Source organism: Nocardioides campestrisoli (assembly GCF_013624435.2).
In the GTDB taxonomy this organism is placed as follows: Bacteria; Actinomycetota; Actinomycetes; order Propionibacteriales; family Nocardioidaceae; genus Nocardioides; species Nocardioides campestrisoli.
This window is the reverse complement of sequence record NZ_CP061768.1, coordinates 2,117,820-2,175,490: the sequence shown is the minus strand read 5'-3', so window position 1 is coordinate 2,175,490 and position 57,671 is coordinate 2,117,820. Positions and strand designations below refer to the sequence as shown.

General features: G+C 69.6%; 44 protein-coding genes and 1 tRNA gene (2 of these 45 cut by a window edge). 28 read left to right on the top strand and 17 right to left on the bottom strand.

Annotation, left to right across the window (positions count from 1 at the left end; genetic code table 11):
- The 3 genes in view from H8838_RS10260 to H8838_RS20210 are tightly spaced (at most 38 nt apart) and all read left to right on the top strand, a layout consistent with a single transcriptional unit that may run on beyond the window.
- Window positions 1-1,106, top strand: the 3' portion of a protein-coding gene (locus H8838_RS10260; RefSeq protein ID WP_181311053.1) for an acyl-CoA dehydrogenase family protein. It extends 124 nt beyond the left edge of the window; the window shows 1,106 of its 1,230 coding nt (coding positions 125-1,230); its start codon lies beyond the left edge, outside the window; its stop codon occupies window positions 1,104-1,106.
- 38 nt (window positions 1,107-1,144) lie between these two features.
- The gene (locus H8838_RS10255) at window positions 1,145-2,581 is read left to right on the top strand and encodes a pyridoxal phosphate-dependent decarboxylase family protein (protein ID WP_224766054.1); all 1,437 of its coding nucleotides are present in this window, start codon (window positions 1,145-1,147) and stop codon (window positions 2,579-2,581) included.
- A gap of 36 nt (window positions 2,582-2,617) precedes the next feature.
- Entirely contained in the window at window positions 2,618-3,559 is a 942-nt protein-coding gene (locus H8838_RS20210; RefSeq protein ID WP_181311052.1) for an NADP-dependent oxidoreductase, read from the top strand.
- Here the strand turns inward: H8838_RS20210 and H8838_RS10245 are convergent.
- Complete coding sequence (locus H8838_RS10245) at window positions 3,543-4,640, bottom strand: galactokinase (RefSeq protein WP_181311051.1); 1,098 nt, start codon at window positions 4,638-4,640, stop codon at window positions 3,543-3,545. The two genes, H8838_RS20210 and H8838_RS10245, sit on opposite strands and share 17 nt — an antisense overlap.
- A 38-nt stretch (window positions 4,641-4,678) precedes the next feature.
- Here H8838_RS10245 and H8838_RS10240 point away from each other — a divergent pair, with 38 nt between their 5' ends.
- Genes H8838_RS10240 through H8838_RS10230 form a run of 3 tightly spaced genes read left to right on the top strand, consistent with a single transcriptional unit; the run spans window position 4,679 to window position 7,449 of the window.
- The gene (locus H8838_RS10240; protein WP_185996139.1) at window positions 4,679-6,115 is read left to right on the top strand and encodes a GuaB1 family IMP dehydrogenase-related protein; all 1,437 of its coding nucleotides are present in this window, start codon (window positions 4,679-4,681) and stop codon (window positions 6,113-6,115) included.
- The gene (locus H8838_RS10235; protein ID WP_224766053.1) at window positions 6,112-6,735 is read left to right on the top strand and encodes a nucleosidase; all 624 of its coding nucleotides are present in this window, start codon (window positions 6,112-6,114) and stop codon (window positions 6,733-6,735) included. The genes H8838_RS10240 and H8838_RS10235 overlap by 4 nt, the downstream gene beginning before the upstream one ends.
- Window positions 6,736-6,744: 9 nt before the next feature.
- Window positions 6,745-7,449 carry a sulfotransferase gene (locus H8838_RS10230; protein ID WP_181311049.1) on the top strand — a complete coding sequence of 235 codons (705 nt, stop codon included), beginning with the start codon at window positions 6,745-6,747 and terminating at the stop codon, window positions 7,447-7,449.
- A gap of 17 nt (window positions 7,450-7,466) precedes the next feature.
- On the opposite strand, the gene H8838_RS10225 is transcribed toward H8838_RS10230, so the two are convergent.
- Window positions 7,467-8,057: a class I SAM-dependent methyltransferase gene (locus tag H8838_RS10225; RefSeq protein ID WP_185996140.1), complete on the bottom strand. Its 591-nt coding sequence runs from the start codon at window positions 8,055-8,057 to the stop codon at window positions 7,467-7,469.
- A 45-nt stretch (window positions 8,058-8,102) separates the two neighbouring features.
- Window positions 8,103-8,684 carry a LysR family transcriptional regulator substrate-binding protein gene (locus tag H8838_RS10220; protein WP_185996141.1) on the bottom strand — a complete coding sequence of 194 codons (582 nt, stop codon included), beginning with the start codon at window positions 8,682-8,684 and terminating at the stop codon, window positions 8,103-8,105.
- A gap of 103 nt (window positions 8,685-8,787) precedes the next feature.
- On the opposite strand from H8838_RS10220, the gene H8838_RS10215 reads away from it, so the two are divergent.
- Genes H8838_RS10215 through H8838_RS10205 form a run of 3 tightly spaced genes read left to right on the top strand, consistent with a single transcriptional unit; the run spans window position 8,788 to window position 13,142 of the window.
- On the top strand, window positions 8,788-10,455 hold the full coding sequence (locus H8838_RS10215; RefSeq protein WP_224766052.1) for a GMC oxidoreductase: 1,668 nt from the start codon (window positions 8,788-8,790) through the stop codon (window positions 10,453-10,455).
- Window positions 10,452-10,937, top strand: coding sequence for a hypothetical protein (locus H8838_RS10210; protein WP_181311046.1), 486 nt, complete (start codon window positions 10,452-10,454; stop codon window positions 10,935-10,937). Before H8838_RS10215 ends, H8838_RS10210 begins: the two co-directional genes overlap by 4 nt.
- A 9-nt stretch (window positions 10,938-10,946) precedes the next feature.
- The gene (locus tag H8838_RS10205) at window positions 10,947-13,142 is read left to right on the top strand and encodes an Ig-like domain-containing protein (protein ID WP_185996142.1); all 2,196 of its coding nucleotides are present in this window, start codon (window positions 10,947-10,949) and stop codon (window positions 13,140-13,142) included.
- A 16-nt stretch (window positions 13,143-13,158) separates the two neighbouring features.
- Here H8838_RS10205 and H8838_RS10200 read toward each other — a convergent pair whose 3' ends face one another.
- The 6 genes from H8838_RS10200 to H8838_RS10175 all read right to left on the bottom strand — a co-directional run bounded on the left by H8838_RS10200 (window position 13,159) and on the right by H8838_RS10175 (window position 21,792).
- The gene (locus H8838_RS10200) at window positions 13,159-13,452 is read right to left on the bottom strand and encodes a YiaA/YiaB family inner membrane protein (protein ID WP_181311044.1); all 294 of its coding nucleotides are present in this window, start codon (window positions 13,450-13,452) and stop codon (window positions 13,159-13,161) included.
- Window positions 13,453-14,359: 907 nt separating this feature from the next.
- Window positions 14,360-15,061: a hypothetical protein gene (locus H8838_RS10195; RefSeq protein ID WP_185996143.1), complete on the bottom strand. Its 702-nt coding sequence runs from the start codon at window positions 15,059-15,061 to the stop codon at window positions 14,360-14,362.
- Window positions 15,062-16,403: 1,342 nt separating this feature from the next.
- Window positions 16,404-17,057: a hypothetical protein gene (locus H8838_RS10190; protein WP_185996144.1), complete on the bottom strand. Its 654-nt coding sequence runs from the start codon at window positions 17,055-17,057 to the stop codon at window positions 16,404-16,406.
- 1,174 nt (window positions 17,058-18,231) lie between these two features.
- Window positions 18,232-20,991, bottom strand: coding sequence for a phage/plasmid primase, P4 family (locus H8838_RS10185; RefSeq protein WP_185996145.1), 2,760 nt, complete (start codon window positions 20,989-20,991; stop codon window positions 18,232-18,234).
- Window positions 20,988-21,428, bottom strand: a complete 441-nt coding sequence (locus H8838_RS10180) for a hypothetical protein (protein ID WP_185996146.1) — start codon at window positions 21,426-21,428, stop codon at window positions 20,988-20,990. Before H8838_RS10180 ends, H8838_RS10185 begins: the two co-directional genes overlap by 4 nt.
- A 28-nt stretch (window positions 21,429-21,456) precedes the next feature.
- On the bottom strand, window positions 21,457-21,792 hold the full coding sequence (locus H8838_RS10175; RefSeq protein WP_185996147.1) for a hypothetical protein: 336 nt from the start codon (window positions 21,790-21,792) through the stop codon (window positions 21,457-21,459).
- Between the two features lie 629 nt (window positions 21,793-22,421).
- On the opposite strand from H8838_RS10175, the gene H8838_RS10170 reads away from it, so the two are divergent.
- The 6 genes from H8838_RS10170 (at window position 22,422) to H8838_RS10145 (ending at window position 32,423) form a co-directional block, all read left to right on the top strand.
- On the top strand, window positions 22,422-23,513 hold the full coding sequence (locus H8838_RS10170) for a hypothetical protein (protein ID WP_185996148.1): 1,092 nt from the start codon (window positions 22,422-22,424) through the stop codon (window positions 23,511-23,513).
- A 393-nt stretch (window positions 23,514-23,906) separates the two neighbouring features.
- A complete protein-coding gene (locus H8838_RS10165; RefSeq protein WP_185996149.1) occupies window positions 23,907-24,272 on the top strand; it encodes a hypothetical protein in 366 nt (121 codons plus the stop codon).
- On the top strand, window positions 24,269-24,613 hold the full coding sequence (locus H8838_RS10160; RefSeq protein WP_185996150.1) for a hypothetical protein: 345 nt from the start codon (window positions 24,269-24,271) through the stop codon (window positions 24,611-24,613). Before H8838_RS10165 ends, H8838_RS10160 begins: the two co-directional genes overlap by 4 nt.
- 2,773 nt (window positions 24,614-27,386) lie before the next feature.
- Entirely contained in the window at window positions 27,387-28,526 is a 1,140-nt protein-coding gene (locus H8838_RS10155) for a thermonuclease family protein (RefSeq protein WP_185996151.1), read from the top strand.
- 127 nt (window positions 28,527-28,653) lie between these two features.
- Window positions 28,654-31,503, top strand: a complete 2,850-nt coding sequence (locus tag H8838_RS10150; RefSeq protein WP_185996152.1) for a DNA methyltransferase — start codon at window positions 28,654-28,656, stop codon at window positions 31,501-31,503.
- An 86-nt stretch (window positions 31,504-31,589) separates the two neighbouring features.
- The gene (locus H8838_RS10145; RefSeq protein WP_185996153.1) at window positions 31,590-32,423 is read left to right on the top strand and encodes a GIY-YIG nuclease family protein; all 834 of its coding nucleotides are present in this window, start codon (window positions 31,590-31,592) and stop codon (window positions 32,421-32,423) included.
- An 8-nt stretch (window positions 32,424-32,431) separates the two neighbouring features.
- Here H8838_RS10145 and H8838_RS10140 read toward each other — a convergent pair whose 3' ends face one another.
- Window positions 32,432-33,187 (bottom strand): DUF429 domain-containing protein, encoded by a 756-nt coding sequence (locus H8838_RS10140; protein WP_185996154.1) that lies wholly within the window; start codon window positions 33,185-33,187, stop codon window positions 32,432-32,434.
- 68 nt (window positions 33,188-33,255) lie between these two features.
- On the bottom strand, window positions 33,256-33,609 hold the full coding sequence (locus H8838_RS10135; protein ID WP_185996155.1) for a hypothetical protein: 354 nt from the start codon (window positions 33,607-33,609) through the stop codon (window positions 33,256-33,258).
- A 190-nt stretch (window positions 33,610-33,799) separates the two neighbouring features.
- Between H8838_RS10135 and H8838_RS10130 the strand changes: the two genes are divergently transcribed.
- From H8838_RS10130 to H8838_RS10120, 3 genes are all read left to right on the top strand, one after another.
- Window positions 33,800-34,417 carry a recombinase family protein gene (locus H8838_RS10130; RefSeq protein ID WP_185996156.1) on the top strand — a complete coding sequence of 206 codons (618 nt, stop codon included), beginning with the start codon at window positions 33,800-33,802 and terminating at the stop codon, window positions 34,415-34,417.
- A 139-nt stretch (window positions 34,418-34,556) separates the two neighbouring features.
- Window positions 34,557-34,745 (top strand): hypothetical protein, encoded by a 189-nt coding sequence (locus H8838_RS10125; RefSeq protein WP_185996157.1) that lies wholly within the window; start codon window positions 34,557-34,559, stop codon window positions 34,743-34,745.
- Window positions 34,742-36,583 carry a recombinase family protein gene (locus tag H8838_RS10120; protein WP_185996158.1) on the top strand — a complete coding sequence of 614 codons (1,842 nt, stop codon included), beginning with the start codon at window positions 34,742-34,744 and terminating at the stop codon, window positions 36,581-36,583. The genes H8838_RS10125 and H8838_RS10120 overlap by 4 nt, the downstream gene beginning before the upstream one ends.
- Here the strand turns inward: H8838_RS10120 and H8838_RS10115 are convergent.
- Window positions 36,565-36,650 (bottom strand) — tRNA-Leu (locus H8838_RS10115). The genes H8838_RS10120 and H8838_RS10115 overlap by 19 nt on opposite strands.
- 94 nt (window positions 36,651-36,744) lie before the next feature.
- Between H8838_RS10115 and H8838_RS10110 the strand changes: the two genes are divergently transcribed.
- Both H8838_RS10110 and H8838_RS10105 read left to right on the top strand, forming a co-directional pair.
- Window positions 36,745-38,073 (top strand): M20/M25/M40 family metallo-hydrolase, encoded by a 1,329-nt coding sequence (locus tag H8838_RS10110; protein ID WP_185996159.1) that lies wholly within the window; start codon window positions 36,745-36,747, stop codon window positions 38,071-38,073.
- 136 nt (window positions 38,074-38,209) lie between these two features.
- Window positions 38,210-43,393: a DUF7507 domain-containing protein gene (locus H8838_RS10105; RefSeq protein WP_185996160.1), complete on the top strand. Its 5,184-nt coding sequence runs from the start codon at window positions 38,210-38,212 to the stop codon at window positions 43,391-43,393.
- On the opposite strand, the gene H8838_RS10100 is transcribed toward H8838_RS10105, so the two are convergent.
- Together H8838_RS10100 and H8838_RS10095 are read right to left on the bottom strand one after the other, a co-directional pair.
- Window positions 43,387-43,611, bottom strand: a complete 225-nt coding sequence (locus H8838_RS10100; protein WP_181311041.1) for a DUF5703 family protein — start codon at window positions 43,609-43,611, stop codon at window positions 43,387-43,389. The genes H8838_RS10105 and H8838_RS10100 overlap by 7 nt on opposite strands.
- On the bottom strand, window positions 43,611-44,558 hold the full coding sequence (locus H8838_RS10095) for an aldo/keto reductase (protein WP_181311040.1): 948 nt from the start codon (window positions 44,556-44,558) through the stop codon (window positions 43,611-43,613). The genes H8838_RS10100 and H8838_RS10095 overlap by 1 nt, the downstream gene beginning before the upstream one ends.
- A gap of 97 nt (window positions 44,559-44,655) precedes the next feature.
- On the opposite strand from H8838_RS10095, the gene H8838_RS10090 reads away from it, so the two are divergent.
- Window positions 44,656-45,480, top strand: coding sequence for an undecaprenyl-diphosphate phosphatase (locus H8838_RS10090; RefSeq protein WP_185996161.1), 825 nt, complete (start codon window positions 44,656-44,658; stop codon window positions 45,478-45,480).
- Between the two features lie 4 nt (window positions 45,481-45,484).
- On the opposite strand, the gene corA is transcribed toward H8838_RS10090, so the two are convergent.
- Entirely contained in the window at window positions 45,485-46,471 is a 987-nt protein-coding gene (gene corA / locus H8838_RS10085; protein WP_181311038.1) for a magnesium/cobalt transporter CorA, read from the bottom strand.
- A 32-nt stretch (window positions 46,472-46,503) separates the two neighbouring features.
- On the opposite strand from corA, the gene H8838_RS10080 reads away from it, so the two are divergent.
- The 4 genes from H8838_RS10080 to mshC are packed head-to-tail and all read left to right on the top strand — an operon-like array spanning window position 46,504 to window position 49,859.
- On the top strand, window positions 46,504-47,223 hold the full coding sequence (locus H8838_RS10080) for an MSMEG_4193 family putative phosphomutase (protein WP_181311037.1): 720 nt from the start codon (window positions 46,504-46,506) through the stop codon (window positions 47,221-47,223).
- Between the two features lie 10 nt (window positions 47,224-47,233).
- A complete protein-coding gene (locus H8838_RS10075) occupies window positions 47,234-47,821 on the top strand; it encodes a DUF3090 domain-containing protein (protein ID WP_181311036.1) in 588 nt (195 codons plus the stop codon).
- Window positions 47,818-48,609: an SCO1664 family protein gene (locus H8838_RS10070; protein WP_224766051.1), complete on the top strand. Its 792-nt coding sequence runs from the start codon at window positions 47,818-47,820 to the stop codon at window positions 48,607-48,609. The genes H8838_RS10075 and H8838_RS10070 overlap by 4 nt, the downstream gene beginning before the upstream one ends.
- A 14-nt stretch (window positions 48,610-48,623) precedes the next feature.
- Window positions 48,624-49,859: a cysteine--1-D-myo-inosityl 2-amino-2-deoxy-alpha-D-glucopyranoside ligase gene (gene mshC, locus H8838_RS10065; RefSeq protein WP_181311035.1), complete on the top strand. Its 1,236-nt coding sequence runs from the start codon at window positions 48,624-48,626 to the stop codon at window positions 49,857-49,859.
- Between the two features lie 67 nt (window positions 49,860-49,926).
- Here the strand turns inward: mshC and H8838_RS10060 are convergent, their stop codons facing one another.
- On the bottom strand, window positions 49,927-50,775 hold the full coding sequence (locus H8838_RS10060; protein ID WP_185996162.1) for a PAC2 family protein: 849 nt from the start codon (window positions 50,773-50,775) through the stop codon (window positions 49,927-49,929).
- A gap of 154 nt (window positions 50,776-50,929) precedes the next feature.
- Between H8838_RS10060 and metH the strand changes: the two genes are divergently transcribed.
- On the top strand, window positions 50,930-54,673 hold the full coding sequence (gene metH, locus H8838_RS10055; protein WP_185996163.1) for a methionine synthase: 3,744 nt from the start codon (window positions 50,930-50,932) through the stop codon (window positions 54,671-54,673).
- Between the two features lie 50 nt (window positions 54,674-54,723).
- Here the strand turns inward: metH and H8838_RS10050 are convergent, their stop codons facing one another.
- Window positions 54,724-55,227: a potassium channel family protein gene (locus H8838_RS10050; protein WP_219924121.1), complete on the bottom strand. Its 504-nt coding sequence runs from the start codon at window positions 55,225-55,227 to the stop codon at window positions 54,724-54,726.
- A 160-nt stretch (window positions 55,228-55,387) separates the two neighbouring features.
- On the opposite strand from H8838_RS10050, the gene H8838_RS10045 reads away from it, so the two are divergent.
- On the top strand, window positions 55,388-56,119 hold the full coding sequence (locus H8838_RS10045; protein ID WP_397182178.1) for an HAD family hydrolase: 732 nt from the start codon (window positions 55,388-55,390) through the stop codon (window positions 56,117-56,119).
- Window positions 56,120-56,177: 58 nt separating this feature from the next.
- Window positions 56,178-57,671, top strand: the 5' portion of a protein-coding gene (locus H8838_RS10040; RefSeq protein ID WP_224766050.1) for an ABC transporter substrate-binding protein. Its footprint extends 153 nt past the window's final position; only the first 1,494 of its 1,647 coding nucleotides appear in the window; it begins with the start codon at window positions 56,178-56,180; the stop codon falls past the right edge of the window.

Here is a 57,671-nt window from a genome sequence, read left to right as displayed (position 1 = left end):
AGCTCGACATGCTGGCCGCGATGATCGACGGACTCTCGGAGTCCGGGACCACCGAGGGCGCCGGCGCGACCGGCGTCAGCACGGAGACCCCGGCGCAGAAGAAGAAGGACGCCGACCCGTCCCGGGTGCGCAACGGCGCCAACCTGGCCTCCATCCTCTCGATCGCGGAGATGTGCTGGGGCGACACCGGCCTGCTGCTCTCCATGCCGCGCCAGGGTCTGGGCAACGCCGCCATCGCGTCCGTGGCCGACGCCGAGCAGCAGAAGCGGTTCGCCGGGCTGTGGGCGGCGATGGCGATCACGGAGCCGGGCATGGGCTCGGACTCCGCCGCGCTGTCGACCACCGCCACCCTCGACGGGGACCACTACGTGCTCAACGGCGAGAAGATCTTCGTCACCTCCGGGGAGCGCGCCGGCGCGGTCGTCGTGTGGGCCAGCTTGGACAAGAGCCTGGGTCGCGCCGCGATCAAGTCGTTCGTGGTGGAGAAGGGCACGCCGGGCATGCGGGTCGAGCGGCTCGAGCACAAGCTCGGGATCCGCGCCTCCGACACCGCCGTGATCACCTTCACCGACTGCCGGGTGCCGGCGGAGAACCTCCTGGGGTCGCCCGAGATCGACGTCAAGGCCGGCTTCGGCGGGGCCATGGCGACCTTCGACAACACCCGGCCCATGGTGGCGGCGATGGCGATCGGCTGCGCCCGGGCCTCGCTCGACCTGACCCGCGACCTGCTCGAGCAGGCCGGGATCACCATCGACTACGACCGCCCCGCCCAGGTGCAGAGTGCCGCGGCGGCCAAGTTCCTCCAGATGGAGGCAGACTGGGAGGGCGCCCGGCTGCTGGCCATGCAGGCGGCCTGGATGGCCGACAACCGCAAGCCCAACTCGCTGGAGGCCTCGATGGCCAAGGCGAAGGCGGGCCGGGTCGGGTCGGACATCACCCTCTCCTGCGTCGAGCTGGCGGGCACGCTGGGGTACAGCGAGGCCGAGCTGCTGGAGAAGTGGTCGCGAGACTCCAAGATCCTCGACATCTTCGAGGGCACCCAGCAGATCCAGCAGCTGATCGTGGCTCGCCGGGTCCTGGGGCTGACCAGCGCCGAGCTGAAGTAGCCGCACTGAGCTGAAGTAGCCGTACTAGGGTCGCGAGCATGACCGGCCCGCACATGTCCCCGGAGGAGTTCCGCCGGCACGGCCACGCGGTCGTGGACTGGATCGCCGACTACTGGTCCTCGCTCGACGAGCTGCCGGTCCGGTCCCGGGTCGCGCCGGGGGAGATCGCCGCGGCTCTGCCGGACACGATGCCGGAGACCGGCGAGGAGTTCGACGCCGTGCTCGCGGACGTGCAGCGGATGATCCTGCCCGGGATCACCCATTGGCAGCACCCGCGCTTCTTCGCCTACTTCCCGGCCAACTCCTCCCCGGCGGCCGTGCTCGGCGACCTGCTCTCCAGCGGGATCGGCGCCCAGGGGATGCTCTGGGCGACGAGCCCGGCGCTGACCGAGGTCGAGCAGGTGGTGCTGGACTGGCTGGCCGAGGGGCTGGGCCTGCCCGAGGCGTTCCGCAGTGGCGGTCCGGGCGGCGGTGTCATCCAGGACACCGCCTCGACGGCCACCTTCACCGCGCTCCTCGCCGCCCTCCACCGGACCACCGACGGCGCGGCCCGGGCCGAGGGCGTCACCTCCCTGCTCCGGGTCTACGGCTCCGAGGAGGCGCACTCCTCCCTGCACAAGGCGGTGATGATGAGCGGCCTCGGCGAGCGTGCGCTGCATACCGTCCCCGTCGATCCGCGGACGCGACGGATGGACGTCGCGGCCCTGGCACGCGCGCTCGAGGAGGACGTGGCCGCCGGCCTGCGTCCGGTGATGGTCCAGGCGGCGGTCGGGACCACCTCGACGGGCGCGGTGGACGACGTGGCCGCGATCGGACCGCTGGCCCTGGCGCACGGGGCGTGGCTGCACGTGGACGCCGCGTGGGCCGGGACCGCGGCCGTCTGCCCCGAGCACCGGTGGATCAACGAGGGGGTCGCCGAGCACGCCGACTCCTACGTCACCAACCCGCACAAGTGGCTGTTGACCACGTTCGACTGCAGCGCGTTCTGGGTGCGCGACTCCGCGGCGCTGCGGGGCGCGCTGTCGTTGCTGCCGGAGTACCTGCGCACCCCTGCCGCGGAGTCCGGGGCGCTGACCGACCTTCGTGACTGGCACCCCCAGCTGGGACGGCGGTTCCGCGCCCTCAAGCTGTTCGCCGTGCTGCGGACCTACGGACGGCGCGGTCTGGCCGAGCACATCCGCGCGGGGGTCGCCGGGGCGGACAGGTTCGCCTCTCTGGTGCGCTCCGACGAGCGGTTCGAGCTGGTCACCGAGCCGGTGCTGGGACTGGTGGTCTTCCGGCTGCGTGCCGGGGACGAGGAGACGCGGCGGGTGATGGAGGAGCTCAACGACTCCGGGGAGGCCTACCTGAGCCACACCACCGTCGACGGGAGTACCGCGATGCGGGTGGCCGTGGGGGGATGGCGGACCACCCCCGAGGACGTCGAGCGCACCTGGCGTGCGCTGACCTCTCTGGTGCCGGCTGATCCGAGGTGAGTCGGCCCTCAGGGGCGGTGTGTCATCGTCGAGGCCATGCTGGCCATCGGAGTGAACGAGTACGGCGGACCCGACGCACTGGAGGTGGTCGACCTCCCGGAGCCGGTCCCCGGGCAGGGGGAGCTGTTGGTCCGGGTGCACGCGGCGGCGGTGAACCCCACCGACACCTTCGTGCGCAACGGCGACCGCGCCAAGGCGCAGGCCAAGCAGTCGCCCCCGCCGTACGTGCCGGGCATGGACGTGGCCGGGGTGCTCGAGGCGATCGGGCCCGAGACGGAGACCGACCTGCAGGTCGGGGACCGGGTGATGGCCGTGGTGGTCCCGTACGGTCACCACGGTGGCTACTCGTCGATGCTCGCCCTCCCGGTCGGCTCGGTGGCCGCGGCGCCCGCGGGCACCAGCCACGCCGAGGCGGCCACGCTGCCGATGAACGGGCTGACCGCCCGGCTGGCCCTGGACCTCCTGGGGCTGGAGGCCGGCCAGGTGCTCGCGGTCACCGGGGCGGCGGGAGCCCTGGGCGGCTACCTGATCCAGCTGGCCCGGGCCGACGGGCTGACGGTCGTCGCCGACGCCTCGGAGGCGGACGAGGAGCTGGTCCGGTCGCTGGGCGCGCACCTGGTGGTGCGCCGCGGCGACGAGGTGGCGAACCGGATCCTCGAGGCGGTGCCGGGCGGGGTCGACGCGCTGGTCGACGGCTCGGTCCAGGAGGAGGCGCTGTTCCCGGCGATCCGGGACGGCGGCGGTTTCGCCACCGTGCGCGGCTCGCGCGCCGAGCCGCCGCGGGGAATCACCAACCACCAGGTGTGGATCGTCCAGTACGCCGAGGAGCGGGCCAAGCTGGAGCGGCTGCGCGAGCAGGTCGAGAGCGGGCTCCTCACCCTCCGGGTGGCCCGCACCATGCCGGCCGCCGACGCGGCGCAGGCACACCGCATGCTCGAGGCCGGGGGAGTGCGCGGCCGGCTCATCCTCGAGCTCTGACCACCCGGGCGGCCGGACCCCCCGCCTCGGCCACCCACCAGGACGGCTCCGCCCACCCGCGGTCGCGGTAGCGGTCCAGGACCGAGCCCACGACCCGGTCCCGGAGGTCGGCGGGCGTGAGCACGATCGCGCAGCCACCGAAACCACCGCCGGTCAGCCGGGCGCCGAGGGCCCCCGCGGCGAGCGCGGCCTCGACCACGGCATCCAGCTCCGGGGTCGAGACCTCGTAGTCGTCGCGTAGGCTCACGTGCGACGCCGTGAGGGCGGCGCCGACGGAGGGCCAATCCCCCCGGGTGAGCGCGGAGACGACCTCCCGTACCCGGGCGTTCTCCGTCTCGACGTGTCGCCGACGTCTGGCCAGCATCGCGTCCAGCCGGTCCGGATCCCCGGACAGCGCGGCCTCGCTCTCCGCACGGCGCCGTCGATAGTCGCCCTCGGCGTGGGCGTGCCGGGTACGGGTGTCCACGACCAGCAGCTCGAGCGCTGCGTCCTCGGGCCGCCACGGCACGTACTCCCGGCCGCCCGACCCGAAGTCGAGCAGCAGGGCGTGGCCGGGTCGGGCGAGCAGCGACACCGTCTGGTCCAGTCCTCCGGTCGCAGCCCCGACGCCTTCGACCTCGGCCCGCACGCAGGGCTCGACGAGCTCGTCCGGGGCAGCGGTGGAGGTCGCCGTCGCGACCGCACAGATGAGTGCTGCGGAGCTGGCCAGACCCGCGCCGACCGGCAGGGTGCTGTCGATGAGCAGGTCCGCCCCGCCGCGGTGACCCACCTCGGCCAGGGTGCTGGTCACGTAACGAGCCCATCCCTCGCCCCTGCTGCCCGCCGTCCCCTGCCACGGCTTCGGCACCGCAGTGCTCACCACCTCGACCCGGTCGTCGCCCGCCTCCCGGGGCGCCGTGGCGACCCAGGTGGCCTGGTCCAGCGCGATCGGGAGGCAGAGACCCCCGTGGTAGTCGGTGTGCTCGCCGATGATGTTGACCCGTCCGGGAGCCCGCGCGACCACCGCCGGGGGGCGACCGAATATCTCCTCGAAGCGCGACCGTAGGTCGAGGCCTCGGTCCGGCGACGGCAGGGACGGCATAGGAGAATCCTACGGCGTGCGCCGGTAGGTTGGTGGGCGTGCGATTCCTCCACGACCGAACGCCCGGGCACGACCTGACTTATGACGACGTCTTCATGGTGCCGCAGTCCTCGACGGTGGGCAGCAGGTTCGACGTCGACCTCGCCACCGTCGACGGGACCGGGGCCACCGTGCCGCTGGTGGTCTCCAACATGACCGCCATCGCCGGCCGCCGGATGGCGGAGACCACCGCACGGCGCGGGGCGCTGACGGTGATCCCCCAGGACATCCCGCACGCGGTGGTCGCGGACGTGGTGGCCTGGGTCAAGAGCCGTGACCTGGTGCTCGACACCCCGATCGAGCTGACCCCGGAGCACACGGTGGGCGACGCCCTCGCCCTCATCCCCAAGCGCTCGCACGGCGCCGCGGTGGTCCTCGAGGGCCGCCGCCCCGTCGGGGTCGTGGTCGCCGGCGACTGCGCCGGGGTGGACCGGTTCACCCAGGTGCGGGAGGTGATGAGCCCGGACCTGGTGCTGCTCGACGCCGGCACCGAGGCCCGGGAGGCGTTCGACCGGCTCGACCACGCGCGGGCGCCGTTGGCGGTCGCGGTGGACGACCAGGGCGACCTGCGGGGCGTGCTGACCAGGCTCGGCGCGCTGCGCTCCACGCTCTACGCGCCTGCGGTGGACGCCCACGGTCAGCTGCGGATCGCCGCGGCGGTCGGGGTCAACGGCGACGTGGCGGGCAAGGCCTCGGCGCTCCTGGAGGCCGGGGTGGACTGCCTGGTCGTCGACACCGCCCACGGTCACCAGGAACGGATGCTGGAAGCGCTGCGCGCGGTGCGCGCGCTGAGCCCCCAGGTGCCCGTGGTCGCGGGCAACGTGGTCTCCGCCGACGGGACCCGCGCGCTGCTCGAGGCCGGAGCCGACATCGTCAAGGTCGGCGTGGGACCGGGCGCCATGTGCACCACCCGGATGATGACCGGAGTCGGTCGCCCCCAGTTCTCCGCGGTGCTGGAGTGCGCGGCCGCGGCGCGCGAGCAGGGCGCCCACGTGTGGGCCGACGGCGGCGTGCGGCACCCGCGGGACGTCGCCCTGGCACTGGCCGCGGGTGCGTCGGCCGTGATGATCGGCTCCTGGTTCGCCGGCACCCACGAGTCCCCCGGCGACCTGATGGAGGACGCCGAGGGGCGCCGGTACAAGCAGTCCTTCGGGATGGCGTCCGCGCGGGCGGTGGCCAACCGGACCAGCGGCGAGTCCTCGTTCGACCGGGCGCGCAAGGGGCTCTACGAGGAGGGCATCTCCTCCTCGCGGATGTACCTGGACCCCGCGCGTCCCGGGGTGGAGGACCTGATCGACGAGATCTGCAGCGGGGTCCGCTCGGCGTGCACCTACGCCGGGGCGCGGAGCCTGGAGGAGCTGCAGGAGCGAGCGGTCGTCGGCCTGCAGTCCGCGGCCGGCTACCACGAGGGTCGTCCCCTCACGAGCAGCTGGTGAGCCCCGAGGTGAGCCCCGAGGTGAGCCCCGAGGTGAGCCCGGAGCCGAACGCGGCCCACGTCCTCGTGGTCGCCGCGACGGCCGTCGAGACGGCGTACGTGCCCTCAGGTGTGCCGGTGGTGCTGACCGGGCTCGGCAAGACCGCGGCCGCCGTCGCCACCACCCGGGCGCTGGCCGGGCTCGAGGCGCGGAACGGGCTGGCCGGGCTGACCGTGGTCAACCTCGGGACCGCCGGGGCGCTGCGTCCCGGGATGTCGGGGCTGCACGAGCCGGGCGTGGTGCTCAACCACGACATGAACGCCGACGCCGTCCGGGCGCTGGGCTACGACCCGCAGGAGCGTCTGCAGGTGGGCCCGAGCGAGGTGGTGCTGGCCAGCGGCGACCTCTTCGTCGCCGATCCGGAGGTCCGGGACCGGCTGGCCGCGAGTGCCCACCTGGTCGACATGGAGGGGTACGCCGTGGCGTGGGCCGCCGCGCAGTTCGGCGTCGAGGTGCGCCTGGTCAAGCACGTCTCGGACCAGGCAGACGAGCAGTCGGTCGACTGGCCGACCCTGGTCGACGCCAGCGCCCGGGAGCTGGGCCGCTGGGTGGAGGAGCTGATCGGGGCCGGCGGCGGATAGGATCCGCCCGTGAGGCTCAGGCGCAGGGTGGCGACGGACGAGGAGCTCGACTACGTCTTCGTCATGACCTACGGGCGCTCAGGCTCCACGCTGCTGATGGGACTCCTCAACTCCATCCCCGGCTACCTGATCCGCGGGGAGAACCGGCACGCCCTGCGTCACCTCTACGAGTTCCACCGCAGCGGACTGGTGGAGCAGGCACGCGTCAACCCGCGCAACGCCCAGGCCTCCACCCACCCCTGGTTCGGCATCCACGGCTTCGACGAGGACGCGTCGCTGCGCGACATCCGGCGCCTCGTGCTGGACACGCTGCTGCGTCCCGAGCCCGGCACCCGGGTGACGGGGTTCAAGGAGATCCGCTGGTACGACCAGGACCTGGAGAAGTACGTCGACTTCGTCCGCCAGGTCTTCCCTGGGGCGCGGTTCGTGGTGAACACCCGGAACCTGCCGGACGTGGCAGCCAGTGCGTTCTGGCGGCACAAGGACGACCCGCTGGGCCGGCTCGAGGTCATCGAGGAGCGGATGCTGCGGGTCGCAGACCAGCTCGGGGACACCGCGTACCGGGTGCACTACGACGACTACCGCGACGACCCCGGCGCGCTGCGCGGGCTCTTCGCCTGGCTGGGGGAGCGGTTCGACGAGGAGCGCATTGCGCGCACCCTCGCCGTCCCGCACTCGATCAAGGCCCGGACGACAGGTTCGCTGCCGGCCTAGCTCACCGTCGGCCTACATCACCGTCGGCGCAGCACCGTGACCGCGAAGTCCGACTCCTCGGTCCACGGGACCAGGTCCCAGGTGGCGAAACGGTGCTCGAGGGCGAAGCCGACCGCCTCGGCGTCGGTGTCGAGGTCGGCCACGGTGTAGCCCTCGGGGTCCTTGCGGAAGCCCAGGACCAGGCGGCCGTCCGGCACGAGCTGGGCGCGCAACCGGGTCAGCACCTGGCGCTCGGTGCCGGGTGCGAGGAAGAGCATCACGTTGCCCGCGGAGACCACCAGGTCGAACGGGTCGGTGTCGAGCTCCAGGGCCGACAGGTCGGCCACCCGGTAGGTCGGCCCGGGGTGGTCGACCTCGGCCGCCTCGACCAGCACCGGGTCCACGTCGACGCCCCAGACCTGGTGGCCGCGGGCGTGCAGCGCGCCCGCGAGCCGGCCGGGGCCGCAGCCGGCGTCCAGGACGCGGGCACCGCGGGGAAGCATCGCGTCGACCAGTCGGGCCTCGCCCTCCAGGTCGGCCCCCTCGGCGGCCAGCGTGCGGAAACGGTCGACGTACCACTGCGAGTGGCCGTCCTTGGTGTCGGTGAACCAGCGGGGCTGTCCGGTCATGCCCCCATGGTCACCCATGGGTCCACGGCGCGGGCGGGCGGGCCGTCAGCCGCGCGAGCTGCGTGCCGTGCGGCCCTTGACCACCCCGACGAAGGCCTGGGTGCTGGCGTCGTCGCGCTGGCGCCGCCAGACCAGGCCGATCCGGGTCGGCTCGAGGTCGGTGACCACGACGGCCTTCACGTCCTTGCGGTGGTGCAGCCGGGCCACCGACATGGGCAGGACCACCACCGCGCTCCCGCTCGCCGCCACCTCCACGGCGTCCTTGACCGACATCGGGCCGAACGGCAGCTGCGGCACGGCCGGCTCGATCCCGTCGGGAACCCCGAGCGCGAACTGCTCGCCGGAGAGGTCCTCGGCCCGCAGCTCCTCCAGCACCGAGGCCGGGTGCTCCAGGTTGACCACGACGACCGGGAGCTCCTCGTAGAGGCGCACGCAGTGGAACTCGTCCTCCGGGCCACCGAGGGGGAGCCGGGCCAGCACCATGTCCGCCCGCCCGTCCTCGAGCACGACGCGCTGCTCGGACTCCTCGACCAGGAACAGCTCGAGCGGCTCGCGGGTGCGCTCCCGCCAGGCCCGCGCCCACTTGTCGGGGGTGGCTCCGGGGACGAAGGCGACGTGCAGGGTCATGGGCCCAGCCTTTCACGCGGTCCGCACGCACTCAGGCGGGCGCCCGGTGCGAAGAATGGGCAAGGTGCGACGGGTGGGCGGAGGCGCCACTAGGGTGCATGACGTGGGTCACACCGGAGCCGTCCCGATGGACGCAGACGTCATCGTGGTGGGCAGTGGTTTCGGAGGCTCGGTGAGCGCCCTGCGACTGACCGAGGCCGGTCACCGGGTGCTGGTGCTGGAGCAGGGACGACGGCTCAGCGACGCCGACCTGCACGCTGCGCGTCGCGACCCCCGGGCCTACCTCTGGCAGCCCGGAGCGCGACTGCGCGGCTTCTTCTGGCAACGGATCTTCCGGCACGTCGCGGTGATCGGCGGCTCGGGCGTCGGCGGCGGCTCCATCGTCTGGGCGGGGGTGCTGCTCGAGCCGGGGGAGGAGTTCTACGCAGCCCCGGCGATGCGCCGGCTCGGCGTGGACTGGTCCCGGGAGCTGGGGCCCTACCTGCGGCGGGCGGCCGGGATGCTGGGGCGGGTCACCAGCCCGCACCGTGGCCCGATGGACGACCACCTGCGCGAGGCCGCGCAGGCCGTCGGTGCGGAGTCGACGTACGGGCCGGTGCCGCTGGCCATCCACTTCGGCCGGCCGGGAGTGAGCGAGCCGGACCCCTTCTTCGGCGGCGAGGGCCCGGAGCGCACGGGGTGCAAGCTCTGCGGCGAGTGCCTGCTGGGATGCCCCTACGGGGCGAAGAACCAGCTGACCCGCAACTACCTGCACCTGGCCGAGCGGTACGGCGCCGAGATCCGGCCCGAGCAGCAGGTCACGTCGCTGCGCCCGCTGCCCGGCGGTGGCTACGAGGTCCGGGCCCGTCACCCGTGGCGCTCGGGCGAGGAGCAGGTGCTGCGTGCGCAGCGGGTGGTGCTGGCCGCCGGCGTGCTCGGGACCCTCGACCTGCTGTTCCGCTGCCGTGACGAGCTCGGCACCCTGCCGCGGGTCTCCGCGGAGCTCGGTGCGCACGTGCGCACCAACAGCGAGGCCCTCACCGCGGTGCTCCAGCCTCCGGGACAGGACCTGTCCCGCGGCCCGACGATCACCAGCGACTTCCATCCCGACCCCCAGACCCACGTGACCCAGAACCGGTACGTCGGGGGCTGGCACATGCGCCTCCAGCTCGGCCCGCTGGTCGACGGCGACCGACCCGGCCCGCGGGCGGTGCGCACGCTGGGGCGGTTGCTGCGTGCTCCGGCGGCGCAGGTGCGGGTCGCACTGGCCCGCGGGTTCGAGCGCCGGCTCACCGTGCTCACCACCATGCAGCACGTCGACAACGAGCTGGCCCTGGAGCTGAGGCGCTCGCCGGTACGGCCGTGGCGCCGGGTGCTGCGCTCCCGGGTGACGCACGGGCGCCGGGCCCCGAGCCACCTGCCGGTGGCCAACGAGGTCACCCGGGCGTTCGCGGCTGCCTCGGGCGGGCGTCCGCTCAACCTGCTGGGTGAGACCCTCGGGGGCCTGTCGGTGACCGCCCACGTGCTCGGCGGCGCGGTCATGGGCCCAGGGCCGGAGGAAGGCGTGGTCGACGCACGGCACGAGGTCTTCGGCCACCCCGGGCTCTACGTCGCCGACGCCAGCGTCATCCCCGCCAACCTCGGGGTCAACCCGTCGCTGACGATCGCGGCGCTCGCCGAGCGCTTCGCCGCCGACTTCCCCGCCCCGCTCGAGCCGGCACGTCCCCGGCGGGTTCCTGTCACTGCCGCCTCGCCGGCCCCGCCCCGTCCCCAGATCCCGGAGGCCTCGTGAACCCGCTCGCTCAGCAGTCCGAACCGGCCACCCTGCTCTCCCTCCGCCGGGAGTGGCCGGGTCTAGCGGCGCCCGACCTCGACGACCTGGTCGGTGACCTGGAAGCCTCCTTCGTCGCCCCGCTGCGCCGCGTCGCCCCGGCGGGGCTGGGCCTGATCGGGCTGCCGCGGTGGTTCGGCAAGCGGTTCCACCGCGAGGGCGACCACCTCGCGGGGATGAACCTGCTCCGGAGCGAGGACGAGGACGCGTTGGCCGAGACGCTGCCGATGACGGCCCGGGTGGAGCCCTCGCTGCTGGACGGGCGGCCCGCGGTGGCGGTCTCCTACGCCCCCGATGCCCCGGTACCGTGGCGCTGGGTGCGCGACGAGATCCGGCTCCGGCCGGACGGCAGCTACCTGGGCATGACGCTGGTGCAGCGTCCTGTGCTGCGGATGCTGGGCGGCACGCCGTTCCTGCTTCGCTCGGCCGCTTCCCGCGGGTAGGGCTCTGCGATGGCCGCACCGCGCTGGGCGCCGCCGGGACCACGGCCCGGTGGGTCGGGGGACGCGCCGCGCGCGGCGCCGGGCCGGCGGCCCGGATGGGCCGTCCGGATCGCGGTGCTGGGCCTGCTCGCAGTCGCGGTCGTGGCGGGGGAGGCATGGTGGTCGGCCCGCGAGCCCACGGTGGAGGTGGTCGCCCACTTCCCTGCGGCGGGGGCGGGGGACGTGCCGTCGACGGCGCGGGTCGACGTGGTCCTCTCCCACCCGGTGGCGGACCAGGTCGACCAGCTCCGGCTCGTCCTGCGTGACCGGGGCGGGCGCGACGTTCCCGCCGCCGTGCACGTCGACCCTGCGCGACGGGCGGCGGAGCTCGAGCCCGTCGAGGCGTTGGCGCCGGGGGAGTACACGGCGGTGGTCGCGGTCCCCGGGGTGCTCGATCCCGTGGAGTGGACCTTCACGGTGCCCGCACGGGACGTCCCGACCCGAGGCCCCGGGGGGCCGATCCTGCTGGTCCTGGACCCCGACGACCGGTACGACGACTTCCTCGCCGAGATCCTGCGCGCGGAGGGCTACCCCTCGTTCACCACCGTCGAGCTGCCCGACCTGGAAGCGTCGGCGCTGGCCGAGCACCAGGTCGCCCTCGTCTCCGGCGATCCAGGACCGCGGGCGTCGGCGGCGCTGGGCCGGTGGGTGGCTGGGGGCGGGGACGCGGTGCTGTTCACGCCCGGCGGGGACCTGGCGCGCCTGGCCGGCCTGGGACCCGGCACGAGCGCCGTACGGCACGGCGCGCTGGAGGTGGACTCCGGCCTCGGGGCCGGGGACCAGCCTGTGGGTGTGCCGCTGCGGCTGCACGCCCGGGCGTCCGGTGAGGTGGCGTCCGACGACGTCGAGGTCGTCGGCCGGGTCGGCTCCGTCCCCGGCGTCACCGTCCGCGAGGTCGGGCCGGCCGGCGGGACGGTCGCGGCGTTCACCTTCGACCTCGCCCGCTCGGTCGTGCTCACCCGGCAGGGCAACCCGGCCTGGGTCGGGGAGGAGCGCGACGGGATCGCTCCGATCCGGTCCAACGACCTCTTCTACGGGGCTCGCCAGGACGACCCGCGGCCCGACTGGGTCGACCTGGACTCCGTGGAGGTGCCGCACGCCTACGAGCTGATGCGGGTGCTGAGCACCCTGCTGGCCCGGGTCACCGCGTCGACCCGTCCGCTGCCTCGGTGGTGGTACTTCCCCGACGACGCGGAGGCGGTGCTGGTGGTGGCGGCGGACGACCACGCCACCGAGTCCGGCACCGCCGACTTCTTCGAGCGGATGCTGGCGGGTGACTCGGCCGGCTGCGACGTCGCCCGCTGGGAGTGTGCCCGCGCCACGTCCTGGCTCTACCCCGAGTCAGGGATGACCGCCGAGCGCGCCGACCGGCTCTCCCGGCAGGGCTTCGACCTGGGGGCCCACGTCACCACCCACTGCCAGAACTGGTCGAGGAAGTCGCTCGACCTGGCGTTCACCGACGGTCTGCGCAGGTTCCGCGAGCGGTTCCCCGGCCTGCCGGCGCAGCGCGGCAGCCGGTTGCACTGCATCGTGTGGAGCGACCCGGTGACCCAGCCCAGGATCGGTCGGGCGCACGGCGTCCGCTTCGACATGAACTACTACTACTGGCCGCGTGAGTGGGTGCGCGGTCGTGAGGGGTTCATGACGGGCTCGGGGATGCCGATGCGGTTCAGCGACCTGGACGGCGGGTTGATCGACGTCTACCAGCAGGAGACGCACCTGGTGGACGAGGTCTTCGCCGACGGGGCCGAGGCGGTGCGCGGACTGGTCTCCCGGGCTCGTGGGCCCGAGGGCTACTACGGAGCGTTCGGCACCCACCTGGACTTCACCGACGACTTCGGCGACCAGCTGCTGGCGGTGGGCCGCGAGCTCGACGTCCCGTTGGTCTCCGCCGACCAGATGCTCGACTGGGTCGACGGCCGCAACGCCTCCACGGTGGAGGACGTGGCCTGGGACGAGGCGGGGATGCGGTTCAGCGTCCGGGCGGACGAGCGCACCGCGGGGATGCTGCGCGGGATGCTCCCGGTCCGGGCACTCGGCGGGGAGCTCACCTCGATCCGTCGGGCCGGCCGCCCGGCCCAGCACGAGGTCCGCGTCGTCAAGGGCGTGGCGTACGCCGTCTTCGACGCGACCCCGGGCCGGTACCGGGCCTCCTGGTCGTCCTGAGGCCCGAGGTTGCGCCTCACGCCACGGAGCGGAACGGGTCGTGCTCGGCCAGGATCCTCTCCACCCGGGCCTGGTCGATGCGGGAGACGACGTTCTGCTCCTCGTGCTTGTCGCGCACGACCTTGGCGAGCGTGAACGTCGAGGACACGAGGAAGAGCGACGTCATCGCGATGAAGCCGCGCTGCCACGGGTCGATGGGCAGGTAGAGCACGGCCCAGAGGAGGCCGATGACGGAGACGCCGAAGGAGATGGCCGCCTGGGCGAAGAAGGCGGAGGTGGTCTTGATCGGGGTGTTCCTGGTGGTTTCCATGCCCTGATCGTGCTCGGGGAAGGCGGTGGTGCGCATGGGTCGCGGTACTCAGTCGCGGTGAGGGCGGGTCAGAAACGACGAATCCGGGCCCCTGACCTGCAGGGACCCGGATCGAGTCGTGGTGTCCGAGGGGGGACTTGGACGCTAACCCCACCTGTCCATGAGTGGGTCGTAGGCGCCTGACCTGCACAAACGCGAAACGGGCGCTCGGTGGCTTTCGACGAAGGCACCCGGCATCGCGACAGGAGACCGCCATGTGGGGTCTTGGGCCGCTCGGGACGGTCTGGGGTGTGTCGACGCCAGGTGCCGCACATCCAAGGGAGGACACGGACCGCAGGACCGACCAGGGCCAGGGCCCGCGCCCTCTCCTGGGTCAACGCCCGCGCAGGGCTTAGGGGCTGGTGTGGGGTGCCGGGAGAGTCGTCGCGGCGTCCGGTGGGGACACGAAGAGGCCGCCGCGCGCGACAGCCTCTTCGACGATCCGAGGGGCGCCCAACCACAATGTGGCTGTCACGCCTCGGATCAGCCGGTTCACCGGCTCACAACTCCCTTGGTGACGTAGAACAGGTGTGCGGTTCCAAAAAGAAGTCTCCCCAAAACGTCCACCAATCTTCTTGCCGACCTTCTTGGCCCAGATCACGGCGTTGCGGCTCAGCCAAAACTGGCCGTCCTTGCCCTTCACGTACGGCCCGGTGCGAGTCGTCATCGCGATGCGCCCTTGCCGTTCGGGTCCCGGAGGTCCGGCGGCAACTTGTGCCACGGGTGCTCGGTGACATTCGGGCCCGGTAGGTGCGTGGTCTTGCCATTCCACACCACGTCGACCTGGGCGCCCTTCTTTAGTCGCGTGGGCGATGTCGAGCCCATGGGACACGCACCCGACATCTAGGTCTGGGCCCCGGGGCTGCGGTTAGTCGACGAGGAGGGGGTAGAGCGTTCCGTCGGCTGCCTTGAACAGGGCATCACTGGAGTCGATCTCCATGCCGGGTATGCCCTCGCGAATCTCGATCTCACCTTGGCCGCAAACGGTCATCTCGTACTCGCCGTCTGCGTCGATGACATTCGTCGATCCCGAGGTTGCGAGGATGAACCGCGACGGGTCGTCGTGCGGGTTCCCGAGTGAGATCAGCGCGCTGTCAGTGGCTCGCGAGGTGAAGTCTGCGAATGGGCCACAGACCATAGCCGCAGTCCCAGCCAGGTTCGCAGCGTCCTCCCACCAGACTTCGCCGGGCAAGGGGCTGAGAGGCTGGTAGGGATAGGTGGCCCAGTCGAAGTAGAGCAGGTCGTCTGCGGCCTGGCTGGGCGGATTCTCGCGATCGCCTTGGAGCATTAGTCGCACTTCGGATGCGGAGTCCAGTTCAATCCGGGCAACGCCTTCATACGTCGATATGAGTCCTGTGGCGCAGAGCGCCGAACCCACCACCGCATCTGGCGAGAGATCCGTGGTCTCCGCTCCCCAGACCACGATGGTGAAGCGGTCGGGGTGTGGATAATCGTGCCCGAGATTCAAGAAGACCCCGTGCTCGATCTCTCGCCTGCTCTCCAGCGGGCCACAGACCTCGGCTTCGGATCCCTCCTCGTCGATCGCCTCGTCCCACCAGAGTTCCAGCATTGCATCCGGACCCTCAGTGGCTGGAGGGGGCTGATCCCTGGCGTCATCGGCAGAGACGCCCTCTTGCTGTCCGCCAGAATCTGCGCCGTCGCCCGTCGAGGATCCGGCGCACCCGCTGGTCAGTGCCAAGACGGCACCAATAACGGTCGCACGCGCAGCCCCCCTTCGGTACATATCCACGGATCGATAGCGCAGGGGACTGAGTCCAACGACCAGTGAGGGAATGGGGGTCATGCAATGAAGGTAGTGGGGCCAGTGCTCGCCCCGCAGGCATCTCTTCCGGCGTCCTACTCTGGCCGCTCATGAGTCCATCGAGGGACGCAGTGAAGGAAAGCAGCCTTCGCAGTGGTGCCGGGCGGCATCGGCGTCACGGAGTACGTCGCGTCGATACGTGACATCGTCGGGGTCGGGATGCCCGTGGTCGTGGACGCAGATCTGGTCAGCCCAGCGGCCCGTTGATGCCACAGAAGCGGCCACTCACGCATCGGATGATCGAAGGGGCTGTGCACTCAGCACTGCCTCCGGGGTGAACACTCCGCGGGAGTGAAGCCCAACGTGCGTAACGACGGACCCGTTGCCGAGCACCGGTCAATCCGGTTGCGGCACGGACGCCTCGACCGGATCTGTGCTCCATGGCGCTGTCTGGACGTGAGAGACGGCGGGGACGCCGAGCCGGATCCGCTCGACCGACCGCAACTGGCGCCACTGCGCGTTGCCGAGACGAGGATCCAGGTGGCCGTCAGCGTCTGCGACCTCAGTTGAGACGTGCAGGACCCGGCCTTGGTCAAAGTCGATGGCCTAACGGTCGCCCGTCGTGGTGGGCAGTGACCAGATTCGTGCACGTGCCTCCATGGCGCCCATCATTCCCAGACGAACCGATAGCCACTGGCGCGGCGCACCGGTCTCGGCATGAACCTACGGACCTACGGACCAGCCAGTCCGGCCGAGGCGCGCCGGCGGGGGTTGCCTTCCTGGCCAGCTACGCGCTGATGTGAAGAGCCAGAACGTGAGCAAGCCCACGCCCGCTGTGTTCCGTCGATGGACGTTGTGGTCCGATGAGATCTTGTCCGTTGGTCCGTTGGTCCGTTGGTCCGTCGGTCAGCCGATGTATGGCGCCCACGCGTCGCGTTCGCGTTCGAGGTCACCCAGCCATCCAGGTGTCGGCGCGCAGCCCAAGCGTCTGCCGGTTCCTGACTGACAGCACTCAGATCAGAGCGACTGCGTTTCCACTGGTTCGTTCCCAGGGTGGGGACGCCGACTGGCCGCGCCAAGAGATGCCGGAGGGCGTGGGGCACGCCTTGGCGGTCATCTTCGCTCGCAGGCGGGACAGCGACCACACGGACTAGGTCGTAGCGTCGCCCATGTTCAAGTGCGTTGATTGCCCCCAGTAGTAGTTGTGACGGGGGAGCCCACCCCACGTCGGGAGTCGGGTGGGTACCGGGTGGATGCGGGCAACCTCGTCCGGACGCACGTCCGTCGAACGTAGCGGCTCCGGGACGTGTACGACGACAGCCACAAGGTCAGTGACCCGAATATGGGTCACCAGAGTCAGCGCTGCGAGTCGCTGCCACTCGTCCACTCGTCCACTGGGGACAACCCCCGAGTCCGGTGACTTCTGCACCCAATCAAAGACGCCATTCTGTCGACGGACGCGGAACAGATGGACGGCGAACTGATCTGGAATTCCCGTGGCCAAGCCATGGCGGGAGGGTGCCGGGACGAGGAGACGGTAGGGCTGAGAGACGTTCAGGTTGACCGCGACCTTGGCAAACCATCTCGCGAGCACAGCGGCCTCGTCATCTGTGATGCGTCCCCGCAGCGGGCGGCGGGTCAGGATGGTTTGGGCACTTGCGTCCAGAGACGACATCCAGCCGTTGTTGCACGTCGAGCACACCTCACCGTTGACGTGAGCACGCAAAGGTCGCTCGCCGCGCTCCGAGGCCAGAGCGCCGCCCAGCGCCATGCTGATGCGGTGCGGCTGCACCTTCTCGTCCATGGCTCCGAAGTGCTTGAGTAAACCCTGCGGGAAGATGTGCTCCCTAGTCCGCCTCCCACTGTGACGATCGCAGAACCAGCAGAACGGGACGGGTTCGAGGACCCGAGGGGCAAGTGTGTTGCCTCCGTGAAGCAGGTTTCGGTCGAAGCGCCGCAGCGTGCTGGGGTCGATCGGCTGTTCATGGTCTGTCGTCACGCCGAATGCTCCCATGTGGGCATGTGCAGGAGGGTCAGATCGCCTCTGCGTTCTGGGATGGCGACGATCTCACCCACCCAAGCAGGTGCTTGCCACCGTGAATGGTTGGGAGGCCACCACATTGACGACGATGGAGGCGCAGCGAGTGCTGCGTCCGTAGGCGACGGTCCTGCGCGAACGTGCGTGTCCCGGACCCCTGGGCTGAGTGGGGTTGACAGACGCCCGTGATCAAGGTTGACGGGGTTGAGTCCGCGCTGCGGTGAGACGGGTGCGTTAGCGTGGAGGTCACTCTCCTCGTTACCGGATGTGCTGCTGTCTGTCGCGGAATTGCCGCCGATCAGACGCCGCCGACCCGTATAGACATTTGGCGCCGGACCGGACGGCGCCTCGTGGTCGCCGGAGTTCAGAACCCGCGACGATGCCGGGGGAGTGGGTGTCGACGACGGTCCTGCCCTCCTGGACCCTTTTCCCAGTGGCGGATGTCGCCGACCCGGCGGCCGGACCCGGTGGCGGGCAGGATGATCTTGCGGGCCGCGAACCGCCGGTCCTCCTAGGCCTCGTGGACTCACTCGCCAATGGTCGGCAGTCCCGAACGTCCAGATCATCACGATCGAGGACCTGCGTCGAAGGCCGCCGTCCCTCGACGCCGCCCGAGGACCCTTATGCCCAGCCTCGCCGACCCCGAGTTCCGAACACCGACGACGGCCTCTGCTAGGCGAGCGGGCTCGCCGCCGATTGTCGGGAATGTCAGGTACCCGCCGACTCACCTCCGTGTAGGCACCCCTCTTACTTCCAACTTCTCTTTAGAGATGAGTTGAGAAATAGGTGACATTCCTGACAAGCCACGCTCATCCGCTGTCCGGCACGCGACCGTCGAGCAACCCTCGCAGGCGTCTCGACCCCGTGCAACGACAGCGGCCGGGCCCGTCCCCCTGGATGTGGAGGTCGGACCCGGCCGTGATGCCGGTCAGGCGGTGAGTCAGAAGGCGCCGATTGCGTCGTGCGGCAGGACCTTCCAGCCCTTCCACCCGCGGACCGTGACGCCGTTGATGACCCGCCGGTTGCCGTTCTTGTCGCTGACGCCGAAGCCCTTACGCGAGGTCAGCGCGGAGTAGAAGACGGACCGCTCCATGCGCCACTTGGTGTCCATGCGCTCGGCGTCGCACCAGGCCTCGTAGGCCTCGTAGACCGCGCCGCGCTCGGCGTACCCGTTGACGTCGACCTCCAGGGCGTCCTCGACGAACTTGCCGAGGCGGTCGTAGTCGGTCAGCCACTCCTCGACTGCCGCGTCCGACGCGGGCGAGCGGTAGGGGGAACCGCCCTCCTCGTTGTGGATCTGCCAGGCGCCCCGGATGGCCCACGCGAGGATGGCCTCACGGGCCTCCTTGGATCCGAGCCGGGTGCCCAACTGCTTGTCGGGGTTCTTGACGATGCGGCCGTACTTGGTGACCGTGAGGCGACGGCGCAGCGAGTTGTCGCCGCCTGCCTTGGCGCTGACGCGCGGCAGGTGGTTGGTGTCGGCGAACAGCGTGGGCCGGACGATGGACAGGAACTTGTCGCCGTACTTGGCCTCGACGGACACCTTGCCGTTGTCCTGGGTGATCTTCTTGAAGAGGCCCTCGTTGAGCAGGTCGCCGGGGCGGAACTCCGACACAGCCGTCATGCGGGACATGTAGACCGACGAGAGGACGAAGTTGTTGTCCTTGCCGGTGAGTTCTTCGGAGGACAGCGCGCCCTGGTAGATGGTCGGCAGGATGCCCTGGAGGGCGCCGGTGAAGGTCGACATGCCCGCGCCGCCCGCGCCCACCATGATGTACGCCGTGTCGAAGCAGCGGGCGTGCAGCGCAGCGCCAGCGGCCTGCTGCATCATGCGCTCCAGGTCGGCGTCGTGCTCCCACACCTGCTCGCCGTTTTCGTCGAGGACGTCGTCGCCGTTGGAGTCGATGGCCTTCTTGACGAAGAACTCGGCACAGAACTTGTCCCAGTCCGGGTGCGTGGCGCCCGGCTTGTAGGACATAGGGGTAACGCCTAGGTTGCGCGCCTCGGGAGCGTGCGGGGTCAGTTCGAGCGTCTCCAGGTTGAGCAGGCCGTCGGGGGTCGGCAGGTAGTTGGAGTACTCGCGTGGCTCCCAGTCGCCCTCGTGGACCATGATGTGCTCCAGGCCCACCTCGGTCTGCACCGCCATGGCGACGGCGGGCTTGATGAGGGTGCGGGCCTTGATGCGGGCCTTGGCCGTGGCGGCCTTGCTCGACCGGTCGAAGACCCGGTTGGCGACCCCGGTGCCCTCGACGGTGACGCGTGCCTCGGCCACGTCGATGCCCCAGAAGCCCTGGTCGAAGGTGTAGTAGAGGCCCTCCTTCTTGCCGGTCGGCACGAACTTGTAGACGCCGTTGCGGGCCAGCGTCGACGCGAGCGCCTCGGCCAAGGCCGGGGTGTCGATGATGTCGGTGCGCGGGTACATGGCGATGTAGTCGGTGCCCTCGATGGCGTCGGCCAGCAGCGGGCCGAGCCACTGCTCGCCCGGCAGGATGGCGTCCATGTGGCGGGCGACGTCGTCTAGCCCGGCACCGTCCGGCATGGCGTGGACGCGGCCCGAGCGCGGGTGCACCAGGGACTGCGGCACGTCGACGACCCCGGAGTACGCGACGCCCTCGTCGAGCAGCGACTCGACCGTGGATTGCGTGGCGTTGTTGCACTGCCAGTTGTAGGCGTGGTCGGCGTCCGGGGCCCACAGGACGTGCTTGTCCTGGAGGTCACCGCCGAGGGCCTCGGTCATGGCGGGGCTCAGGCGGCCCAGCACGTCGGAAGGGTTGGCGTCGTTGCCCTTGCCCTCGTAGGCCATGGTGATGCCGCCGACGGCGACGACGGAGAGCCACTTGGACAGGTCGATCACGGTGCTGGCGATGCAGTCGGCGCGGACCGGAGACTCGATGATGAGCATGACCGCCGCGTCGTCGGACTGGTGCATGGCGTCGACGAGGCGGGACTCACCGTCGGGGATGGGGAAGTCGAACTTCTTGAAGTCCTTCTCCTCGCCCTTCTCGGTGGCGTGGATCTCGACGCGCATGTCCTTGTCGTGCCAGCGGACCTGCCAGGCGACGATGTTGTGGTAGGCGTCGAGCCACGGAATGCCGAGCCAGCGCTTGCCGTCCTCGTCGGACGTGGCCCACTGCTGCTGCTTGTTGGTCCACTTGCCCAGGCCCTCGTCGAGGTGCGGGAGCATGCCCCGGCCGGTGACATAGCCGCGAGCGGCGGCGACTTCGCCGGTGATGTTGCGCGCAGCGAGGTACTTCCACGCCCACTCCTCCAGCGGGGCGAGCCCGCGGGCGGCGAAGACGGCGTCGTAGGCCTTGCGGCTGGTTTCGACGGTGCGCTGCTTCATGTGGCGCAGCGCCTCGATGGGGTCGACTCCGGTGACGTCCTCGGTCAGCGAGGTCTTGCGGATCGGCGTGACATCAGCGAGGAGTGCGAGCAGTTCCTTGTTGGTCGCGCCCGGGCCGGTGACCTCGGCCGGGGCGTCGAACTCGTCGCCGGACATGTTGTCGAGAAGGTCCTCGGCCCCCGTGGGCGGAGCCTGCGGGAGCCGCGTGATGAGAGCGTGGCCGTCCGCAGTCGGGGCCCCGACGACGTAGGCGGGCGGCTCGACGGGGGCCGTGGTGCCGGCAGCCTTGCGGGCGGCGATGACGTCGGACAGGCCGAGAGTGAACGGGTTGCTGGGCTGGCGGGTCGCGGCGCTCATGCCGAGCCTCCATTCGGGACGTCGAGGATCTGCAAGGTCAGGGAGGTGGCCAGGGCGAGAGCGTCGTCGAGGTCGTGCGCGAGTTCGTGCACCAGTGTCTTTACAAGCGCGGAGGGGCCGAAGGCCGGCCGGAGACCGGCGGTCACGCGCCACAGTGCGGGGACCATGTGCGGGACCTCCGAGACACGGATGGCCGCGAGACGACCGTCGGGCAGGGTCCGCTGGTCGATGGCGATGAGGTCACCGTTGTAGACGGACCGTGCCTTCTGGCTGGCCGTGCCGCAACCGATGTTCCAGTGCTCGGTGCCGCAGGACGTGGTGTACACGTCGCGCCAGCGAAGCGCGGCGACAGCCTTCGCGGCCGGAGTGGCGACGGTCGAGACGGCGCCTCCGCAGGCGGTGCACGCCGTTGAGGCGTACTGAGCGAGGTTAACCATTAGTTGTTCCTTCTTCGGGGAGGTGAGGTCAGGCGGATGCGGTCTCGATGGCCACGGACCCGTCGGGGAGGACGGTGGCGAGGACCTTGGTGCCGGGGGCCGGGGACGTCCACATGAGGCCGAGGACCGCGTAGAGATCGGCGGCGGGCACGAGGGTCGCCGCAGTTTCGCCGCCGGGCTGGACGAGGCGCAGCGGAAGGGTGCCGCGGCGCATGCGGTGGCGGACGGCGTTGCGGCCGGGCATGTTCAGGATGCGAGCGACTCGGTCAAGGTCGACGAGGACGTCGCTCCCGACGATGGCGTCGACGGCGTCTCGGAACGGGTCGGTCCCGGTGGGGACTGCGGGTGCGGTGCTGGTAGCCATGGTTGGCCCTCTCAGTAGGTGATACCGCGGTACATGCGTAGGCCGAGCGTGTCGGCACTTCACTTGTTGCGATTGGTCACCGAGAGGGAGTCCGGGGCCAAGCGGAGCGCTGCGTCCAGGACTGACTGGGTGTGTCCCTATTGGCTGGGCGAGTCACCTACGCACCGTGCGACGCATGCCGTACCTAAGCGATCGGACCGGTTAGCAGTGGACCTGCTCGTGTTGTTGGGCCGCGGGCCACCGCGGCCGCCGCAAGGGACAGAGGCCGAGAGCACGACGTCGAGGTCCGTCGGGTGGGGTGGGACGACGACAGACAAGCGGCCGGTCTTCCGCCCCATTCGGCGCGCCTGGCGCGTCGCCCACGACCGTCTGGACCGCTCCGCCCGGCTGGCGAAGTCGTTTGGCAACAAGACCACCTCGACAACGGGCTCGCTGCAGGTCGTTTGCGTCGCCACGACAATGCGCCACCGGTCCCGAGAACGAGCCCGCCCGGTCTAACGCCCTGCACGGAGGTTGTCGCAATCCCTCACACGTGCCTGGTGAGAACCCTGCCCTTCTATACGTAGTCGACTCTAGGCTGCCTCCGCCAGTAACCCACGCTTCGCACCTAGATGAGGTTTTCGAGAGACATGTCCAGCACAACACCGAGCGACTCAAGCGTCCGACTGGTATTCCGGTGGTGGGTAATCATCCTCGTCGCGATAGTCGGCGTTCTTTGTCTCGTTGCACCCTTTCTGTACGACCCATTCGGCTCGTGGCAAGTCATCACGTCGTCAACCCTGACCAACGTGGGCACGACTATGACCTTCGCTGCGGTGCTGTTCTTTCTGGAGCGAGCCTTCGTACGGCGCGTCGCAGGTCAGGCGAGACAACAAGCGCAAGAAGTGGTCGTAGAGGCGACGGCAGACCTCCGCGAGGAGAACAGGCGGCTGTCCGCCAAGTTGTCGGACCTCAGTGACTTGCTGGAAGGCGCCGACCTAAGGCGCGAACAAGCCCGCGAGCAGGCGATCGAGGACTTCGAGAACGAGGTCTCGTTCGACACGGTCGCGAGACTGCTGGAGACGGCCAACGACCTCAACGCCATACGGCACGGCACGATCACTGTGCCTGCTGCAGCGGACATTCACGCCCCGCGCGTCTCGATCTTCTGGGGCCGCTCTTACCGTCAGTCCGCGCTTGGCGAGCCTGCGGTGGAACTGGCTCTGCGCAACGACAGAAGGCAGATTGTTCGCCTCGATTGGACCGCCGAGGTGCCGGTCCAGGAGGCGGCTCGCGAATTCGATCGACGAACCCGCGCGGCGGGGCTTCTGGCCGAGGCCGACGCCATCGACTTCAAGGTTCTTCTAGTCAACTTCCGGAACGCCGTCAGCGCTGCCACCGAAGGTCGCTCTTCAAGCGAGGCCTGGCCTAACGGTCGCGTCACCGAATGGCTCACCGACGATTGGGCCGTTACCGACCAAGGTGTCGAAGTCCGCGATCGAGGAGTCGTCATACCCGTCGACGAGTTCCCCTCCCTCGACGTGAGGGGCCAGAGCCGGAGACGCAAGACCCACCCTCACCAGCGTCCAGATTGGGTCGACGACGACTTCTGGACCGTCGTGACAACGATCGTTGACGCACATCACGCACGAGGCAGTCGTCCCTCTAGCGGCTACGCGCCAACTCCTTACACGTCGCAGACCACCCCGCGGCTCTCGAAGGGAGTGGAGTCAAGCCAGTAGCCCGCCGGGCGACTGCCACCTAGGCACCCGACTCAGCCCTGGCCCTCAAGCGCCGCAGCACCTCCGCCGCAATTTGGTCAGCCTGTTGTCGCGTGACGGCGCGACGATTCCGAGGCGATGCCACATTCTCGCCTGAGCCAGCAGCGAGGTCCAAGATCCAACGACGATGTGAGAACCTCGCCGAGCACGCGAGCGTCGTAATTCTTGGAGTTCATCAACGGCACGGCTGGAACCTTCCCGCGTCACCGTCCTTCATCCTCCTGGCTCGAACCCGCAGGTGAATGGGTCTCCCCGGCACCCGAGGCCGAGAGTCGGTGCGGCCCAATCGAGGCGCCGAGGGGTGCAATACCGCGGCGGGTAGCGAACGTGCGCTGTCCGCACACATGTGTGTGCATGAGCGAACACGAGCGGGCCGCCGTCACGGGCCTCCTAGGTTTGGCTCCGGACGGCATCGATGTCGATGCGGATCACGTGGACTGGTTGCGCTCGGCAGCGACCGTCGTTGAGACGGAAACCGCGCTGCTGCTGGTTGACCCGCGAACGCACAGCCTGACCAAGTACCCCAAGGACCTCACCCGCGTCTCGGGCCCTTACGACCGCACCGCGCGAGCCATGGAACCCAAACACACGCACCCGCCCATTCCCGGCGAGCCGTGGTGTTGGCGTGACCCGGAGACTCCAGCGAGCGATCCATGGGGTGATGGAGTCGACCGCGGTGCCGGCCGGGTCGTCGCCGTGCGTCGGTGCTTCCTTTCGTGAGCAGCCAAACGAACTACGGAGACGACAGCCCACGCGGGATCGCCTCGACTCGCCGCTTCAAGGTCGGCTACCTCGAGGGTGACAGCATCGGGCACACGTATGTGATCACCACTGACGATGGGGCGACGTGGCTCCTCGACCCGGAACGGAACCACGCTGTCTGTTGGCCCGATGACGCGGGCGACGGTCGAGCATGGAAACTCGTCACCGCCGACTGGCTCGCTGTCGGGCACGGGTTGACCCTCCTGGTTCGCGGCGAGCAAGGCAACGAGCATGAGGTACGCGGCGGCGAGGTCGTGCGTATCGTCGAAGAGCGCCACTCGCAGCACTCACGCCGGTAGGACGCGACCGGTCTGTGGAAGGTCCGACGGGGATGGCACTGCTGGTGCAATGGCTCATAGCCCGTCATGACGACGGCACCCGCAGAGGCGGTTTCGATGCCGCCAGACCGCCGCCGCGTCGGGAGTCCGTCCAGTCTCCTCCCGGATGACTCGCGCCACGTACGTAGTCGTGAACTCGAAGCTGTCTACGAGTTGACGAACCGCGGCCAGTTCTGCGGACTCAACCTGGTCCAGGATGGTGAGACCAACCTGGCAACGGGTCCGCTTGCGCCCCTGTCGGCTCTCCGCGTGCTGCGCGAAGGACATCACGCTCTCCCTTCTGTCGTTGGACGTTTCCGCAGCACAACATGCGGAGACGCATCGCGCGGAACCGCACCGAAGCGGACATAAAAACCAAGAATTCGCACCGAGAAAAGCGGACAGACGCCCGAGTTATCCAAGCGGGAATCCCCAGTCCTGCGCTCGGCACCCAACCGGGGCCCTTCATGTCTTGGTGGATGTGTCCGTGTGCGACGCGACTCGAGAAGGGGATGTGAACTCTTCTACTGCTCATGCGGAACCAGTGAAGACGTCAGGCAACATGACGATTCAGAACGCATTCGCAGGGTCGGTCCCCGGCAAGACTTAGAACAGGTCAGTAGTGAGGAGTAGGCGTGCAAACCAGGCGCAGCCGGGATCCTCATATGGCAGTAGGGGTCGCGCCTATCGGCGGACGAGGCATCGATGGGCCGCACGCGTGTCTGCGGGCGCGGCTGCTCGGTGATGCAGAGAGTTGCGTAGCCACATAGGTCGGGGGCTCGCGTCAGGACGCTCGTACCACCGTCGCGATGCGTCCGATATCTCGCAAAGATCCTCGTGCTCCCATGCGCGAATCACGGTCCACCCGGCATCGACCAGAAGACGAGTCGTTTCAACGTCCCGTGCCCTGTTCTTGGCGATCTTGGTCATCCAATTCCAGTACTCGCTGTTCACCTTGGCGCGCGTCGCGTGCGCTGGGCAGCAATGCCAGTAGCAGCCGTCAATGAACACTGCGACCTTCGCTTGGTGAAGACTAGTCTGCCCGGCAGTTGTGGTCCGGCAGAGGCTTGGCATCGACGAGGTATCGAAACCCCTGGGCGTGAACCACCGCACTGCCAGGCCAAGCAGCGGCCGTTGACCGTAGCGGCCGGAAAATGTCCTGAATTGAGCCGGCGCGCGATCTGACTCGCCAGCGTATTGACGGGACCCCTTGTCTTTGCCGTCCTCGGCGACCCACATTACGCCGTCCCCATCTAGAGCCAAGGGCTGGACGTGTCCGCCGATGGCCTCGGCGACGTCGACCGGGGGGCGCGCAGGGCCAGGGTCGAGTGGTCCCGCGGGTCGATGATGAGGCCGAGCACTGTGCGCATGGTGTCCATGATCGTGCAGGTGTGCTGATGGCGAGTGGGTCCCTATCGCCCGACACGAGTAGATGACGGCTGTTCCGAAGGGGTCGCGCCCGGGCGTTTAGCCGTTGGGCTCAACGGACGCAATGCGCCTTTTGCGACGAACTTACGCGTCGCCGCGCGGAACGAACTTGACCCGCCCACGGGGTCTGCCCCCCAGATCGCTGAGCGGGTCTGGGGACGAGTCGACCCGTCTGCCCGGATTCGTTCCCATGTTGTCGGTGCGATTGATGCCAGAGCGAGCCTGAATCCGACGCAGCGAGGCGTCCCTAGCGGCGTTGAGCGCGACGATGTCGGTACCGGACTTCCGTGCTGCGGCAACCCGAGCGTTTCGCTTCTGAGCCTTCGAGCCCCCCATGGCGCAAATCTAATCTCGTGGCGCGCGTCAGTGTGGCGGTTCGCCGCAGATGCGAGGGTCAGATCGGGGGGGGGGGGCTATGCACGCCTTCCACGAATGCCTTATTGCGTGCGGGCCCTCTGACCCAGCCTGGCAGCGCTTCCAGTGTCGAGGGCCCCGACCAAGAACGCCGCAGGATCCCCGCCATCGAGGAGAAGTTCTCGCGACTTGAACGGCGCGGGGCGCTGATCTTGCGCGAAACGGGGGAGATGTCGGTTCACGCCCCCACATTTGGTGCCCATGACCCTGAAGAGCCGCGTGCTGCCCGCCCTCGCCCTCGCCCCGGTCCTTTGGACTGGGCGCGACGCCCGTCGTCCTGTCCGTCGCTGCCTCCGCCGAGGAGACGCCCGTCGTGGCGCGCGCCGCGGCGAAGTCCGCGAAGTTGGACGCGGTCGACGACCACATCACCGTGGTCAAGGGCGAGAAGGCGAAGGAACCGGTCCAAGTCCGACCAGGACCCCGGTGAGTGGTGGCCGCTGCTGGAGCGGTGCCGCTACGCAGGGGAGTGGGTCGCGGTGAAGACCCGCTGGGACCTGTCGGTGGACTCGGTCGAGAACAGCGCCCTGCTGACCCAGGCCAGCCAGTGCGGCGACCTGGTCGTCGAGGTGATCGCCTGATGAGTTGAGGCCCCGCATGCCCCGTGCTCATGAGTTCGCCGGGTGTCTCAACCCTCTGCGCCACACTGGACGAGGAGGGGATGAAAGAGGACTAGCTCGCGACCGTCGCCCGGACGTCGTAGCCCAGGCTGTGGCTCGCTTGACCCTTCTGGCCGACCCTGGCCTCGGGCTCGCTCCCGACTCCGCCTTCGCCTGGGCCCGCACCGGCCGCGCGCGCGGCGCGTACTCAACTCTCGGTAACCGGCACCGAACCGCTGCCAGCACCCCTCGGCGTGCGGCATCTTGAGCGCGGTCTCGTCTCTTGCCGAGGCGCCATCTCGCACCCGGGGGTTCACATGCGCGTCCTAGCCCTGCTCATCACCGTCCCGCTCGCTCTCGTCGGGCTCTCGGCACCGGCCAGCGCGGGGGACATGGACTGCGCGGACTTCCCCTCCCAGCGGGCCGCCCAGTTGTTCTTCCTGGCCAACAACCCCGCCGCGGACCCGCACCGCCTCGACGCCGACGGCGACTGGGTCGTGTGCGAGTCCAACCCCGGCCCCTACTACTACGGCCGCGACCCGAACCCCAACGACCCGGCACCTCCGGCCGCGCCGCCGCCGCCGAAGAAGAAGCCCGCGACCCTGAAGATCGTCAAGGTCGTGGCAGGCGACATCCTGCGGCTGCGGCTCGGCACCCAGCAGCCGTTCGAGGTGCGCCTGCTCGGCCTCGACATCGCGAAGGCCAACTCGTGCATGACCAACGGCGCACGCCGCTTCTTGAAGCCGAAGGCGAAGCCGGGCCAGGTCGTCACCTTGGTGATCGACAAGAAGGCCCCCAAGCGCGACAAGCAGGGCCGACTCATCGCCGAGGTGGCCAAGAAGGGGCAGGAGAAGAAGTTCGGGCTCGCTTGGGACATCGTCTCCGAAGGATGGGCCGAGGTCGCCTCCTACAAGTTCGCCGCCAAGAACCGCTTCCGCTCCTACTCCCGCGACGCCGACGCCAACAGGTACGGCGGCTTCGGCATGTGCGTGCGCAACTACGGCTCGGCCCGCTACCCCTACCGGGCCAGGACCGGTTTCGAGTTCGACGGATGGCGCTACACCTTCGGGCCCACCGACACCGACGCGCTTCCGGAGATGACCGCCGAACAGGCCGCCGCGGCCCCCGGCACCTACTCCTTCACCCCGCCGGTCCCCGGCGCCACGTTCCGCCGCGTCCAGGTCACCGCGACCCGCACCGGGTCAGACCAGGCGCAGCCCGCGAACCTCGTGCCGTTCGGCTACGTCTACGGCGACACCGCGAAGCCGATCACGGACCGCGCCTACGGCTCGTGCGGGACCGCCCCGAACCTGCTCAACCAGATGAACGTGCAGCCCGGCCAGACCGTCACCGGCTACCTGTGCACCGCCAAGCCCGCCGCAGACGACCTCATGGATGAGATGTGGCTGGTCGAGGACATGGACGGGCTGACCTGGAGGTTCATCGCGCTGCGCTGAGCAGTCAGCAACCAATGAGGTTGGGCGCCAGCGAGCGCAGCGTGTCAGGGCGCAATGGGACTGATCTCAGCGGGCGTCTCCGTCGAGACACGGGACGTCCGTGCTCGCTCTGTGATCCCATGTCCCCGTGGAACCTGAGAGCCTGCGTCCGAATCTGAAGTCCTTCGCCGAGTGGCGTCACACCTACTTGCGCGGCGACGAGAAGGGTGAGGCGCAGACGTTCTTAGACCGCCTCTTCAAGGCGTTCGGCCATGAGGGCGCGATCGAGGCTGGCGCGATCTACGAGGACCGCGTGCATCGCCGGATCGACTACCTAGGGGTCTCCTATGTCGACCTCATGTGGAAGCCGCGCGTGCTCTTCGAGATGAAGAAGGCGGGTTCAGACCTTGCACGGCATTTCCGTCAGGCATTCGATTACTGGCAGCAGGCTGTGCCTAGCCGCCCCCGTTACGTGGTCCTGTGCAACTTCGATGAGTTCTGGATTTATGACTTCGACCAGCAACTCGACGCGCCGATGGATGTCGTCAAGATCGACGATCTGCCACAACGATTCGAGGCGCTGGCCTTCCTGCTTCCTGAGGCAGAAACACCAATCTTCGAGAACGACCTCGTTGAGGTCACACGCGATGCGGCCGCGAAGGTGTCAGGCGTCTTCCGCTCCATGGTGGACCGCGGCATCGACCGGCTAGAGGCCCAGCGGTTCGTGCTCCAGTCAGTCGTCGCAATGTTCGCAGAGGACATCGGGTTGCTGCCCTCGCACTTCTTCACGCGGACGGTGACCGCGGATGCAACGAATGGGCGGGAGGCGTACGACCTGCTCGGATCTCTCTTTCGAGAGATGAACACGCCAGGCCGGACCTCCGGTGGCCGCTTCGAGGGCACTCCGTACTTCAACGGGGGGCTCTTCGCGGACGTCCAGCCTGTCGAGATGACTGACAGCGAGTTGTCCGCTCTGAAGGAGGCCTGCACCACGGATTGGTCCAAGGTGCGTCCCGAGATCTTCGGCACGCTGTTCGAGACGTCGATGGACAAGGGCGAACGTCATGCGTACGGGGCCCACTTCACGTCTCAAGCCGACATCATGAAGATCGTAGGACCATGCATCGTGCAGCCGTGGCGGGAGCGGATCGACGCCGCCAAGACGATCAACGATTACGAGCGCCTCCTGCTCGACATGGCCGCCTACCGGGTGCTGGACCCCGCGTGTGGCTCGGGCAACTTCCTCTACGTTGCCTACCGCGAGATGCGCAGTCTGGAAGCGGAAGTGAAGCAGCGGATCGACGAGCGGCGGAAGTCAGGGACACGCGACCAAACGGCCTTCTCCTACGTGACGACGGATCACTTCCTCGGGATCGACAACAACCCGTTCGCTGTGGAGGTCGCCAAGGTGACCTTGATGATGGGCAAGAAACTTGCCTCCGACGAGTTGGAGGGTGGGCAGGAAGATGTGCTGCCGCTCGACAACTTGGACACCACCGTCGTGTGTGCCGACGCTCTGTTCAGTCCGTGGCCCAAGGCCGACGCAATCATCGGAAATCCGCCGTACATGGGCCGACGCAAGATGGTGGAGGACCTTGGCCTCGCCTACGTTCAGCGACTCGACGAGGTGTACCCGAATCCGGGTGTCAGCGACTTCGTGACGTTCTGGTTCCCGCTCGCCCATGACGCGCTCCCGGATGGGGGGCGTGCAGGGTTTGTCGCCACGCAGGCGATCCGGGACAACGCCTCACGCGTGAAGTCATTGGATTACGTGGTCGAGAACGACGGTGTGATCTTCGACGCGGTGTCTTCGCAGCCTTGGTCAGGAGACGCGGTCGTGACCGTCTCGATCGTCAACTGGGTGAAGGGATCGAAAAGCGCCCCAGTCGGGGATCGTCTTCTATGGCTCGACGAGGGGCAATTGCGGCTTCCCGTTCCACACATTCCAGCGACGCTGAGGCCACTCACGGACGTCACGAAGGCCGCGCCACTTGCTGTGAACAAGAAGCCGAAGGTGTGCTTCCAGGGGCAGACAACCGGAATCGTCGCGGGATACAGACTCGATACGGCGCAAGCCTTGGCGATGATCGCGGCCGAGCCGCAAGCAGCCGATGTCATCAAGCCAATGATCAGCGGGGAGCCCCTGATCTGGCTGAACGGTGTCCCGGGATACGTGATGGACGTAGGTGAGTCCGACATCGTAAGTGCGCGTCACAAGTATCCGAGCGTGATGGCGCTGCTGACCGATCGCGTGCTTCCGGAGCGGAGGAAGGCAGCCGCGAAGGAAGCGCGCCGCAACGAAGAGATGCTTGCCGAGAAGCCCGACGGTAAGCCGGTCACGGCCTATCAGGACTTTTTGGCGAAGCGTTGGTGGAAACACTGGCGCCGACGTGACGACATGCTCACCGCGTTTGCCCCGTTGACCCGGTACATCGCTTTGACCCGGGTTGCGGCTGCTCAGCGGACCTCCATCTATGTGTTCGTCGATCCCGCCATCCGGCCCGATGACTCACTCCAGTTGTTCGCCCTAGACGACGACTACTCCTTTGGCGTCCTCTCCTCTTCGATTCACCGCGCTTGGTTCGACGAGCGCTGCTCCAAGTTGAAGGCAGACCCCCGTTACACGCCAACGACGGTCTGGGACTCCTTCCCCTGGCCGTCTAGCCCGACACCCACCGCGGTCGCGAAGGTGGCTGAGGCGTCGAAGGCGATCATCGACAAGCGGTCCGACTACCTGGCTTCTGGCATGACACTTGGCGCGATGTATGACTCGCTGCGCGACGGCGGCGCATCGCCGCTACGAGACCTTCACAGGGAACTCGACGCGGCAGTAATCGGGGCATACGGCTTCAATCCGGACGAGGATCTGCTCGCGCAACTTCTTGCGCTCAATCTCGCCGCTGCGGACGATCCCTTAGTTGCCCGAGTTCCGGGAGGCTCGCAGTTCGGGGAGTCTGCGTACACGACGACATACCGGCTCGCGGTCGACCACCAGTAGCCGTCCTCGTGGACTAGTCGCCAGCCGCTTCGCAGTCGGTCGCGCGGCGGTCTGAACGAGCCAGGAATGTCTACCCTGGCTTTGTGATGACGAACTTATCCTCTGCGGGTGACCTCACTCTGGGCCACGTCTTCGACGCCTGCGGGCTTGACCCGAACGAGGTGCTGGTCGTACGCCACACCTACAATGACGACGGTCTTCGCCGTGGCGAGACGACGTTCGAGAACGTGCTCGCCTACACACGGGGGCAGGGGCTGCGCTTCAAGGCCGAGCAGCCTCCGGTCTGGCTGAATTTCCTCGCCGAATCGGGACGGCGCTGCCGCTTCTGGGGAGCCTTCGAGAACCATGGTGAGGTTGCCGCAGAGCGCAATAACGTGCATCGCTTCTTTGACCTGCGTCCGTCCGACGCCATGTCCTCGCTCGCCGACCGACTGGTGACCGAGTGGAGCAAAGACGCGATCAACTGGGCGAAGCGCGGAACTGTCGCTGCTGCGTTCCCGGTGATCGAGATCGCCGATCCACAGAACGTGGCGTTCCCAGGCTTCGACCGCCTCGTGCTCAGCCGTGCCGACCTTCGCATGGTGCTGGAGGACTCGCGATACGCGGCTTGGCGCACAGCGCTGGGCTCAGTCCAAGGCGTCTACCTGATCGCCGACACGAGCACGGGACAGCAATACGTGGGCAAGGCGGACGGCAGCGAGCGCATCCTCGGACGGTGGATCCAGTACGCCAAGAATGGCCACGGCAACAACGCCGCGCTTCGGGGCCTGGCGGAAGTTGGCACCGACCACGCCCGGCACTTCGTATTCAGTCTTCTTCGGGTGTTCGGACCGGATACCCCACCACGCGACGTGGACGAGGCCGAGGCTCACTTTAAGCGGGCACTGCTCACTCGCCAGTACGGGCTGAATCGGAACTGACAAGGTTCCTATTGCGAACCCTCGACGGCTGTGAGGGCGCCAGTGGTGGGAAGCGCGACCCAGCCTTCGGCCTGTGCAACCTGCAGCGCGGACTCGGGGACTGGCTCACACAGTCCTTGACGAGAGAGCCCCGCGATCACGGCACAGAGCACCGCATCGAGAGCGTCGTCGGAGTGCAAGCACGATTCTCTATGGTCGCCGAGGTCCAGCCATGGCATTGCCCGCAGGATCCGTGACACGAGGGTGCTGCGCTGGCCGGTCTCTGTCGCCTTCGTTCCCTTGTATCCGGTGTTGGGGAGTCCCCAGAACTTTAGTGCAGCGGCGGGGTACACTTCGACGATGGGCCCGGTCTGACCAGTGCGGTCAACGCGGGCGCCGGACCGGGTGAGAATCGAAAGAACTGCGGCGCAACGCATCGCCGCTGAGCCGATCCGGTCAGCCGACACGCTCAGCGGTCTGGTCCCGGTCCTCGCTGTCACGTGAATGTCAGTGGTGCGCTGCGTTAGTGCGTGCCGAGTCTCCGGGACCACGAGGTCGTGACCGCCCGCCCTGTGGGCGATCAGGTAGTCGATGAATGGCGACGGCCAGCCAAGGGGACAGTCGATGCCTGTCTTGTCGACGGCTCGGATCAGTTCACACAACGCCGCGTCATCGTGCTGCCCGACGGAGAGGTCGACGACCACGGCACGGCCGTCGCTCCACTCGATCGAAGCGACGCCAGTCTTCTTGACATCAGCGGAGAGGTCGATGCCTGCGGTGATCATGACCGCGAACGTACCGGTGCCACGGCCCGGCACTTCGACCTGGAACTCAGGTCCGGCCAAGAAATGCCTTAGGCGCCCAGGCTCTTTCGCACATCCTTTGCCTCTCGGGCAAGACGGGCCAGGACGGTGTCGTCGAGAGTCTCGCCGTCGCGGCGCCCCGAGAGGTCGAGGTCGATTCGAGCGAGGAAGTCGATCAGCGTCCGCTCCGTAATGGCGTCACGCTCAGCGCGCTCGGGATTCTTCGCGATGTCCTCTGCGATCTTCGTCGCCAGAGCCGTCACCTCGTAGATCGCGTCGACAAGGACGCGGTCGTTCTCTTCGATGCCGGTGAGCCCCCTGGTCGTTCGCTCGAACAGTGAGAAGTTCAGCCGCCGAATCGACACGTCGAGCAGGTTCAGAAGGTCTCCCCATGTGGTCATCACCTGCGAACTCTAGCGACCAGTCGATGTGTCGACGCGCTGCCTCATAGGGCCAGCACCAAACCCGGCGAGGTGTCCCAATTTCCGATCGCCCAGCGAGACACCTCGGAGCACGTGATCGCGGCGTTGTCGGCGCGCTCGTGTTGAGTCTCAGATCAGGTGTCCGCGATCTTTCTCACCAAGGGTGGCTCATATGGGACAACAGGCAGAAGCCTCAACCGGGATCCTCATCGGATACGCCAGATGCTCCACCGAGGACCAGGACCTCGAAGCCCAGCGTCAGGCACTGGAAAGACTGGGCGTCGTTCAGGACCGGATCTACCTCGACCATGGCAGGACGGGCAAGAACCGTGACCGGATCGGCCTGCGCGAGGCGATGGCAGCGTGCCGCGAGGGGGACACACTGGTCGTCACGAAACTGGACAGGCTGGCCCGGTCGGTGCGTGACGCCTCAGACATCGCCGAGGAACTCGCCGAGCGCGGGGTTGCCCTCTCGCTCGGTGGCGCCGTCCACGACCCGACCGATCCGATGGGGCGGCTCCTGTTCAACATCCTCAGCATGATCGCCGAGTTCGAGCGGGACCTCATCAGCGCGCGTACGCGTGAGGGCATGGAGATCGCTCGGCAGAAGGGCCGTCTCCGCGGCCGCCAGCCGAAACTGTCCGTCGCTCAGGAAAGGCACGTCGTGTCCCTCATGGCCGACGGGGGCCACACAGCGGGAGAAGTGGCTGACCTCTTTGGTGTCGCGCGCTCGTCGGTCTATCGGATCGTGGCGCGCGCAGCCGAAACGGATCCGGTCGCTTCGACCTGATCGACTTGATCGGTCTGATCGGTGTCATGGTGTGCGGATGAGGTGCACCTACTCATCGACCGCCAGCCCCCAGAACGACCCGTTTGCGCAGGTCAGCGACTTGCGCCGCCGCGGTGGTGCTCGACGGCATAGAACTGACATGCACCCCCACACCAACACCGACATAGTCGCTCCGTTGCGACCCAAGACCCAAGACGTCATCACTGTGGTCCGCCCCGAGGCGCTGCCCATCCTGGACGCGAAAGCGGGCCGCGCCCTCCTGGCCCTCCTGGTCGACACCCACAAGCGCTACCAGACGCGCCTCGCGCGGGAGACGGTCGCCTCGTGAGCGCCCCGCTCGACCCGTGGGCTGACTACGACGCCGCTACGGGCCGCAACGAACCACTGACCCCCGACCTGGCGCCGCGCCGGTTCGCGTTCTACGGGCGAGTCAGTACCGAGGACAACCAGGACCCCGAGACGAGCCGCCAGTGGCAGTTGAAGGAGGCACGAGACCTCCTCGCTCTCCACTGTCCGGGCGCCGAAATCGTGGCCGAGTACTTCGACATCGGCTTCTCCCGGTCGTTCGTGTGGGGCCAACGCCCCCGCGCGCAACGCCTGCTCGACGACATGGACGACCGCGACCGTGGGTGGGAGGCCGTCGTGGTTGGTGAAGGCAAGCGCTGCTTCTACGGAGCCCAGTTCTCCGACGTGGCCCCGATGCTCGTCGAGTGCGCCATCCCTCTGTACATCAAGGATCTCGGCGGTCGCTACGACCCGGCCAACACGATGCACGACACGCTCATGGCTCTCGCCGGTGGCATGTCAGCGGGGGAGCGGGAGACGACCCGCGTTCGCGTCAGCGCGAGCATGGAGGTCCAGACCGTCAACGAGGGGCGTTACCAGGGCGGTCGCCCGCCGTACGGCTACACCGCCGAGGCGTTCCGGCTGCACCCGCATCCCGGGAAGGCTGCCGATGGCATCATGCAGAAGCGGCTGGTCATCGATCCGGTCGCTGCGCCGGTTGTGCGCCGCGTCTTCGAGGAGACACTCGATGGCCGCTCCCTGCGCCAGATCATGACTGGCCTCAATGGGGACGGGATCCCGTGTCCCTCGAAGCACGACGCGAAGCGCAACAGCCACCGGTCCCAGGACGGTTGGCAGGTGTCCACCATCGCGGCCATCTTGTCGAACGCCCGGTACACCGGCTTTGAGCAGTGGGGGAAGTTCAAGAAGGCCGAACGGCTCGTCGACCCGAAGAACCCGCCGCTGGGCAAGAAGCAGTACCTGAAGCGCAACGACAGGCCTGCGGCGCGCTCCCTGCGTCCGGCTCATGCGCCCATCGTCAGCGTCGAGGAGTTCACCCACGTCCAGGCCCTGCGCGCCGCCAAGTCCGCTGGAGGCATGAAGGGCCAGGCCAAGCAGACCCGCGACCGCCGTGGCCCCATCCAGTACGCGTTGCGCGGAATGATCCACTGCGGCGACTGTGGTCGAAGGATGCAGCCGAGTCGCTACAACACAAAGAACGACCATCCGACCCTGCCTCGGTACGTGAAGTACCGATGCCGCAGTCGTGACCTGGTCGAGGGCAGCCCTGCCATGGCCACCCATCCCGCCAATGTGTCAGTGGGTCAGACCGAGATCCTGGACGAGGTCCTCCGTTGGATTGCCTCGCTCTTCGCTCCGGCCGGTCGAGCCGCGATGCTGGACGACCTGATGGGCTGGGCGGAGAAGCCAACGAAGGTCGATGTCCGGCGAGCCACGAGCGAGCGCAAGTTGGCTGAGGTGGAGAAGGGCTTGGCGAATCTGGTGTCGGCCATCGAGGCGGGCACCGACCCAGCCCTTCTGGCCGGTCGTATCAGTGAACTGACCGCCGAGAAGAAGGCGCTCGTCGACGTGCTGGCGCTTACACCCGCCACGGAGGTCTCGGTGACCCGCGAGATGGTCGAGACCTACCTGGATTCGTTCGTGGCTGTTGCCACGGAACTGGACCCCACCGATGTAAGTCCCGAACTGCTGCACGCGTTCTTTGAGACGGTGCGGCTGCGGATCGACTTCGAACCAGAGACCCGCATGGCCTCCGCCCATGTGGTCCTCGGAGGAGGTGCCCCGGAAAAGAGCGAACCCCACGCTGGGGCCGTTGTGGCCCCAGGTGGGGTTAGCGTGCGTGTCCGAGGGGGGACTTGAACCCCCACGCCCTAATACGGGCACTAGCACCTCAAGCTAGCGCGTCTGCCAATTCCGCCACCCGGACGAGTGCGAGGAAACCCTAACAACAAGTGGGCCCGATGACGCAATCGGGGTCTCCCCGCTTTCCCCGGCACCCTGGCCCGGGTCAGGATGGGCCCATGGGCAACGTCGAGGAGCGCGAGTACGCCGACCGGAACCACGACCCCGCGGCGGAGGTCGTGGACCTGTGCCGGGACCTGGTCCGGATCGACACGTCCAACTACGGGGACGACTCCGGGCCGGGGGAGCGGAAGGCGGCCGAGCACGTCGCGGCCCTGCTGGACGAGGTCGGGATCGACTGCGAGGTGGTCGAGGGAGCGCCCGGGCGGACGTCGCTGGTCGCGCGGTGGGGCGGCATCGAGGGCGACGCCCTGCTGCTGCACGGGCACCTGGACGTCGTCCCGGCGGCCGCGGAGGACTGGACCCACGACCCGTTCGCCGGGGAGATCGCGGACGGGTACCTGTGGGGCCGGGGCACGGTCGACATGAAGGACTTCGACGCGATGCTGCTCTCGGTGGTCCGCGCGCGGGTCCGGTCCGGCCGGGTGCCCGAGCGTCCCATCGTGCTGGCCTTCACCGCCGACGAGGAGGCGGGCGGTCACCAGGGCGCCGAGGTGATCGTCCGGGACCGGCCCGACCTGCTCGAGGGGTGCACCGAGGCGGTCGGCGAGGTCGGCGGGTTCACCACCACCGTGCGCGGCCAGCGGATCTACCTGATCGAGGCCGCGGAGAAGGGAATGGCCTGGATGCGGCTGCGCGCCCGCGGCACCGCCGGGCACGGCTCGATGGTGAACCACGACAACGCGGTCACCGAGCTGGCGGGCGCGGTGGCCCGGATCGGGGCCCACCGGTGGCCGGTCCGGCTGACCCCGGCGATGGAGGTGCTGCTCGCCTCGGTGGCGCAGCTCGCCGGGACCGAGGCGACCCCGGAGAACGCCGAGGCGCTGGTCGAGGAGTTCGAGAGCTCCACCCGGATGCTCGGCGCAGTCATCCGCAACACCGTCAACCCGACGATGCTGCAGGCCGGCTACAAGGTCAACGTCATCCCGACCGAGGCCACCGCGCACGTCGACGGGCGGTTCCTGCCGGGCTACGAGGACGAGTTCTTCGCCACCCTCGACGAGCTGTGCGGACCGCACGTGACCCGGGAGTTCATCAGCCACCAGCAGCCCTGGGAGTCGCCGACCGAGGGCCGGCTGATGGACGCGATGACCCGCTCCATCCTGGCCGAGGACCCCGACGGCATCGTGGCGCCGTACCTGATGAGCGGGGGCACGGACGCCAAGCACTTCCGTCGTCTCGGGATGTCGTCCTACGGGTTCGCGCCGTTGCGGCTGCCCGCCGACCTCGACTTCGGGTCGCTCTTCCACGGGGTGGACGAGCGGGTCCCGGTCGATGCGCTCGAGTTCGGCGCCCGGGTCTTCGACCGCTTCCTCGACGAGGTCTGAGCAGGAGCACAAGGGGATGGGTCCGAAGGTTCTTGGGACCTTCGACCCTGCTCCTCGGCGATGTCGGGGAAAACACTCGGAGGACGCGTCGGGCCGGCCGTTGGGGGGGGTGCGGCGCTCCTGCTGAGGAGGACCCGTGCCGAACCTGCGTCGTGCCATCGTCTGGATCATCGCGTCTCTGATGACGACCGCCACCCTGGTGGTGGCGCCCGAGGCGCTGCGCGCCCCCGCGTCTGCCGACCCGCCCACGGGCGGGACGACGATCGTCTCCGAGACGTTCACCGGTTCCTCGGTCCCCGACCCGGCCTGGACGGTCCAGGGCGAGACCTGCCTGACCGGTGCCACCACGGGTCCGGCCCCCGGCGAGGCCCAGATCCCCACCTGTGCGGGCAACCGTGTCGGTGACGTGCCTCCGACGGGCACACCCGGCTACCTCCAGCTGACGGACGAGAGCCTCCAGTCCGCGGGCAGCATCCTCTACAACCGGCCTGTTCCCGCCACGGCGGGTGTCTCCATCACCTTCGACCAGTTCCAGTACGGCGGGACGGGGGCCGACGGCATCGGCTTCTTCCTCGTCGACGGCTCCACCGACCTGACCGATCCCGGCGGTGCCGGCGGCAGCCTCGGGTACGCCCAGCGAACGGCGGAGGGCGGCTCCGAGCCAGGAATCGTGGGCGGCGTCCTCGGCGTGGGGCTGGACGCCTTCGGCAACTACTACGACGACGGCGAGGACCGGGGTGCCGGCTGTCCCGCCGACCAGCGCTCTCCTTCGACCGCCGAGGGTGCCGTGGCGCCGAACGTGATCACGGTCAGGGGGCCGGGCGAGGGCACCACTGGCTACTGCTACCTCGGCTCGACGACGCCGACGAACCCGGCCGACCCGGACAAGCCCGGCACCACGCTCAGCGGGACGCTGCGCGCCCGGACCCTGGCTGCGTCCTGGCGTCAGGTGAACGTCCAGGTCACCCCCGCTCCCGACCCGCGCGTGATCGTCCAGGTGCGCTACAACCCGGCGAACCCCGCCTCGCCCTGGGTCACCGAGCTCGACATCCCGGCCCCGAGCGACCTGCCGAGCACCTACAAGTTCGGTCTCTCCGGCTCGACCGGAGGACAGAACGACGTGCACCTGATCCGCAACGCCGTGGTGCAGACCGTGAACCCGCTCTCCGCGCTGCAGCTGGAGAAGCAGGTCGACCGGACCGGGGACCCGCTGCCCGCCGTGATCACGGCCGGCACGCAGATCCCGTACCAGTACACGGTGACCAATGCCGGCAGCGAGACGCTGTCCACGCTCTCGATCGCCGACGACCAGATCACCGGACCCATCACCTGTGACAGCACCACGCTGCCACCTGCCCCGGCGACCGGCTCGACCACGGTCTGTCGCGGCACCTACACCGTCACGGCCGACGACGTCGACGCAGGCGAGGTGGTCAACACCGCCACGGCCACCGCTGTGAACCCGGGCGGGGACGACGTCACCTCGCCCGAGGCCACCGTGACCGTGCCGCTGGTGTCCAGCCTCGCGCTGGAGAAGAGCGTCGCGACTGACCCGCCGTACAGCGCGGGCCAGGTGGTCGAGTACTCCTACACCGTCACCAACACCGGTGGCTCCACGGTGACCAACGTCGCGGTCACCGACGACCTCGTCACCTCGGCAGACCTGGTGTGCGAGTCGAACGTGCTGGCCCCAGCAGCGTCGACGACCTGCAGCGGAAGCTATCAGGTGGACACCGGACAGGCCGATCCCGCCGGGAACATCGTGAACACCGCGATCGCCACCGGTGTCACCCCGATCGGTCAGGACGTCGAGTCGCCCGAGGCGCAGGCCAGGATCCCGGTGAACACCGACATCGCCGTCACCAAGACGATCGACGAGCCGACCCCGGACGTGGGGGAGACCGTGACCTTCACCGTCACGGCGACCAACAACGGGCCGGCGGCCGCGACCGACGTGGTGATCGAGGACCAGCTGCCCGGCGGGCGGCTGACCCTGCTGTCCTCCTCCACCGCCGGGCCCCAGGCCTCCACCTACTCGGCCACCACCGGGGAGTGGTCGATCCCGGCTCTGGCGGTGGGCAACGCGGTCACCCTGACGATCACGGCCCGCGTCGAGACCAACGGGGTGGTGTCGAACACCGCGAGCCTGGCCGAGCTCACCCAGGTCGACACCGACGCGTCCAACAACAGTGCGACGGTGACCCTGGACGCCCGGTCCCTGGACCTGGCCGTGACCAAGCAGGTCGTGGGGCGCAACCAGGTGGCCGCCGGTGAGACCGTCACCTTCCGGGTGACCGTCACCAACGAGGGGCCTCGCCCCGGCACCGGGATCACCCTGAGCGACCCCCTGCCACCGGGCCTGGACTACCGCCCCGGCGACTCGGGCGGCACGGGCACCTACTCGCCCGAGACCGACACGTGGGACGTCGGGTCGCTGGCGGTCGGGGACTCCGCGTCCTTCGACTTCGTGCTCGACACCACCGTGCCCGGGACGTTCACCAACGTGGCCAGCCTCGCCACCGTCTCACCGGTCGACGTCAACAGCGCGAACAACTCCGCCTCGGCCGGGGTGGAGGTGCGCGCGCCGGTCGCCGATCTGGCGGTCGTGAAGGGCGTCTCGCCGCAGGAGGCCGTCGTCGGGGAGACGGTCACCTACTCGGTCACCGTCCTCAACCGTGGCCCCGACCCGGTCGCGGGGATCTACGTCACCGACACGGGCGCCGAGGGCGTCACCGTGCTGGACACCGAAGCCTCCCAGGGGACGGTGGACGTGCCGGGCCTCCGGTGGGACGTGGGGACCCTTGCCCCCGGCGGCTCCGCCGAGCTCCGGATCACCGCGCGGCTCGAGACGGTCGGCACCAAGGTCAACGTCGCCACCGTCAACGCCCCCTACCTGGACGACGCCAACCCGGAGGACAACGAGTCCACCGCGACGGTCACCACAGTGGCCCCGGCGGTCGACGTGGGCGTGACGAAGTCCGTGGACCGGGCCGAAGGGCCCGGTTCGACCTCGGACATCCCGCTGGGCCAGGACGCCGTCTTCACCCTCACCGCCACCAACAACCCGGTGGCGGGCCAGCCGGCGACCACGGTGACGAACGCCGTCTTCGCCGACGTGCTGGAGGAAGGACTGACGTTCGTCTCCTCCACCGGTGACGGGACGTTCGACCCCGAGACCGGCACCTGGAGCGTCGACTCGCTCGCCGTCGGGGCCACGGTCACCCGCACCATCCGGGTCACCGGCACCCAGGTGGGACAGCGCACCAACACGCTCGCCCTGAGCACGCTGGACCAGCGCGACACCGACCCGACGAACAACTCCGCCTCCGCGACGCCGGAGTTCGTCGAGCTGGCCGACCTGGAGATCGACAAGGAGGTCCAGCCCGCGGTGGCCCAGCCCGGGGACACGGTGGTCTACACGATCGCCGTGACGAACAACGGCCCCAACGCCACCGACGACATCACGGCGGCCGACCCGGCGATCACCGCGGCGACCATCGTGGACAGCACGGCCGACGTCGGCACCTTCGACGACGAGCTGCGGATCTGGACGATCCCTCGGCTGGAGTCGGGTGAGACTGCGACGCTGCGGGTCTCCGTCCGCACGAGTGCCGCCGCGTCGGGCACCTACCGCAACCTGGTGGTGATCCAGGAGTCCCGGGTCGAGGACCCGGAGCCGGACAACAACACCGCGTTCACCGACCTCTTCGTTCCGGCCGCCGACATCGCCGTGGACAAGACGGTCGACGAGCCGAACCCCGTGCTCGGCGGGACCGTGACGTTCGCCGTCGGCGTCCGGAACCTGGGGCCCGACACGGCGACGGGTGTGACCGTCGACGACCGGCTGCCCGCAGGACTCACCTACGTCAGCAGCTCTGCCACCCGGGGGACCTACGACCCGGCAACCGGCACCTGGGACATCGGTGACCTGGCCCCGCTCGATCCGCCGTCGGGAGGTCCCCAGGCGCTGCTGCGGATCACCGCGCGGGCCAGCGAGGCGGGGGCCTTCCCCAACACCGCGACCTCGGACCGGTCCGACTCGTTCCCCTACGACCCGGACCCGAGCAACAACACCAGCCGGGCCGTGGTGACCGCCGGTCAGGCCCCCGGGCTGACGGTGGAGAAGTCCGCCAGTCCCAGCACCGTGACGGCGGCCGGCCAGCGCGTGACCTACTCGTTCCTGGTCACCAACACCGGCAACGTCCCGGTCAGTGGGGTGGCCATCGCGGAGGACGCCTTCACCGGGTCCGGGGAGCTTCCCACGCCGACGTGCCCCGCCGAGGCGGCCCGACTGGCTCCCGGAGCGAGCGTGGTCTGCACGAGCACCTACACGGTCACGACCGCCGACCTCCGAGGTGAAGGGCTGCGCAACACGGCGCGGGCGACCGGCACGGACGTCACCGGGGGAGGGGTCGCCTCCCCGCCCGACGGAGCGACCGTGACCGTGGACCAGCCCGCCGCGCCCCGGATCCGCACCCGCACCTCGCAGAAGCGGGTCGAGCCCCGGGAGGAGTTCCACGACCGGGTGCGCATCAGCGGGCTCGCTCGCGACACCACGGTCCAGGCCACCGCGCGCCTGTACGGCCCGTTCCGTTCACGCGCCGCGGCCTCGTGCGGCCGCCAGAACCTGGCCCGCACCGTCACCTGGCGCGCCCGCTCCGGGTGGACGAAGAGCCCGCGGGTGAGCGTTGCGGCGCCGGGCGTCTACACCTGGAAGGTGACGACCCGCGCGACCCCGGCGAACCAGGCCGCCTCGACCCGGTGCGGCCTCGCCTCCGAGACGACCACCGTGGCCAAGCCCTCGTACCACGTGCCGGTGGTGGACGGAGGATTCTCAGGCATCCGAGGCGGCCCGGAGGCGGCCCGTGTCGCCAGGACCGTGATCCGTGCCCTCGGCTTCGGCCTCAAGGCTCGGGTCGTCCCCACGACGATCAAGCGGGGCCGGATGCAGCTCCCCTCGGACGTGGCGGTCACGGCCTGGCTGAACCGGTCCGCCGGGTTCGGCGACAGGATCGGCACCGCCGTGGTCGCGGGTCACGTCTCCGACTGGTACGACAGGCCCGGTGCCATGTGGGGACTCCGTCGCGCCGAGCCCGGGCAGAAGGTGACCGTGCGCTCGGCCGGGAAGAACTACCGCTATCAGGTGACAGAGGTCAAGAAGTACGACCGGACGCGGAAGCTGCCCTCACGGTTCTTCCGCACGACGGGGGCTCACCGGCTGGTGCTGATCAGCTGCACCGACCGCGTCGTCTACCGCAACGGCCGCTTCCACTACACCAAGTACCGCGTGGTCGTCACCAAGCCGGTGCGGGGTCAGTAGAAGGTCGGGCGCGTCTGACGGATGATCTTGCGCCGCAGCACCACCCGGCGCATGCCGTCAGCCGCGATCCGGACCCGCGCCAGCTCCCAGCCACCGTGCTCGGCACGCTCCACGAGCAGTTGACGCACGGTGTTGCGGGAGACCTCCGGGGGGTAGGTGACCGAGTCGAACTCCCACTCCACCCCGGGCCTGGTCGGCCGGCGCAGCACCCGGCTCATCAGTCCGCCGACACGTCGTCGAGGGCCGCCACGATCTCCGGCGGCAGGGCCAGCTCCTCCACGCCCAGGGCGTCGTGCAGCTGGGCGGCCGTCCGCGCGCCGAGCAGGGGCGCGGTGACCCCCGGTCGGTCGCGGACCCAGACCAGGGCGACTTCGAGCGGGCTCCAGCCCAGGCCCTCGCCCGCGCGGACGACGGCCTCCACGACCCGCCGCCCGCGGTCGTCGAGGTAGGAGCCGACCCGGTCGGCGAAGTGCGGGGTGGCGCCCGCGGAGTCCGACGGCGTGCCGGTGCGGTACTTCCCGGTGAGCACGCCGCGGCCCAAGGGCGACCAGGGGAAGATGCCCAGCCCCAGCGCTTGGGCCGCCGGGACCACCTCGAACTCCACGTCGCGGCTGAGCAGGCTGTACTCCACCTGGGTGGAGACCAGCGGCGCCCGTCCGGGCCACGCCCGCTGCCAGGTGACCGCCTGCGCGCTCTGCCACCCGGTGTAGTTGGAGATGCCGGCGTAGGCGACGCGTCCGGAGGCGACCGCGGTGTCCAACGCCGCCAGGGTCTCCTCCAGCGGGGCGGCGTCGCTCCACACGTGCACCTGCCAGAGGTCGACGTGGTCCACGCCCAGCCGGCGCAGCGAGCCGTCCAGGGCGCGGAGCAGTGCGCCGCGCGAGGTGTCCACGTGCCGCTCGCCCCCGCGTCGGCTCACCCCGGCCTTGGTGGCCAGCACGACCTCGTCGCGCCGTACGACGTCGCCGAGCAGGCTGCCGATCAGCGACTCGGAGGCACCGTCGCCGTAGCCCGCCGCGGTGTCCAGGAGGGTTCCGCCGGCCTCGGCGAACGCGATCAGCTGGTCGCGGGCCTCGTGCTCGTCGGTGTCACGCCCCCAGGTCATGGTGCCGAGACCGAGCCGGGAGACGGAGAGGCCGGACCGACCGACCATGCGCTGCTGCATGGGGCACAGGCTAGTCAGCGGCGCCGAACGGCCGCGCCACGGCTCGCCGCAGACCCCTCCGAGGGCGGTGACGCGTCCGCCCCTAGGCTGTGCGCTCATGTGGGACTTGTTCAAGGCCGTGGTGCTCGGGACCATCCAGGGTCTGACGGAGTTCCTCCCGATCTCCAGCAGCGCCCACCTGCGGATCTTCCCCGAGCTCTTCGGGTGGGGAGACCCGGGTGCGGCGTTCACCGCGGTGATCCAGATCGGTACCGAGCTTGCGGTGCTGATCTACTTCCGCAAGGACATCTGGAACATCGGCAGCAGCTGGGTCAGGTCGATCTTCAAGCCCGAGTACCGCGGGACCCTCGAGACCCGGATGGGCTGGTTCATCATCGTCGGCTCGCTGCCGATCGTGGTGCTGGGCATCGCGCTGAAGGACGTGATCGAGCGCGACTTCCGCAACCTGTGGATCATCGCCACCGCGCTGGTCGTGATGGGTGTGGTCCTGGGCATCGCCGACCGGGTGAGCAGGAACGACCGCAAGATCAAGAACATCACCCTGCGTGACGCCCTGCTGATGGGTGGTGCCCAGGCACTCGCCCTCATCCCGGGAGTCTCCCGCTCGGGGGCGACCATCTCCATGGGTCGCTTCCTGGGCTTCGAGCGCGAGGCCGCGACCCGGTTCGCCTTCCTGCTGGCGATCCCCGCCGTGGTCGGCGCCGGTCTCTTCGAGCTGAAGGAGATCCCGCACGGAGCCAACAGCTACGGCTGGGGCCCGACGATCCTGGCCACCGTCGTCTCCTTCGTGGTCGGGTACGCCGCCATCGCCTGGCTGCTGCGCTACGTCTCGACCCGCTCCTACACCCCGTTCGTGATCTACCGGGTGGTCCTGGGCCTGGCGACGATGGCGCTGCTGACCACCGGCGTGCTGGTCGCCTGAGCGGCTACAGCCAGCCCACCTTCTTGAACCACACGTAGAGGCCCGCGGCGACGCCGATCATCATCGCCAGGGAGAACGGGTAGCCGTAGTGCCACCCCAGCTCCGGCATGTAGTCGAAGTTCATCCCGTAGACGCCGGCGATCAGGGTCGGGACGACGACCAGCGCCGCGGCTGCGGAGATCTTCCGCATGTCCTCGTTCTGCTGCAACGAGATCTGCGAGACGTGGGCGTCGAAGGCGCTGGAGAGCAGCGAGTCCATGGAGTCGACGGACTCGCAGAACCTGATCAGGTGGTCCGAGACGTCGCGGAAGTACTCCATGCCCTCGTCCGAGACGTGCAGCACGTGTCCGATGGAGAGCAGGCGCATCGGCTCGCGCAGAGGGTGGGCGGCCCGGCGGACCTCGGCGATCTCGCGCTTGAGGGTGTAGATCCGCTCGGCGTCGCGGGACCTGACGTCACGCGAGCCGGAGAAGACCGAGGTCTCGATCTCGTCGATGTCGACCTCGAGCCCGGCGGCCACCAGCTCGTAGTCGTCGACCACCTTGTCGCAGACCGCGTAGAGCACCGCGGTGGGACCGTGCGCCAGCAGCCGGGCCCGCGACTCCAGGTCGCGCCGGGACGCCTGCAGGTCCGAGCCGTCGCCGTGCCGGACCGTGACCACGTAGTCGGCACCGACGAAGACCGCGATCTCGCCGGTCTCCACGGCGTCCAGCTCGTCGACGTACCAGAGCGTCTTGACCACCATGAAGATCATCTCGTCGTAGCGCTCCAGCTTGGGTCGCTGGTGGGCGTTGACCGCGTCGTCCACGGCGAGGGGGTGCAGCCCGAAGGTCGAGGCGACCGACTGCATCTCGTCGTGTGCGGGGTCGTGCAGGCCCACCCACTGGAAGTCACCCGGCTGCCGGGTCGCAGAGACGCCGACGACGTCGTCGACCGACTTGTCGTGCTCGATCCGGTGCCCGGCCCGGTACACCGCGTTGTCCACGATCACTTTCCGAGGGTAGCGCCACTAGGCTCGAGCGCATGGCCACGGTGATCCTGGTGCGGCACGGCCGCACCACCGCGAACGCGTCCGGGATGCTGGCCGGACGGCAGGCGGGCGTCCGGCTCGACGAGGAGGGCGTCCGGCAGGCCCGAGCAGCCGCGGAGAGGCTCGCCGACGTCCCACTGGCCGCCGTGGTGAGCAGCCCGTTGGAGCGGTGCGAGCAGACCGCGCGGCTGCTGCTGGAGCGACAGGCCGAGGCGCCCGCGCTCGAGACGGACGAGCGGCTCACCGAGTGCGACTACGGCGACTGGCAGGGCCGCAAGATCGCGGACCTGGCCAAGGAGGACCTGTGGCGCACGGTGCAGCAGCACCCCTCGGCCGCGGTCTTCCCCGCCGGAGAGTCGCTCGCGGCGATGTCGGCGCGCGCCGTCGCCGCCGTCCGCGAGCGCGACGCCGCCGTCGAGGCCGTCTCCGGGCCGCAGGCGGTGTGGGCCGCGGTGAGCCACGGCGACGTGATCAAGGCGATCCTGGCCGACGCCCTGGGCACCCACCTGGACCAGTTCCAGCGGATCGTGGCCGATCCCGCCTCGGTGAGCATGGTGCGCTTCGCGGCCGGCCGCCCCTTCGTGCTCGGCGTCAACACCCATGCCGGTGACCTGGCCTGGCTGGCCGCCGGGCCGGCGACGGAGGCGCCCGCCCAGGACGCCGTGGTGGGCGGGGGAGCGGGCCCGGCGACAGTCGCTGGCGCCCGGACCTAGGGTGGGTCACATGGCTGTCGTGCACTCCTTCGATCCCCCCGAGCGCTTCGTCACCGGGACGGTGGGCGAACCCGGGCAGCGGACCTTCTTCCTCCAGGCCCGCGAGGGCGGGCGGCTGGTCAGCGTCTCGTTGGAGAAGCAGCAGGTGATCGCCCTGGTCGAGCGGATCGACGAGCTCCTCGACGAGCTGATGGCCAGCGCCATGAGCGACGCCTTGATCCCCGCGGTCGCCCCGGTCGACCTGGAGGACCGCGACCCCCTCGAGCAGCCGATCGACGAGGAGTTCCGCGCCGGCACCATGACCCTGTCCTGGGACCCCGGTGACCAGCGCGTGGTGATCGAGGTCTTCCCGTTCAGCGAGGCCGCGGTGGTCTCCCCGGACCAGCTCGACGAGCTCTCCCAGGAGACCTTCGAGGAGCCCGAGCCCGACGAGCTGCTGCTGGTCCGGATCACGCCGGGTGTGGCCCGCGCGTTCTGCGCCCGCGCGCTGCACGTCATCGAGGCCGGGCGCCCGCCCTGCCCGTTCTGCGGCAACCCGGTCGACCCTGACGGCCACCTGTGCGTGCGGGCCAACGGGTTCCGCCGCCGGGAGCCGTGACCGCCGCGGGTGCGGGCCCCGGCGCGGCCCAGCAGGTGCCGGAGCGGGGCGAGATCGTCCTCCAGGGCCGGGTGATGCCGGCCTCCAACGCGACCTTCGTCGGCGAGGTCGACGGCGTCCGGGTCGTCTACAAGCCGGTGGCCGGCGAGCGTCCGCTGTGGGACTTCCCGGACGGCACCCTGGCCGCCCGTGAGGTGGCCGCGTACGAGGTGTCGCAGGCGCTGGGGTGGGGCGTGGTGCCGCACACGGTGCTGCGCGACGGGCCGCACGGCGTCGGCATGGTCCAGCGCTGGCAGGACGCCGACCCCGAGCAGCAGGCGGTCGACATCGTCGACCTCGACGACGTGCCCGAGGGCTACCTGCACGTCTTCGACGGCGTGGACGGTGCCGATCGGCCGGTCTCCCTGGTCCACGAGGACACGGCCGCGCTGCGCCGGATGGCGGTCTTCGACGTCCTGGTCAACAACGCCGACCGCAAGGGCGGTCACGTCCTGGCCATGCCCGACGGGCACAGGTACGGCGTGGACCACGGCGTCTGCTTCCACGAGGAGCCCAAGCTGCGCACGGTGCTCTGGGGCTGGGCCGGCCTGCCCGTCACCCCGCCCGAGCTCGACGGCGTCCGGCGGGTCAGGGTCGCGCTCGACGGCCCCCTCGGGGACCGGCTGCTGGGGCTGTTGAGCGCCGAGGAGGTCGCCGCGACCCGACGGCGGGCCGACCGGCTGCTGGCCACCGCGACGATGCCGATGCCCCAGGACGGGTGGCCGACGATTCCCTGGCCACCGTTCTAGGTAGGCTGCGACGCATGCGCGCCTGGTCTGCCCCCGACGTCCCGGTCCTCCCTGTCGAGGGCCCGCCGGTCCGGGTCCACGACTCGGCCACCGGAAGCCTGGTGTCCTCGGTGCCCGAGGGGGCGGCCCGTCTCTACGTCTGCGGGATCACCCCCTACGACGCCACCCACCTGGGCCACGCCGCGACGTACGTCGGCTTCGACCTGCTCAACCGCGCCTGGCGCGCGGCGGGCCACCCGGTCTCGTACGTGCAGAACGTGACCGACGTCGACGACCCGCTGCTGGAGCGTGCCCGGAAGGTCGACATCGACTGGGTCGCCCTCGCCGAGCGTGAGACCGAGCTCTTCCGCCAGGACATGGAGGCGCTGCGGGTGCTGCCGCCCGAGCACTACATCGGCGCGGTGGAGTCCATCCCGCTCGTCATCGACTACATCGAGCGGCTGCGCCGGACCGGCTCGGTCTACCAGGTCGAGGACGACCTCTACTTCTCGGTCTCCGCGGACCCCGCCTTCGGGGCGGTCTCCGGGCTGGACCGCGAGCGGATGGTCGCCCTGTTCGCCGAGCGCGGGGGAGACCCCGAGCGGGAGGGCAAGAAGGACCCGCTGGACTGCGTGCTGTGGCGCGGCGAGCGCCCCGGCGAGCCGTCCTGGGAGAGCCCGTTCGGTCCCGGTCGCCCGGGCTGGCACGTGGAGTGCACCGCCATCGCCCAGCAGTTCCTGGGCCGGCACTTCGACGTCCAGGGCGGTGGCTCGGACCTCGTCTTCCCGCACCACGAGATGAGCGCCAGCGAGGCGCACGTGGCGACCGGCGAGCCGTTCGCCCGCGCGTACACGCACGCGGGCATGGTGGCCTACGACGGCGAGAAGATGTCGAAGTCGCGGGGCAACCTGGTCTTCGTCTCCCAGCTGCGGCACAGCGACGTCGACCCGATGGCGATCCGGCTCGCGCTGCTGCGCCACCACTACCGCAGCGACTGGGAGTGGACCGATGCCGAGCTGTGGGACGCCGTCGACACGCTGGCCCGGTGGCGCCGCGCACTCTCGCTCGGCGCGGGTGCGCCCGCGATGCCGGTGGTGCAGTCCGTCCTGGCCGCCCTGGCCGAGGACCTCGACGCCCCCCGCGCGCTCCAGGTCGTCGACCGGTGGGTCGCCGAGACGCTGGGCACCGAGGGACTCGCCGACACCTCGGATCCCGCCGCCGCGGCCACCGTGCACCAGCTGCTCGACGCGGCGCTCGGCCTCTCCCTCTGACCTGTCCTGTGACCCCTGCCTCTGACCCGGCGGGCGCCGGGTGGCTCGACCTGCTCGGCGCGGCAGCTCAGCCGGTGTCGTCGCGCCGCTTGAGGTAGCGCTCGAACTCCCGGGCGATCGCCTCGCCCGAGGCCTCGGGCAGGTCGGTGGTGTCCCGGGTCTCCTCCAGGGAGCGGACGTAGTCGGCGATGTCCTCGTCCTCCTCGGCCAGCTCGTCGACCCCGCGCTCCCAGGCGCGGGCGTCGTCGGGCAGCTCGCCGAGCGGGATCCGGGTCTCCAGCAGCTCCTCGAGCTGGCCCACCAGCGCCAGCGTCGCCTTGGGGCACGGGGGCTGGGCCACGTAGTGGGGAACGGCGGCCCAGTAGGAGACCGAGGGGATGTCGAGGCGCTCGCAGGCGTCCTGGAAGACCCCGACGATCCCGGTGGGTCCCTCGTAGGTCGACTGCTCCAGCCTGAGCCGGTCGATCAGGTCGGGCTCCGACGCCGTCCCGGTGACGGGGATGGGCCGGGTGTGCGGGGTGTCGGCGAGCAGGGCGCCGAGGGTGATGACCAGCTCGCCCCCGAGCTCGTCGCAGGCCGCGAGGAGCTCGGCGCAGAACTGCCGCCAGCGCATGTTGGGCTCGATGCCGTGGATCAGGATGACGTCGCGGCCCAGGTCGGGCGGGGAGGCGACAGCGATCCGGGTGGTGGGCCAGGTCAGGCGCCGGTACCCGTGCTCGTCGGAGCCCACCACGGGGCGGTTGACCTGGAAGTCGTAGAACTCCTCGGGGTCGATCGCGCCGACCACGGTGGCGTCCCACGCCTCCATCAGGTGGAGCACCACCCCGGAGGCGGCTTCAGCGGCGTCGTTCCAGCCCTCGAAGGCGGCAATCACCACGGGGTCGACCAGGTCGGTCAGCTCGTCGATCTCGATCACGCCTCCCAGACTAGGCGTTGGCGCAGATTTCCCCGGCTCCGCGCCCAGGTGTCACGATTCGGTACGCCGGTCCAGGTTGCGGACCGCCCCTTACTGTGGCCAGGAGGCCAGGTCGTGTGCCTGCCCTGAGCCGGATCCATCCCCGAGGAGCAGCGTGTCCCACGACTTTCCCATCCAGCACCGTCCGGACCGCAGCGAGGAGCTGCGGGAGACGATGCGTGCACGGGTGCTCGTGGTGGACGGCGCGATGGGCACCGCCATCCAGCGGGACCGTCCGGACGAGGCCGGCTACCGCGGTGAGCGGTTCGCGGACTGGCACTGCGACGTGCAGGGCAACAACGACCTGCTCACCCTGACCCAGCCTGAGCTGGTCGCGTCGATCCACCGGGAGTACCTCGAGGCCGGCGCGGACATCATCGAGACCAACACGTTCAACGCGAACGCGGTCTCCCTGGGCGACTACGGCATGGAGGAGCTCGCCTACGAGCTCAACCACGCCTCCGCGGCGCTGGCCCGCCGGGAGGCGGACGCCGCCGAGGCACGCGACCCCGGCCGGCCGCGCTACGTCGCGGGCGCTCTGGGCCCGACCACCCGGACCGCCTCGATCTCGCCCGACGTCAACGACCCGGGGGCGCGCAACATCAGCTTCGACCAGCTGGTCGCGGCGTACAGCACCGCGGCGCGAGGGCTGGTCGACGGCGGGGCGGACCTGATCTTCATCGAGACCGTCTTCGACACGCTGAACGCGAAGGCGGCGATCTTCGCCGTCGAGACGCTGTTCGAGGAGCAGGGACGACGCTGGCCGGTGGTGATCTCGGGCACGATCACCGACGCCTCCGGACGCACCCTGACCGGGCAGACGACCGAGGCGTTCTGGAACTCCGTGCGGCACGCCCGGCCGCTGCTGGTCGGGCTCAACTGCGCGCTGGGCGCCAAGGAGATGCGTCCCTACGTCGCCGAGCTCAGCCGGATCGCCGACACCTTCGTCTCCGCCTACCCCAACGCCGGACTGCCCAACGCCTTCGGCGAGTACGACGAGGCGGCCGCGGAGACCGCGGCCGTGCTGGCCGAGTTCGCCGACGCCGGCCTGGTCAACCTGGTCGGCGGGTGCTGCGGCACCACCCCGGCGCACATCGCCGCCATCGCGGAGGCGGTCGAGGGCAAGGCGCCGCGGGTCGTGCCCGAGGTGCCGTCCGCCCTGCGGCTCTCCGGCCTCGAGCCGTTCACCGTCACCCCCGACAGCCTCTTCGTCAACGTGGGGGAGCGGACCAACATCACCGGGTCGGCCCGCTTCCGGAAGCTGATCAAGGACGGCGACTACGACACCGCGCTCTCGGTGGCTCTCCAGCAGGTGGAGAACGGCGCGCAGGTCATCGACGTCAACATGGACGAGGGCATGATCGACGGCGTCGCCGCGATGGACCGGTTCCTCAAGCTCGTCTCCGCGGAGCCCGACATCAGCCGGGTGCCGGTGATGGTCGACTCCTCCAAGTGGGAGGTGATCGAGGCCGGGCTCAAGTGCGTCCAGGGCAAGCCGATCGTCAACTCCATCTCCATGAAGGAGGGCGAGGAGGCGTTCCGCGAGCACGCCCGGCTGTGCCGCAAGTACGGCGCCGCGGTGGTGGTGATGGCCTTCGACGAGGACGGGCAGGCCGACAACCTGGCCCGGCGCAAGAGCATCTGCGAGCGCGCTTACCGGATCCTGGTCGACGAGGTCGGCTTCCCGGCCGAGGACATCATCTTCGACCCCAACGTCTTCGCCGTCGCCACGGGCATCGAGGAGCACGCCTCGTACGGGCTGGACTTCATCGAGGCGACCCGGTGGATCAAGGAGAACCTCCCCGGCGCCCTGGTCTCCGGAGGCATCTCCAACGTCTCCTTCTCGTTCCGGGGCAACAACCCGGTCCGCGAGGCGATCCACGCCGTCTTCCTCTTCCACGCGATCCGCGCCGGGCTCGACATGGGCATCGTGAACGCCGGCGCGCTGGTCGTCTACGACCAGGTCGAGGCCGGGCTGCGCGAGCGGATCGAGGACGTCGTGCTCGACCGTCGTCCCGACGCCGCGGAGCGGCTGCTGGAGATCGCGGAGACCTACAACCGTCGCGACGCCCAGGACGAGGCGGTCCAGGACGAGTGGCGCTCCCTGCCGGTCAGCGAGCGCATCACCCACGCCCTGGTCAAGGGGATCGACGCCTACGCCGAGTCCGACACCGAGGAGCTGCGCGCCGAGATCGCCGCCCGCGGCGGACGGCCCATCGAGGTGATCGAGGGCCCGTTGATGGACGGCATGAACGTGGTCGGCGACCTGTTCGGCGCCGGCAAGATGTTCCTGCCCCAGGTGGTGAAGTCGGCCCGGGTGATGAAGAAGGCCGTGGCCTACCTGATCCCCTTCATCGAGCAGGAGAAGATCGACAACCCCGCCCTGGCCACCCAGAAGGAGACCAACGGGACGATCGTGATGGCGACCGTCAAGGGCGACGTCCACGACATCGGCAAGAACATCGTCGGCGTGGTCCTGCAGTGCAACAACTACGAGGTGATCGACCTCGGGGTGATGGTGCCGACGCAGAAGATCCTCGACACCGCCCGTGAGGTGGACGCCGACATCATCGGACTCTCCGGCCTGATCACCCCCTCCCTCGACGAGATGGTGCGGGTGGCGACGGAGATGCAGCGCCAGGGGATGGAGATCCCGCTGCTGATCGGGGGCGCGACCACCTCGCGCGCGCACACGGCGGTCAAGGTCGACCCCCGGTACGACGGCTCCGTGGTCTGGGTGAAGGACGCGTCCAGGTCCGTCCCGACGGCCGCCGCCCTGCTGCACCCCGAGCGGCGGGCCGCCCTGATGAGCGACGTGAAGGCCGACTACGACGCGCTGCGTGCACGGCACGCGACCAAGAACGACCGTCCGATGGTCACCTTGGAGCAGGCGCGCGCCAACCGGACGCCGATCGACTGGGAGGGCTACCTCCCACCGGTCCCCGCGCGTCCGGGCGTGCACGTCCTGGCCGACCAGGACCTCGGCGAGCTGCGCGACTACATCGACTGGCAGCCCTTCTTCAACGCCTGGGAGATGAAGGGGCGCTTCCCCGACATCCTCAACAACCCCACCACCGGCGAGGCTGCGCGCAAGCTCTACGACGACGCCCAGGCGATGCTCGACCGGATCGTGGCCGAGGGGTGGCTGACCGCGAACGCGGTCGTCGGGTTCTTCCCGGCCAACGCGGTCGGCGACGACGTCGAGGTCTACACCGACGAGTCGCGCTCGAGCGTGCTCACCCGGCTGCACCACCTGCGCCAGCAGGGCGACCACCGCTCAGGGGTGCCGAACCGGGCGCTCTCGGACTTCGTCGCCCCGCTCGAGACCGGGCTGGCCGACCACGTCGGCGCCTTCGCCGTCACCGCCGGGGTGGGCGCCCAGGAGCGGGTGGAGGAGTTCCGGCGGGAGCTCGACGACTACTCCGCGATCCTGCTGGAGTCCCTCGCCGACCGCTTGGCCGAGGCGTTCGCCGAGCGGCTGCACCAGCGGGTGCGCACCGACCTGTGGGGGCACGCGGCCTCGGAGCAGCTGAGCAACGAGGACCTGATCGCCGAGAAGTACGCCGGCATCCGGCCGGCGCCGGGCTATCCGGCGTGCCCCGACCACACCGAGAAGCAGACGCTGTGGGAGCTGCTCGACGTGGAGGCGGCGACCGGCATCCGGCTCACCGAGAGCATGGCCATGTGGCCGGGCGCCGCGGTCTCCGGGTGGTACTTCTCGCACCCGCAGTCGCAGTACTTCGTGGTCGGCCGGCTCGGCCGGGACCAGGTCGCGGACTACGCCGAGCGCAAGGGCTGGACCCTGGTCGAGGCCGAGCGCTGGCTCTCGCCGAACCTCGGCTACGACCCGGAGGACTGAGGCGGTCCAGGCCCGGCACCCGCCTCACCGCGGGACCGGACGGGACGTGGTCAGGGGGCGCCGTCGCGTCGCCGCGCCAGGCTCCACCTGGCCGCGGAGAACAGGAGCCTGATCCCCGCGCCCAGCACGACCAGGTTCAGCAGCATCTGCAGCGTCACGAGCAGGCGGCTCCCGTCGCTCAGTGCCACGATGTCCCCGAAGCCGACGGTGGCGAAGACCGAGACGGTGAGGTAGAGCGCCCCCGGGGCGTCGAGGGGCTCGCTGAAGTGGCCGGGATCCTCCATCGAGACCGCCAGGTAGATGCGGGCGAAGATCAGCAGGTAGAGCGGGACCACCAGGCAGAGTGCCTCGGCCGCCCGGAGCATGGGGTGCACAGCGCGGATGATCGCGGGGAGCTGGACGGCTCCGACCACCAGGAACAGCACGAGCTGCAGCCCGAGCCACCACGAGCTCGGCTGCCGGCCCGGGCCCTCCCGTGGCAGGAGGAAGTAGGCCGCGACCAGGACGGTGAGGGACAGCGTGATCCGGAGCGCCATCAGGAGCACCACGCGCACGGCGGCACCTCCTTCGACCGTCTCGGCCCTGTGAAGCCTTTCGAGCATGGCACGCCGGCGCCCTTCTGCAGCAGGGCCGTGGCGGTGACGGCCGAGGGACACCCGCGGCCTACGCTGGGTGCGTCCCACGGCACGTCGCACGCATCCTTCGGAGGACCCCCTGAGCACCGACTTTCCCGCTGTCGCCGCAGGTCCGGAATCCCAGGGAGGCGAAGCCGCCCTGCACGCCGTCCTGTGGGACATGGACGGCACGCTGGTCGACACCGAGCCCTACTGGATCGAGACCGAGTTCGAGCTCGCCCGACGGTACGGCGGAACGTGGTCGCACGAGCACGCCCTCAACCTGGTCGGCAACGACCTGCTGGAGTCGGGGCGCTACATCCGCACCCACATGGGGATCGACCTGGAGCCCGCGCAGATCGTCGAGGAGCTGCTCGACGGGGTCGTCGCCCGGGTCGAGCAGGCCGTCCCTTGGCGTCCCGGAGCGCGCGAGCTGCTCGCCGAGCTGACCGCGGCCGGCGTGCCCTGCGCCCTGGTCACCATGTCGTACCGGCGCTTCGTCGACCCGGTGCTCGCCCAGCTGCCGGAGGGGACCTTCCAGGCCCTGGTGACGGGTGACGTGGTCTCTCGCGGCAAGCCGCACCCCGAGCCGTACCTGACCGCGGCGGCCGCCCTCGGCGTCCTGCCGACCGAGTGCGTGGCCATCGAGGACTCCGACACGGGAGCCCGGTCCGCGGTCGCTGCCGGCTGCTCCGTCCTGTGCGTGCCCAACCACGTCCCGATCGCGTCTGGACCCGGCCGTTTCTTCGCAGAATCCTTGGCTGATATCAGTTTGGACACGTTGCGCCGCGGGAGTGTTTCACGGCGTGACCCAGGGCACGCCGCTGAGTAATGTCACGCGCACCTGCCCGGTCGATCGACCGGGCACGACTTGTGCGAAGGGTGATGACGTGCAGAAGACATCCAAGCGAAGGGTGCGGCTGGCCACCGTCGGGCTTGCGGCGGCAGCTCTGGTGCTGACCGGCTGCGCGGAGAGCGAGCGCTCCGACGAGGGCAACAGCGACGGCGGCGGGACGTTCGTCTTCGCCGGCGCGGCCGAGCCCAAGCTGCTCGACCCGGCGTTCGCCTCCGACGGCGAGACCTTCCGGGTCGCGCGACAGATGTTCGAGGGCCTGGTCGGGACCGAGCCGGGCACGCCCGACCCGGCCCCGCTGCTGGCCGAGAGCTGGGACAACAGCGAGGACGGGCTGGAGTACACCTTCCAGCTGCGCGACGGCGTGAGCTTCCACGACGGCACCGAGTTCAACGCCGAGGCGGTCTGCGCCAACTTCGACCGCTGGTACAACTTCCCCGCGGCCGTCCAGACCGACGACTTCGCCTACTACTACGCCAAGCTCTTCCGTGGGTTCGCCACCGGTGAGAAGAAGGCCGAGGCGATCTACGACTCCTGCGAGGCGACCGACGACCTCGAGGCCAAGATCACCCTCAAGGAGCCGTTCGCCGGCTTCGCCGCGGCGCTCTCGCTGCCGGCGTTCTCCATGCAGAGCCCGACCGCCCTGGAGAAGTACCAGGACGACGCTGCCGCGAACGTCAACACCACCGAGTACTCCACCGCGCACCCGACCGGGACCGGCCCCTTCGTCTTCGACTCCTGGGACCGCGGCAACCGGGTCACCCTGAAGCGCAACGACGACTACTGGGGCGAGAAGGCCCAGGTCGACACCGTGCAGATCGTCGCGATCGACGACCCGGCCGCGCGTGCCACCGCCGTGCAGAACGGTGACGTGGACGGCGCCGACCTGATCGGCCCCGCCGACATCGAGCCGCTGGAGGAGGCGGGCATGCAGGTCATGCCCCGCGACCCCTTCACGATCCTCTACCTCGGCATCAACCAGAAGCAGAAGCCGTTCGACGACCTGCGCGTCCGTCAGGCGATCGCGCACGCGATCGACAAGGAGGCCGTCGCGGCCGCCTCGCTGCCCGAGGGCTCCGAGATCGCCACCCAGTTCATCCCGCAGAGCGTGAACGGGTGGAACGAGGACGTCACCGAGTACGAGTACGACCCCGCCAAGGCCGAGCAGCTGCTCAAGGACGCCGGTGCCACCGGCGCGACGCTGGAGTTCAACTACCCCACCAGCGTCTCCCGTCCGTACATGCCGGCTCCTGAGGACACCTTCAACGTGATCCGCTCGCAGCTGGAGGCCGTCGGCCTGAAGGTCAAGCCCGTCGCGGACATCTGGACCCCGGACTACCTGGACAAGATCCAGGGCACCGCCAACCACGGCCTGCACCTGCTCGGCTGGACCGGCGACTACAACGACACCGACAACTTCGTCGGCGTCTTCTTCGGTGCCGAGAGCGACGAGTTCGGGTTCAAGAACCCGGAGCTCTTCGACAAGCTGGCCGAGGCGCGCGGGATCCCGACCGTCGACGAGCAGACCCCG

What these genes read in the sequence shown, in the direction of transcription:
- H8838_RS20210 (WP_181311052.1), top strand. Translation starts at nt 2,618, where the DNA reads ATGCTGGCCATCGGAGTGAACGAGTACGGCGGACCCGACGCACTGGAG.
- H8838_RS10220 (WP_185996141.1), bottom strand. Translation starts at nt 8,684, where the DNA reads ATGACCCTGCACGTCGCCTTCGTCCCCGGAGCCACCCCCGACAAGTGG.
- mshC (WP_181311035.1), top strand. Translation starts at nt 48,624, where the DNA reads ATGCGCGCCTGGTCTGCCCCCGACGTCCCGGTCCTCCCTGTCGAGGGC.
- H8838_RS10095 (WP_181311040.1), bottom strand. Translation starts at nt 44,558, where the DNA reads ATGCAGCAGCGCATGGTCGGTCGGTCCGGCCTCTCCGTCTCCCGGCTC.
- H8838_RS10245 (WP_181311051.1), bottom strand. Translation starts at nt 4,640, where the DNA reads ATGCCGTCCCTGCCGTCGCCGGACCGAGGCCTCGACCTACGGTCGCGC.
- H8838_RS10100 (WP_181311041.1), bottom strand. Translation starts at nt 43,611, where the DNA reads ATGAGCCGGGTGCTGCGCCGGCCGACCAGGCCCGGGGTGGAGTGGGAG.
- H8838_RS10155 (WP_185996151.1), top strand. Translation starts at nt 27,387, where the DNA reads ATGCGCGTCCTAGCCCTGCTCATCACCGTCCCGCTCGCTCTCGTCGGG.
- H8838_RS10200 (WP_181311044.1), bottom strand. Translation starts at nt 13,452, where the DNA reads ATGGAAACCACCAGGAACACCCCGATCAAGACCACCTCCGCCTTCTTC.
- H8838_RS10205 (WP_185996142.1), top strand. Translation starts at nt 10,947, where the DNA reads ATGGCCGCACCGCGCTGGGCGCCGCCGGGACCACGGCCCGGTGGGTCG.
- H8838_RS10190 (WP_185996144.1), bottom strand. Translation starts at nt 17,057, where the DNA reads ATGGACGAGAAGGTGCAGCCGCACCGCATCAGCATGGCGCTGGGCGGC.
- H8838_RS10125 (WP_185996157.1), top strand. Translation starts at nt 34,557, where the DNA reads ATGCACCCCCACACCAACACCGACATAGTCGCTCCGTTGCGACCCAAG.
- H8838_RS10075 (WP_181311036.1), top strand. Translation starts at nt 47,234, where the DNA reads ATGGCTGTCGTGCACTCCTTCGATCCCCCCGAGCGCTTCGTCACCGGG.
- H8838_RS10140 (WP_185996154.1), bottom strand. Translation starts at nt 33,187, where the DNA reads ATGATCACCGCAGGCATCGACCTCTCCGCTGATGTCAAGAAGACTGGC.
- H8838_RS10165 (WP_185996149.1), top strand. Translation starts at nt 23,907, where the DNA reads ATGAGCGAACACGAGCGGGCCGCCGTCACGGGCCTCCTAGGTTTGGCT.
- H8838_RS10255 (WP_224766054.1), top strand. Translation starts at nt 1,145, where the DNA reads ATGACCGGCCCGCACATGTCCCCGGAGGAGTTCCGCCGGCACGGCCAC.
- H8838_RS10130 (WP_185996156.1), top strand. Translation starts at nt 33,800, where the DNA reads ATGGGACAACAGGCAGAAGCCTCAACCGGGATCCTCATCGGATACGCC.
- H8838_RS10225 (WP_185996140.1), bottom strand. Translation starts at nt 8,057, where the DNA reads ATGACCGGACAGCCCCGCTGGTTCACCGACACCAAGGACGGCCACTCG.
- H8838_RS10080 (WP_181311037.1), top strand. Translation starts at nt 46,504, where the DNA reads ATGGCCACGGTGATCCTGGTGCGGCACGGCCGCACCACCGCGAACGCG.
- H8838_RS10090 (WP_185996161.1), top strand. Translation starts at nt 44,656, where the DNA reads ATGTGGGACTTGTTCAAGGCCGTGGTGCTCGGGACCATCCAGGGTCTG.
- H8838_RS10185 (WP_185996145.1), bottom strand. Translation starts at nt 20,991, where the DNA reads ATGAGCGCCGCGACCCGCCAGCCCAGCAACCCGTTCACTCTCGGCCTG.
- H8838_RS10175 (WP_185996147.1), bottom strand. Translation starts at nt 21,792, where the DNA reads ATGGCTACCAGCACCGCACCCGCAGTCCCCACCGGGACCGACCCGTTC.
- H8838_RS10145 (WP_185996153.1), top strand. Translation starts at nt 31,590, where the DNA reads ATGACGAACTTATCCTCTGCGGGTGACCTCACTCTGGGCCACGTCTTC.
- H8838_RS10170 (WP_185996148.1), top strand. Translation starts at nt 22,422, where the DNA reads ATGTCCAGCACAACACCGAGCGACTCAAGCGTCCGACTGGTATTCCGG.
- H8838_RS10195 (WP_185996143.1), bottom strand. Translation starts at nt 15,061, where the DNA reads ATGCTGGAACTCTGGTGGGACGAGGCGATCGACGAGGAGGGATCCGAA.
- H8838_RS10110 (WP_185996159.1), top strand. Translation starts at nt 36,745, where the DNA reads ATGGGCAACGTCGAGGAGCGCGAGTACGCCGACCGGAACCACGACCCC.
- H8838_RS10180 (WP_185996146.1), bottom strand. Translation starts at nt 21,428, where the DNA reads ATGGTTAACCTCGCTCAGTACGCCTCAACGGCGTGCACCGCCTGCGGA.